Source organism: Devosia sp. UYZn731 (assembly GCF_040546795.1).
Taxonomy (GTDB): Bacteria; Pseudomonadota; Alphaproteobacteria; order Rhizobiales; family Devosiaceae; genus Devosia.
This window is the reverse complement of sequence record NZ_JBEPOL010000005.1, coordinates 345,365-403,035: the sequence shown is the minus strand read 5'-3', so window position 1 is coordinate 403,035 and position 57,671 is coordinate 345,365. Positions and strand designations below refer to the sequence as shown.

44 protein-coding genes and 1 tRNA gene (1 of these 45 cut by a window edge) are annotated in these 57,671 nt (G+C 61.8%); 28 read left to right on the top strand and 17 right to left on the bottom strand.

All coding sequences use genetic code 11. The features are described from left to right. Positions 1–147 precede the first annotated feature (147 nt). The 3 genes from ABIB57_RS14735 to ABIB57_RS14725 are packed head-to-tail and all read left to right on the top strand — an operon-like array spanning position 148 to position 5,931. Positions 148–1,692 (top strand): ATPase domain-containing protein, encoded by a 1,545-nt coding sequence (locus ABIB57_RS14735; RefSeq protein WP_354041784.1) that lies wholly within the window; start codon positions 148–150, stop codon positions 1,690–1,692. Beyond that, on the top strand, positions 1,689–4,046 hold the full coding sequence (locus tag ABIB57_RS14730; RefSeq protein WP_354041783.1) for a hybrid sensor histidine kinase/response regulator: 2,358 nt from the start codon (positions 1,689–1,691) through the stop codon (positions 4,044–4,046). Before ABIB57_RS14735 ends, ABIB57_RS14730 begins: the two co-directional genes overlap by 4 nt. A 49-nt stretch (positions 4,047–4,095) precedes the next feature. Next, positions 4,096–5,931 carry a PAS domain-containing protein gene (locus ABIB57_RS14725; protein WP_354041781.1) on the top strand — a complete coding sequence of 612 codons (1,836 nt, stop codon included), beginning with the start codon at positions 4,096–4,098 and terminating at the stop codon, positions 5,929–5,931. On the opposite strand, the gene ABIB57_RS14720 is transcribed toward ABIB57_RS14725, so the two are convergent. Further along, positions 5,928–6,539, bottom strand: a complete 612-nt coding sequence (locus ABIB57_RS14720; protein WP_354041780.1) for a transglycosylase SLT domain-containing protein — start codon at positions 6,537–6,539, stop codon at positions 5,928–5,930. The genes ABIB57_RS14725 and ABIB57_RS14720 overlap by 4 nt on opposite strands. Before the next feature lie 213 nt (positions 6,540–6,752). On the opposite strand from ABIB57_RS14720, the gene ABIB57_RS14715 reads away from it, so the two are divergent. Together ABIB57_RS14715 and ABIB57_RS14710 are read left to right on the top strand one after the other, a co-directional pair. Next, positions 6,753–8,657, top strand: a complete 1,905-nt coding sequence (locus ABIB57_RS14715; protein WP_354041779.1) for a CASTOR/POLLUX-related putative ion channel — start codon at positions 6,753–6,755, stop codon at positions 8,655–8,657. Positions 8,658–8,793: 136 nt separating this feature from the next. Then, positions 8,794–8,867 (top strand) — tRNA-Arg (locus ABIB57_RS14710). A gap of 235 nt (positions 8,868–9,102) precedes the next feature. Here ABIB57_RS14710 and ABIB57_RS14705 read toward each other — a convergent pair. Continuing rightward, positions 9,103–9,573, bottom strand: coding sequence for a hypothetical protein (locus ABIB57_RS14705; RefSeq protein WP_354041777.1), 471 nt, complete (start codon positions 9,571–9,573; stop codon positions 9,103–9,105). Between the two features lie 481 nt (positions 9,574–10,054). Here ABIB57_RS14705 and ABIB57_RS14700 point away from each other — a divergent pair, with 481 nt between their 5' ends. From ABIB57_RS14700 to lhgD, 4 genes are all read left to right on the top strand, one after another. Continuing rightward, positions 10,055–10,654, top strand: coding sequence for a hypothetical protein (locus ABIB57_RS14700; protein ID WP_354041776.1), 600 nt, complete (start codon positions 10,055–10,057; stop codon positions 10,652–10,654). Between the two features lie 1,178 nt (positions 10,655–11,832). Then, complete coding sequence (locus tag ABIB57_RS14695) at positions 11,833–12,789, top strand: hypothetical protein (protein ID WP_354041774.1); 957 nt, start codon at positions 11,833–11,835, stop codon at positions 12,787–12,789. A gap of 37 nt (positions 12,790–12,826) precedes the next feature. Next, positions 12,827–13,120: a hypothetical protein gene (locus ABIB57_RS14690; protein WP_354041773.1), complete on the top strand. Its 294-nt coding sequence runs from the start codon at positions 12,827–12,829 to the stop codon at positions 13,118–13,120. A 180-nt stretch (positions 13,121–13,300) separates the two neighbouring features. Beyond that, positions 13,301–14,506 (top strand): L-2-hydroxyglutarate dehydrogenase, encoded by a 1,206-nt coding sequence (lhgD, locus tag ABIB57_RS14685; RefSeq protein WP_354041772.1) that lies wholly within the window; start codon positions 13,301–13,303, stop codon positions 14,504–14,506. 8 nt (positions 14,507–14,514) lie between these two features. Here lhgD and ABIB57_RS14680 read toward each other — a convergent pair whose 3' ends face one another. The 3 genes from ABIB57_RS14680 to ABIB57_RS14670 all read right to left on the bottom strand — a co-directional run bounded on the left by ABIB57_RS14680 (position 14,515) and on the right by ABIB57_RS14670 (position 18,766). Next, entirely contained in the window at positions 14,515–15,207 is a 693-nt protein-coding gene (locus ABIB57_RS14680; protein ID WP_354041770.1) for an AfsR/SARP family transcriptional regulator, read from the bottom strand. A 315-nt stretch (positions 15,208–15,522) separates the two neighbouring features. Next, positions 15,523–16,323, bottom strand: coding sequence for a helix-turn-helix transcriptional regulator (locus ABIB57_RS14675; RefSeq protein WP_354041769.1), 801 nt, complete (start codon positions 16,321–16,323; stop codon positions 15,523–15,525). A 589-nt stretch (positions 16,324–16,912) separates the two neighbouring features. Next, positions 16,913–18,766: a M10 family metallopeptidase C-terminal domain-containing protein gene (locus ABIB57_RS14670; protein WP_354041768.1), complete on the bottom strand. Its 1,854-nt coding sequence runs from the start codon at positions 18,764–18,766 to the stop codon at positions 16,913–16,915. Positions 18,767–19,194: 428 nt separating this feature from the next. Here ABIB57_RS14670 and ABIB57_RS14665 point away from each other — a divergent pair, with 428 nt between their 5' ends. Then, positions 19,195–20,751 (top strand): O-antigen translocase, encoded by a 1,557-nt coding sequence (locus ABIB57_RS14665; RefSeq protein ID WP_354041766.1) that lies wholly within the window; start codon positions 19,195–19,197, stop codon positions 20,749–20,751. 76 nt (positions 20,752–20,827) lie between these two features. Here ABIB57_RS14665 and ABIB57_RS14660 read toward each other — a convergent pair whose 3' ends face one another. Genes ABIB57_RS14660 through ABIB57_RS14635 form a run of 6 tightly spaced genes read right to left on the bottom strand, consistent with a single transcriptional unit; the run spans position 20,828 to position 26,316 of the window. Continuing rightward, positions 20,828–22,006 (bottom strand): DegT/DnrJ/EryC1/StrS family aminotransferase, encoded by a 1,179-nt coding sequence (locus ABIB57_RS14660; protein WP_354041765.1) that lies wholly within the window; start codon positions 22,004–22,006, stop codon positions 20,828–20,830. Next, the gene (locus ABIB57_RS14655) at positions 22,003–22,977 is read right to left on the bottom strand and encodes an NAD-dependent epimerase/dehydratase family protein (RefSeq protein ID WP_354041764.1); all 975 of its coding nucleotides are present in this window, start codon (positions 22,975–22,977) and stop codon (positions 22,003–22,005) included. Before ABIB57_RS14655 ends, ABIB57_RS14660 begins: the two co-directional genes overlap by 4 nt. A 34-nt stretch (positions 22,978–23,011) precedes the next feature. Beyond that, on the bottom strand, positions 23,012–23,695 hold the full coding sequence (locus ABIB57_RS14650; RefSeq protein ID WP_354041762.1) for an acyltransferase: 684 nt from the start codon (positions 23,693–23,695) through the stop codon (positions 23,012–23,014). Next, positions 23,685–24,788, bottom strand: coding sequence for a DegT/DnrJ/EryC1/StrS family aminotransferase (locus tag ABIB57_RS14645; RefSeq protein WP_354041761.1), 1,104 nt, complete (start codon positions 24,786–24,788; stop codon positions 23,685–23,687). The genes ABIB57_RS14650 and ABIB57_RS14645 overlap by 11 nt, the downstream gene beginning before the upstream one ends. Continuing rightward, positions 24,785–25,822: a Gfo/Idh/MocA family protein gene (locus ABIB57_RS14640; protein ID WP_354041760.1), complete on the bottom strand. Its 1,038-nt coding sequence runs from the start codon at positions 25,820–25,822 to the stop codon at positions 24,785–24,787. Before ABIB57_RS14640 ends, ABIB57_RS14645 begins: the two co-directional genes overlap by 4 nt. After that, the gene (locus ABIB57_RS14635) at positions 25,819–26,316 is read right to left on the bottom strand and encodes an acyltransferase (protein ID WP_354041758.1); all 498 of its coding nucleotides are present in this window, start codon (positions 26,314–26,316) and stop codon (positions 25,819–25,821) included. The genes ABIB57_RS14640 and ABIB57_RS14635 overlap by 4 nt, the downstream gene beginning before the upstream one ends. 443 nt (positions 26,317–26,759) lie before the next feature. Between ABIB57_RS14635 and ABIB57_RS14630 the strand changes: the two genes are divergently transcribed. Both ABIB57_RS14630 and ABIB57_RS14625 read left to right on the top strand, forming a co-directional pair. Further along, complete coding sequence (locus ABIB57_RS14630) at positions 26,760–28,403, top strand: type I secretion system permease/ATPase (protein ID WP_354041757.1); 1,644 nt, start codon at positions 26,760–26,762, stop codon at positions 28,401–28,403. Beyond that, positions 28,396–29,745, top strand: a complete 1,350-nt coding sequence (locus ABIB57_RS14625) for an HlyD family type I secretion periplasmic adaptor subunit (RefSeq protein WP_354041756.1) — start codon at positions 28,396–28,398, stop codon at positions 29,743–29,745. The genes ABIB57_RS14630 and ABIB57_RS14625 overlap by 8 nt, the downstream gene beginning before the upstream one ends. A 4-nt stretch (positions 29,746–29,749) precedes the next feature. Here the strand turns inward: ABIB57_RS14625 and ABIB57_RS14620 are convergent, their stop codons facing one another. Next, positions 29,750–30,529 (bottom strand): CpsD/CapB family tyrosine-protein kinase, encoded by a 780-nt coding sequence (locus tag ABIB57_RS14620; RefSeq protein ID WP_354041754.1) that lies wholly within the window; start codon positions 30,527–30,529, stop codon positions 29,750–29,752. A gap of 9 nt (positions 30,530–30,538) precedes the next feature. Continuing rightward, complete coding sequence (locus ABIB57_RS14615) at positions 30,539–32,071, bottom strand: GumC family protein (protein ID WP_354041753.1); 1,533 nt, start codon at positions 32,069–32,071, stop codon at positions 30,539–30,541. A 329-nt stretch (positions 32,072–32,400) separates the two neighbouring features. Here ABIB57_RS14615 and ABIB57_RS14610 point away from each other — a divergent pair, with 329 nt between their 5' ends. Next, positions 32,401–33,549 (top strand): polysaccharide biosynthesis/export family protein, encoded by a 1,149-nt coding sequence (locus tag ABIB57_RS14610; protein ID WP_354041752.1) that lies wholly within the window; start codon positions 32,401–32,403, stop codon positions 33,547–33,549. 19 nt (positions 33,550–33,568) lie between these two features. Here ABIB57_RS14610 and ABIB57_RS14605 read toward each other — a convergent pair whose 3' ends face one another. Next, positions 33,569–34,252: a sugar transferase gene (locus ABIB57_RS14605; protein ID WP_354041751.1), complete on the bottom strand. Its 684-nt coding sequence runs from the start codon at positions 34,250–34,252 to the stop codon at positions 33,569–33,571. Between the two features lie 490 nt (positions 34,253–34,742). Between ABIB57_RS14605 and ABIB57_RS14600 the strand changes: the two genes are divergently transcribed. Then, complete coding sequence (locus tag ABIB57_RS14600; protein ID WP_354041749.1) at positions 34,743–35,186, top strand: UDP-N-acetylglucosamine 2-epimerase; 444 nt, start codon at positions 34,743–34,745, stop codon at positions 35,184–35,186. Here the strand turns inward: ABIB57_RS14600 and wecC are convergent. Together wecC and ABIB57_RS14590 are read right to left on the bottom strand one after the other, a co-directional pair. Continuing rightward, positions 35,155–36,414 carry a UDP-N-acetyl-D-mannosamine dehydrogenase gene (gene wecC / locus ABIB57_RS14595; RefSeq protein WP_299725557.1) on the bottom strand — a complete coding sequence of 420 codons (1,260 nt, stop codon included), beginning with the start codon at positions 36,412–36,414 and terminating at the stop codon, positions 35,155–35,157. The genes ABIB57_RS14600 and wecC overlap by 32 nt on opposite strands. Before the next feature lie 21 nt (positions 36,415–36,435). After that, positions 36,436–37,266, bottom strand: a complete 831-nt coding sequence (locus ABIB57_RS14590) for a WecB/TagA/CpsF family glycosyltransferase (RefSeq protein WP_354041748.1) — start codon at positions 37,264–37,266, stop codon at positions 36,436–36,438. A 238-nt stretch (positions 37,267–37,504) separates the two neighbouring features. Between ABIB57_RS14590 and ABIB57_RS14585 the strand changes: the two genes are divergently transcribed. The 6 genes from ABIB57_RS14585 to ABIB57_RS14560 all read left to right on the top strand — a co-directional run bounded on the left by ABIB57_RS14585 (position 37,505) and on the right by ABIB57_RS14560 (position 43,964). Next, a complete protein-coding gene (locus tag ABIB57_RS14585; RefSeq protein WP_354041919.1) occupies positions 37,505–38,467 on the top strand; it encodes a glycosyltransferase in 963 nt (320 codons plus the stop codon). Positions 38,468–38,498: 31 nt separating this feature from the next. Further along, positions 38,499–39,731: a glycosyltransferase family 4 protein gene (locus tag ABIB57_RS14580; protein ID WP_354041747.1), complete on the top strand. Its 1,233-nt coding sequence runs from the start codon at positions 38,499–38,501 to the stop codon at positions 39,729–39,731. 377 nt (positions 39,732–40,108) lie between these two features. Beyond that, positions 40,109–41,407, top strand: a complete 1,299-nt coding sequence (locus ABIB57_RS14575) for an O-antigen ligase family protein (RefSeq protein ID WP_354041745.1) — start codon at positions 40,109–40,111, stop codon at positions 41,405–41,407. Positions 41,408–41,757: 350 nt separating this feature from the next. Beyond that, complete coding sequence (locus tag ABIB57_RS14570; protein ID WP_354041744.1) at positions 41,758–42,060, top strand: hypothetical protein; 303 nt, start codon at positions 41,758–41,760, stop codon at positions 42,058–42,060. Next, a complete protein-coding gene (locus tag ABIB57_RS14565; protein ID WP_354041742.1) occupies positions 42,053–42,994 on the top strand; it encodes an FkbM family methyltransferase in 942 nt (313 codons plus the stop codon). Before ABIB57_RS14570 ends, ABIB57_RS14565 begins: the two co-directional genes overlap by 8 nt. Then, entirely contained in the window at positions 42,981–43,964 is a 984-nt protein-coding gene (locus tag ABIB57_RS14560; RefSeq protein ID WP_354041741.1) for a glycosyltransferase, read from the top strand. Before ABIB57_RS14565 ends, ABIB57_RS14560 begins: the two co-directional genes overlap by 14 nt. A 9-nt stretch (positions 43,965–43,973) precedes the next feature. Here the strand turns inward: ABIB57_RS14560 and ABIB57_RS14555 are convergent, their stop codons facing one another. After that, on the bottom strand, positions 43,974–45,041 hold the full coding sequence (locus ABIB57_RS14555) for a 2OG-Fe(II) oxygenase (RefSeq protein WP_354041740.1): 1,068 nt from the start codon (positions 45,039–45,041) through the stop codon (positions 43,974–43,976). Between the two features lie 311 nt (positions 45,042–45,352). Here ABIB57_RS14555 and rfbB point away from each other — a divergent pair, with 311 nt between their 5' ends. From rfbB to ABIB57_RS14515, 8 genes are all read left to right on the top strand, one after another. Further along, positions 45,353–46,396: a dTDP-glucose 4,6-dehydratase gene (gene rfbB / locus ABIB57_RS14550; RefSeq protein WP_354041738.1), complete on the top strand. Its 1,044-nt coding sequence runs from the start codon at positions 45,353–45,355 to the stop codon at positions 46,394–46,396. After that, positions 46,393–47,277 carry a dTDP-4-dehydrorhamnose reductase gene (gene rfbD, locus ABIB57_RS14545; RefSeq protein ID WP_354041737.1) on the top strand — a complete coding sequence of 295 codons (885 nt, stop codon included), beginning with the start codon at positions 46,393–46,395 and terminating at the stop codon, positions 47,275–47,277. The genes rfbB and rfbD overlap by 4 nt, the downstream gene beginning before the upstream one ends. Then, a complete protein-coding gene (rfbA, locus tag ABIB57_RS14540) occupies positions 47,274–48,158 on the top strand; it encodes a glucose-1-phosphate thymidylyltransferase RfbA (protein WP_354041736.1) in 885 nt (294 codons plus the stop codon). The genes rfbD and rfbA overlap by 4 nt, the downstream gene beginning before the upstream one ends. Next, complete coding sequence (gene rfbC / locus ABIB57_RS14535; protein WP_354041735.1) at positions 48,155–48,730, top strand: dTDP-4-dehydrorhamnose 3,5-epimerase; 576 nt, start codon at positions 48,155–48,157, stop codon at positions 48,728–48,730. Before rfbA ends, rfbC begins: the two co-directional genes overlap by 4 nt. Positions 48,731–48,800: 70 nt before the next feature. After that, positions 48,801–54,500 (top strand): DUF4082 domain-containing protein, encoded by a 5,700-nt coding sequence (locus tag ABIB57_RS14530; protein WP_354041734.1) that lies wholly within the window; start codon positions 48,801–48,803, stop codon positions 54,498–54,500. 24 nt (positions 54,501–54,524) lie between these two features. Continuing rightward, a complete protein-coding gene (locus tag ABIB57_RS14525; RefSeq protein WP_354041917.1) occupies positions 54,525–54,839 on the top strand; it encodes a hypothetical protein in 315 nt (104 codons plus the stop codon). A 16-nt stretch (positions 54,840–54,855) separates the two neighbouring features. Next, positions 54,856–57,006: a peptidase domain-containing ABC transporter gene (locus ABIB57_RS14520; protein ID WP_354041733.1), complete on the top strand. Its 2,151-nt coding sequence runs from the start codon at positions 54,856–54,858 to the stop codon at positions 57,004–57,006. Next, positions 57,003–57,671, top strand: the start of a protein-coding gene (locus ABIB57_RS14515; protein WP_354041732.1) for an HlyD family type I secretion periplasmic adaptor subunit. 726 nt of this gene lie beyond the right edge of the window; only the first 669 of its 1,395 coding nucleotides appear in the window; it begins with the start codon at positions 57,003–57,005; its stop codon lies beyond the right edge, outside the window. The genes ABIB57_RS14520 and ABIB57_RS14515 overlap by 4 nt, the downstream gene beginning before the upstream one ends.

Sequence of the window (57,671 nt, the reverse complement as noted above, 5' to 3'; positions counted from 1 at the left end):
TACGGGAAGCGGGCGCGGCTTCAAAGGGTGGCGAAGTTTTTAGCCGGTTGTGCCGTTTTTACGGGAACCGTTTGAACGCATTGCCCGTTTGGCAGAATTAGGGGCCAGGGCGGCACGCGGCCCTCATCTGTTTTGCAGCGAGCGTTCATGTCAGACCAATCCCTCGTCACCAAAGCCAGGCTCGGAGTGAGCGGGCTCGACAATATCCTCGTGGGTGGTCTGACGCGTGGTCATCTTTATCTTCTCGAAGGCAGCCCGGGCACCGGCAAGACCACCATCGCGCTGCAGTTCCTGCTGGATGGCGCGCAGAATGGCGAGACCGGTCTCTATGTGACCCTGTCGGAGACCGAAGACGAGCTGCGCATGACCGCGACCTCGCACGGCTGGGAGCTGGGCCAGCAGTTTGAAATCTTCGAACTGGCGCCACCCGAAAGCCTGTTGGACGCCGAGCAGCAACAGACGCTGCTGTATTCCTCGGACCTGGAGCTGGGCGAGACCACCAAGGCGATGTTCGAGGCGGTGGAGCGTATCAAGCCCGACCGTATCGTGCTCGATAGCCTCTCGGAAATTCGGCTTCTTGCCCAGAGTTCGCTCCGGTATCGGCGGCAAATCCTGCTGCTCAAGCACTATTTCGCCCGCAATGGCGCCACGGTGCTGATGCTGGATGATCTGACCACTGAATCCAACGACAAGACAGTGCACTCCGTTGCCCATGGCGTGGTGCGACTGGAAGAGCTGGCGCCCGACTATGGCGCCGAGCGGCGGCGGCTGCGCGTGCTCAAATATCGAGGCCAGTCCTATCGCGGCGGTTATCACGATTTTATCATCCGGCGCGGCGGCGTTGAGGTGTTCCCGCGCCTGGTGGCGGGCGAACACAAGACGAATTTCGAACGCAGTGTGCTGACCAGCCGGATCGGCGCCCTCGACGCCTTGCTGGGCGGCGGGCTGGAGCGCGGCTCCAGTGCCTTGGTGCTGGGTCCGGCCGGCGCGGGCAAATCGCTGCTGACCATGCATTTCGCCAAGGCGGCGGTGGAGCGCGGCGAGCGGGTTGCGCTGTTTATCTTCGACGAGGAACTAGGCCTGCTGTTCGCCCGCGCCAAGGCGATGTCGATCGATCTGGCGGCGATGCAGGCGACGGGCAACCTGTTCATCGAGCAGCTCGATGCCGCCGAATTGTCGCCCGGCGAATTCGCGCATAGGGTGCGGGCACGGGTCGATGCCAACCAGGTCAAGACCGTCGTGATCGACAGCCTCAACGGCTATCAGGCGGCGATGCCCCAGGAACACGCGCTGCTGCTGCATATGCATGAACTGCTGCAATATCTGAACCGGCAGGGCGCCACCACCTTCGTCACCGTGGCCCAGCATGGTCTCGTGGGTGACATGAAATCGCCGGTCGATATCACCTATCTGGCCGATAGCGTCATCCTGCTGCGCTATTTCGAGGCGCTCGGCCGGGTGCGTCGCGCCATCTCGATCATCAAGAAGCGCACCGGTGATCACGAGGATACGATCCGCGAATACCGCATCGGGCGCACCGGTCTTTCCATCGGCGAGCCGCTGGAGGATTTCCAGGGTGTCTTGCGTGGCGTTCCCACCTATACTGGTGCCAGCAGGCCGCTGCTGGGACCCGAAGAACCCCCACTGGACGGCGTACGCGACTTCCTGTCGGCCGGAGACGAACGGGTGTGATCAACTCTGAGCGTGCATTGGTGCTTGCCCCGGCCGGCCGCGATGGTCCGCTGGCGGTATCGCTCTTGCAGGGCGTTGGCCGACAGGCCGAGAACCGGGAGGATGTCGCCGAACTGGTCGCCGGCCTGCAGGAGGGCGCAGGGCTCGCCATCATTGCCGACGAGGCGCTGCAATATGCCGATCTGGGCGCGCTGACGCGCTGGATCGAGGAGCAGCAGCCCTGGTCCGATTTCCCCTTCATCGTGCTGACCAAGCGCCTGGGCGGCCCCGAACAGAACCCGCTGCTGGCGACGCTGCAAACCGCATTGGGCAACGTCATTTTCCTGGAGCGGCCGTTCCACACCACGGCCCTGGTCAATGTGGTTGACAACGCGCTGCGCGGCCGTCGCCGGCAATACCAGGCGCGGCGCTATCTTGGAGACTTGCGCGAGGGCGAACAAAATCTGACGACGGCGCTGTTGGCCGGCCGCATGGGCAGCTGGGAACTCGATATTGCCGAGCAGCGGCTGAGCGGTTCGGACCAGTTCAAGGCCTGCTACGGCCGCGCCCCGGGAGATGTGTTCCTGTTCGCCGACCTGATCGAATCCATCGGCTGGTCCGACCAGAGCCGCGTGCAGCGTGCCATGGACGATGCGATCGAGACCGGCGCGGACCTGGTGATCGAATACCGCGTCAACTGGCCCGACGGCAGCGAGCATTGGGTCGATGCGCGCGCCCGCGTGCTGACTGGCCTTTCGGGCAAGCCGGCCAGGATCATCGGCGTGACCTCCGACATTACCGAGCGCAAGCAGGCCGATGCGTTCCGCGACGAGATGGTGCAGGAGCTGGCGGTCGAACGCGAACGCACCCAGGAGGCCCTGCGCGGCGAACGCGCGCTGTCGGGCCTGTTGATGACCAGCGTGCCTGCCGGCATCGTCGCCTATGATCCCGACCTCAATGTCACCATCTGGAACCCCGTTATGGAGCGCCTGTTCGGCGTCAGCGCCGCAGAGGCCAAGGGCCGCCCGCTGGCCGAACTGATCGGCGCCGGGCAGGGCGACGCGATCACGCCGCGCCTGCACGATGCGCTGGCCGGCGTGTCGGGGCCGATCGAGGAGATCGAACTGACCACGGAAGCCGCCGGCCAGATCGCGCTGGAAAGCCAGCATGCGCCCCTGCGCGGCGGCGACGGTCAGATCGTGGGCGGCGCGGCCTTTTTCCGCGAAATGACCGACCGGCGCCGCGCCGAGGAACAACTGCGCCAGGCCCAGAAGATGGAAACCATCGGCCAGCTTACCGGCGGAGTGGCGCATGATTTCAACAACCTGCTGGCCGCCATCCAGGGCAATCTCGAACTGCTGCGCAAGCGCATGCCCCCCGATCCGCAACTGCATCGATTTATCGATGGCGCCCTGCAGGGCGCCCATCGCGGCGCCTCGCTGACCTCTCGGCTGCTGGCCTTCGCGCGGCGCCAGGACCTGCGCCCCCTGCCCACCGATCTGGCGCAATTGCTCGAAGGCATGCGCGCCTTGCTGGAGCGTTCGATCGGCCCGCTGATCGCCGTACAATTCGATCTGGCGCCCGATCTGCCACCTGCCAAGGTCGATCCCAACCAGCTTGAACTGGCCATCCTGAACTTGGCCGTCAATGCCCGCGACGCCATGCCCGATGGCGGCACGCTGCGCGTGACCCTCAACCAGCGCGAGGGCGCCTGGCAGGGACTGGGCCTTGATGGCAGCTTCCTGCGCCTGAGCGTGATCGATAGCGGTTTCGGCATGGACGACGCCACGCTCAAAAGCGCAATCGAGCCGTTTTTCTCTACCAAGGAACTTGGCAAGGGCACGGGCCTGGGCCTGTCCATGGTGCATGGCCTCGCCGTGCAACTGGGCGGCGCCCTCAAACTGGTCAGCCAGCCTGGCAAGGGTACCACCGCCGAACTGTGGCTCCCCGTATCAACCGCACCCGTCGAGGAGGTTTTGGAAATGGAACCTGTCAAAGCTGACGCGCCAGCGTCCATCATTCTGGTGGTCGATGACGACGCGCTGATCAACATGAACACCGTCGATATGGTCGAGGACCTTGGCCATACCGTGCTCGAAGCCTATTCGGGCAAGCAGGCGCTGGAAATCCTGGGGAGCGGCAAGCGTATCGATGCGCTCATCACCGATTACGCCATGCCGGGCATGACCGGCGTGGAATTGGCCAACAAGGCGCGCGAGCTGTATCCGGAACTGCCGATCCTGCTGGCCACCGGCTATGCCGATCTGCCCAGCGGCACCACCACCGATTTGCCGCGCTTGTCCAAGCCCTATCAGCAGGCCGAACTGGCCGCGCACCTGTCGCGCCTGCTGATGGCGCGTCCGCTCGAAGCTTAGGCCGCCCCGGTCAATGAACCGCCGCCGAATTCGCCACTAGGGAGGCCCCTTGTTCCGCTCCAACCCCTTGGCTGGTATCGATTTGGCGGCATTGTTCGATGCCGCGCCGAATCCCTATGTGGTGTTGGACCTTAACCTGGTGATCTTTGGCGCCAACGAGGCCTATCTTAAGGTCGTCGGCCGCGCGCGCGACGAAATTACCGGACGGCACGTGTTCGATGCCTTTCCCAGCGACCCGCAATCGCCGCCCGGCCGCCTGCTGCGTGAATCGCTGGCCAAGGTGCTGCAGACCCAGCGCCCCGACCACATCGCGCTGATTCCCTACAATACCGCGCGGGCCGGCGAGCCGGCGCAGATGCGCCATTGGAGCGCAACTCATACGCCGATCTTCGACGAGAACGGCGCTATGACATTCATCCTGCAGCACACCACCGACATTACTGAGCTCGAAGCCTTGCGCCAGGGCGACAGCGTGTCGACCCCGGACCAGTCGGACCTGTTTGCTCGCGCGGCGGCGGTGCAAGCGGAAAATACCGCACTGTCCGGGCAGACGGCGCGTCTGCGAGCGCTGTTCGAGCAGGCTCCCAGCTTCATGGCGCTGCTGAGCGGGCCCAATCATGTCTTCGAACTGACCAATGCGGCTTACCGCAAACTGATCGGTCATCGCCACGACGTCATCGGCCAGTCGGTGGCCGAGGCGCTGCCCGAAGTGGTGGAGCAAGGCTTCATCGGCCTGCTCGACCAAGTCTATCGCACGGGCGAACCCTTTGTCGGCAAGGGCGCCAAAGTGCTGTTGCAGCAGGCGCCGGACGAGCCCCTGGAAGAGGCCTATCTCGATTTCATCTACCAGCCGATGCGCGATGCCGCCGGAGCGACGATCGGCATTTTCGTGCAGGGCCACGACATCACCGAGCAGAAAAAAGCCGAGGCCGACCTAGCCCGGCAGGGCCAATTCTTGCGCTTGGCGCAAGAGGCCGGCGGCATCGGCACTTTCGAATGGGACCTCGCCACCAATTTGGTCAGTTCGTCCCCGGCCTTCCGCGTGCTCTACGGCTTTGCGCCCGACGAGGACGTTCCGGCGACCCGCTTTGCCGAAATCGTGCATCCCGACGATCGCGAGCGCCTGGCGACGTCGCAGCAGCAATCGCTGGAGCAGGGGCTCAAAGCCACGGAATATCGCGTCATCACCCCCACCGGCACGCGCTGGATCGGCCGGCAGGGCACCATCATCCATGGACCGGACGGCAAGCCAGAGCGCGTGCTCGGCGCTGCCTACGACCTGACCGAGCGCAAGGAGGCCGAGACGCAGATGGCCATGCTGGCCCAGGAATCGGCGCATCGGATCAAGAACATGCTGGCGCTGGTACAGGCCATCGCCACTCAGACGATGCGCAATTCAGCTGACCTGACCGAAGCGCGCGACGCCATCGGCGCGCGGCTGGTGGCCTTGGGGCAAGCGCAGGACCTGCTGACCCATGGCAGTGGCAGCGCCGCCGGGATACGCGACGTCGTCGTCGCCGCGACGCGCCTGCACAGCGAAACCTTCGGGCGTGTCCATATCGAAGGCCCCAATGTGCTGCTGGAGCCAAAGGCCGTGCTTGGCCTCGGCCTGATGCTGCATGAGCTGGGGACCAATGCGCTGAAATATGGTGCGTTCAGCGTGCCTGAAGGCCGCGTCGAGGTGCGCTGGACCAGCGATGGAAAAGCCATCGATTGGAGCTGGCGGGAAATTGGTGGTCCGCCGGTGGTCGAACCCCAGCGGAAGGGCTTCGGCTCGCGGCTGATCGAGCGCGGCCTGAGCGGCAATCTGGGCGGCGACGTGATGCTGGACTACGCTCCGGACGGACTGGTGTGCCACGCCCGGATTAGCATCGCCAAGGGCTAGCGCAGGCCCGCTTCTTCCAGCAAGCCGGCGCGCTTGGCGTCGTAATAATAGCCACTGGCATAGAACCGCATGGCCTGGTCTTCATTGCCGCGCGCCGTCACATAGGCGCCGGCAAGATACTTGGCCGCATAGCGCAGATTGGTATCGGCATCCAATAGGCCACCGGGGCTGCCGCTATAACCCATGCCGCGCGCGGTGGCGTGGCTGATCTGCATCAAGCCGAAATAGGGCCCGTTGCGGGCGCCCGGATTATAGCCGCTCTCGCGCACGATGACGCGGCGGATCAGCCGCTCGGGTACATTATAGGCCGAGGCATATTTGGCGATCAGCGGATCGATGGCCGGACGGCTCGGCCCTGTTGGGGCGAACGACGCCTGCACCACCGGAGCGGCATTGGGCGAGGCGAAAGCCAGCAGGCCCGCCAGCGGATTGCTGTCATGCTCCTCGGCTGCGGCCGCCTGTTCGGCGGCTTCGTGCTGTGGGGCGGGCTTGGGCGCCGCCAGCGCCGCCGTCGGACCGGGCGCCATCTTGAACGAGCTCATCGAGCAGCCCGACACTGCCAGGCTCAGAAGGGCCACGCCCGCTACCGTGATTGCCGTTTGTCGCATGCAGTGTCCCGTAATCTGTCGCGCCACCTTAACCGATTTGCCCCATTGCGGCGATAGGGCACAATCGCGGCCCTATCATGGCAGAAAGCGGGCGCAAAACCTTGGGAAGCTTCCGCCGCGGACGCAATTGTCAATTGCCTTCCCCCCATGGATGGCTATGAGTAAAAATTGAAGGACCCTCTGGCAGTCCCTTCGCATCTGGATGGGGCTTTGATGAGCAAGCGCAATTCCTTGGGCGCCCGACTGCGCTACGAGTTCGATAAGTCCATGTCGGCCGGCCCGGTCGCGCTGATCGGCTGGCTGGCGCTGATCTCCTTCGTGGTCATCATCGTGGCCGCTTTCGTGCTGGTCCTGTTCCGCCTGTCCCCGGAGGGCCAGCCGCCGGTCGACTTCTTCGAGGCCTTCTGGGAATCCCTGATGCGCTCGATGGATGCTGGCACCGTGGCCGGAGATACCGGCTGGGCCTACCGCATCGTCGGGCTGGTGGTCACCATCGCGGGCATCTTTATCTTCTCCACCCTGATCGGCGTGCTCTCCTCGGGCATCCAGTCCACGCTCGATGAATTGCGCAAGGGCCGCAGCCAGGTTCAGGAGACCGACCACACCATCATTCTGAACTGGAGCCCTTCGGTATTCGACATTATCGGCGAACTGGTGGTGGCCAATAAAAGCCGCAAGAAGCCGCGCATCGTCATCATGTCCACCCGCGACAAGGTCGAGATGGAAGACGAGATCGCCGCCAAGGTGCCCAAACTGGGCAATACTCGCATCATTTGCCGCCATGGCGATCCCACCGACCTCTATGACCTGACGCTGACCTCGCCGCAGACGGCCCGCTCCATCATCGTGGTCTCGCCCGAACAGGGCGACGACGAGACCGACGATGTCGATAGCCGCGTCATCAAGACCATCCTGGCTCTGGTCAACGACCCGCGCCGCCGCGCCGAGCCGTACCGGATCGCGGCCGAAATCCGCCATGCCCACAATGCCGAGGTTGCCCGCGTCGTCGGTGGCAAGGAAGTCCAGCTGGTGCTGGCCGACGACCTGATCGCCCGCATCGTGGTGCATTCCTCGCGCCAGTCGGGCCTTTCGGCAGTCTATTCCGAGCTGTTGGACTTCGACGGCTGCGAAATCTACACGCTGGAACAGCCCGACCTCGCCGGCAACGTCTTTGGCGACAGCCTGATGGCCTATGAGGGCTCCACCCTGATTGGCCTCTGCGCCCCCGATGGCAGCGTCACCCTCAATCCGCCCATGGACACCGTGATCCTGCCCGGCACCAGGGCGATCATCATCGCCGAAGACGACGCCGCGGTCCGCATCGCCACCGACAATATCAGCGTCGACATCACCGCCATCCGCGTTGCCGAACACCAGCCGGCTTTGCCCGAGCGCACCCTGATCCTGGGTTGGAACCGTCGCGCCAAAGTTATCGCCTACGAACTGTCGCGTTATGTCGCGCCCGGCTCGGTGCTCGCCATCGCCGCCGATACGCCCGATCTCGACGACGAAGTCGCTGCGCTTGCCATTGCCAGCGACAACCTCTCGGTCGCCTATGGCCGGGTCGACACCACCAGCCGCACCGCGCTTGAGGGCCTCGACATCCCCAGCTACGACCACGTGCTGGTGCTGGGCTATTCCGACCTCATGGCCGCCCAGCCCACCGATACCCGCACGCTGGTGACCCTGCTGCATCTGCGCAAGATCGCCGACGCCGCCGGCATCCACATCAATGTCGTCAGCGAAATGATCGACGTGCGCAATCGCGAGTTGGCCGAAGTCACCCGCGCCGACGATTTCGTGGTGTCCAACAAGCTGGTCAGCCTGATGCTGGCCCAGGCCTCGGAAAACGATTCCCTGGCTGCCATTTTCGACGAACTGCTCGACGAGGAAGGCTCGGAAATCTACATGCGCCCCGCCCAGGATTATGTGGCGCTGGGCCAGCCGGTCAATTTCTACACCATCACCCAGGCCGCCCGCGACCGCGGCGAAGTCGCCATGGGTTACCATCGCCCCCGTCCCGGCGCCGTGGCCGGCGGCATCGTGGTCAATCCAGTAAAGTCGAAAGCCATGGACTATGTCGCCGGTGACCGCCTGATCGTACTGGCACGCGATTGACCTACAAGAAATCCAGCATGCTGGAAGGATCCACCCCTGAAATGAGACGATTTAGGCGTTCATCCCCAGTTGCGCCGCCGCGCGGCTTTGGCTAGGTTGCGCCCATTCAGCCGGAGCCCCGCTCCGCCTCACGGATGCACCCGTAGCTCAGCTGGATAGAGCGCTGCCCTCCGAAGGCAGAGGTCACAGATTCGAATTCTGTCGGGTGCGTCAAAAACCACAATATTATCAGTGAGATATGGATCGGCTTTGGTTGAGGCGTGTTGGGTAATTAAAACTTGCAACCACGTTGCTACCAGCTGATTTCGTATTGCGGCGTGCCGGTTCGCTTAATCTGCGGCGTCACCGCGTCCGTAAGGAGCACAACCGGTCAGAGTGATGTTTGTAGCGCGGCAGCGCAATTCGCCCAAACACACGAATCTGGGGCAGATGTCCGCAGGGGCCGTCATGTCGCCGCCCACTGACTACTCAAGCTTGCAAACTCAGCGTAGCGCGAGCCTGCGATCGCGTTTTGATGTACCCCCTTATGACGACCAGCACACAGACAGCCAGTGCGGTGCGGAATCGGCGTGCCCACCAACAGCGCCTGGCCCTCAAGACCGAGCATCACGCGTTCGGTCGACAACGGGTGGCCAGGAGCTGTGAGCTTGAGAACATCTGCTGCGGTCATTAGTCCCGCGGCGAAGGAGAGGAAGGGCAGCGCTGCGTCGGTGTGCTCTCCTTCCATCGTCATCTGGGGTGTGGTGGACGAATCCGCGGCGCATCTGGTGGGGGCGAAGTTCTTGTCGGGCGGGAACACGCAGAGCGAGCATGCTTTCGCACCGGGTATATGCCGCATCAAGGTCGACTGCCAGTTTCGGACTGTGGTGGCGTAGATCTGGATCGGTGGAAAACCCATCTCGATGTGGTAGCGCACGTTAAACTCGTGGGCGGCCGAGATCAGGACGTCCGTTGAGCCGGCTATGCGGCTGACCCCGACAACGTGGCGTGGGAGTCGAAGTGGCGATGCGGCGGTCGAGTTAACGCGATAGGGCGGTGCTCACGCTAGTGCGTGATCGCCAAAAACCACTTGCCGCAGGCTAAATCGAGAACATCTGGATTTGTCGTCATAGGCTATTACCTCCCAGGGTAGCCCGCGCGCCTAGACTGTCAGGGCGGATATGGTTGTCACTCATTCTTACACCAGGCCTACTGGAAGCTTAAGCGTTGGGGGCAATATCTCATAGTGCGACCCGAAGCATTTGTGCCTCGTTGTTATGGTGCAGTTCTCAGGACCCTGAAGTCGCGGTATGATAGTTTAAGTACGGCGGGTCGACGGTGCAGTACTTTCGTACGGCTGAATACGGTGACCTCGCGTATTCCGTACGCAGCGTTACAGGCAATCACAGGGTGAGCAATTGGTCGAATGCGATCTCGTCATGAAGGGCGGCGTCACCTCGGGCGTTGTCTATCCGAACGCTATCGTCGAAGTGGCGCGAAAATATCGGCTTAGCAATATTGGCGGTACCTCTGCCGGCGCCACCGCGGCAGTCATCGCCGCCGCTGCCGAATATCGACGGCAATCGTCCACGGCCGGCAGCGATTTCGCGGGTTTTGATGCGACTGCCAAGATCGCTGAGGAGCTGGGAACGAACATGCTCAACTTGTTCCAACCATCACCTGATCTCACCAAGCTGTTCTCAATCGCGATGTCTGCGATGGGAGCGGGCAAGAAAGGCCGGGTATGGAAAGTCCTATCTGCTGTTCCCGGCGCGTATCCTTGGCACGTGGTTCTAGCCCTCGCGATTGGGCTTGTACTGGTCCTGGTAGGCGTTGCAAGTGAGTCTGGCGCTTGTCGTTCTCGGTGCAGTCCTAACAATCGTGCTTATCGCGGCCACTCTGGTCTTAGACATGGCAATTTTTGTAGCGCTTCCGGGTCACGATTTCGGAATCTACTCTGGCCTCGCTCAGCCCCATCTCTTGAAGAAGAAGCGCGTGCAGCAGCCGGCCCTTACTGAATGGTTGGCTGACAAGATCGACCTCGTGGCCGCCGTGACCCCAACGGAGGTCCGCTGACCGTTGGTTAACTGGAAGCGTTCGGCATTAATGTCGCGGCGGTCACTACGGACCTATCGTCGCATCGCCCTTTCCAGCTGCCACTGAAGAGCCGTCATCATTACTTCAGTAAGGCCGAGTTTGAGAAACTGTTTCCGCCGCGGATCATGGCCTACCTTATGCGGGACGCCGTGCCGCTCGCGGATGCCACGCCAGCCGATCTTTACCCACTTCCGGTTGGAACTGCATTTCCGGTTGTGTTGGTCGCTCGCATGAGCCTCAGCTTTCCCGGACACAGAGTATGGTCGCCAGGTGGGCACGATCCTGACGACGCAGTTCGATTTCGATGAGCATCGGTGGCGCAGGGTCCTACCCCTGCTGCCTGAGCTCGAGGACTCATTGCGAGCCTTCGCCAACAGCCATGGTTCGCGTCCGGCTGGAAGCGCTGTCGGGACACCCACCTATGCCGAGATACTCACCGGCCACGAGGCGATTTCCTACGAGAACTCCCAGAAATGGCGCGACGAGGTTCTCGCTCCGTTTGCCACAGCAATTGCCAGGATCGGTACAGAGGCGCAGGCTCAGATCAATCCGACAAGGAGACGACGGTCGCCTCGGGCACGGTACCGGCGGTAGACTCACACCTTCGTTTGGTAGCCGATACCGATCGGGCGCCAAGGCGACCAGCCGACAGTTAGGAAGGTAGCAGGTGTTCTTTTTCCAACATGCCGGTCGGCGTCACATCCTTCCTTCGTCGCTTCGCACCGAGGTGTTGAGAGAAACCCTGGGCCAGATTGACCGGTATTTGTCCCTCCCACCAGAGGAGAGGTTGCAGTCCGATGTGCCCACTGTCTGGAAGCGCCCCTGGAAGGTGATGTGCTCGAGGCGTTGACGACCCTCTCCTATGTGGGAAGAGTGGGACAAATTTCATTGGCCAGGGCCGAATTTGGAGGGGTGTTGTACCTGTTACACCGGAGGCTGTTGGCGGCGTTGGGCCGACGTCAAGCGAGCATCCCGCGGCTGCCAAGCACCTGGCGTGAACTCTTCGCTCGTGCCGGCTTTAGCCGCGAACTGGATGAGGCGCGTCAGCGGCTACAGACAGAAGACGACGGATTGCAGGCTGAAGCACCGATGAAACTGTTTGAGCAAAAGGGGCGCTGCGCTCACGAGAGTTGAAATCCGAAACTTCAAGTCCCTGGAGTTCATCGATTTCAAGATGCCGGAAGGAATGGCCCCGGCGACGACGAGCGAATACACCGACCTCACGAGAGCGCCATGTCTTCTGATCCTCGGTGAGAACGCTACGGGCAAAAGCAGCATACTGGAAGCGATGGCCTTGACGGCGACGTCCGATGAGTTGCGCCAAAGCCTCGTCCCCGAAGCCGGAAAGCTCAGACTCAATCCCGTCTACATGGTAGGAGTGGGAAGCCCTGCACCCGACGCGAGCAGCGTCGTTCTGCCCTTTGGCGAGATCCAACTCGGTCTCTCGATATCAGACGAGGGCCTGAGGCCGGACGGTACCGCCACCCGACCGCTCGTCTTCGCCTATGGCGCACATAGGCTATTTGGGAAACGGCGGCGGTCGGGAGACCTCCGCCATATAGACACGCTGTTCGAGAACGACCAGCAGCTTTCCAATCCGGCACCCTGGCTGATCGAACTCGAGAAAGGCAGGCCCGAAAATCTCAACGAGGTGATGAGCGCGCTGCGGCACATCATACAAATCGATGGTGAATTCCAAAATATCGAGGTCGCACGCGAGGGCAGGAAGAGGCGCTGCTACATCAACATCCGCAAGACGCGTCCGGATGGCTCGACCTATCTTCTACGACAACGGCTAGATGCGGCCTCATCGGGATACCGAGCAGTGCTAGCGCTCGTCTGCGACATCTTTCAGGGGCTCATGGAAAACGCGCCAGTCGTGTCGATCGACGAGGGCGGTGGAAGCTACCGCGCAGAGGCGAGCCGCGCGACTGAGCGACGCGATAGTGCTTATCGACGAGATCGAGGCTCACCTACATCCACGTTGGAAACTGCGGATCATAGCGGGTCTCCGAGCGGCATTGCCGCGGGTTATTTTTGTCATCACCTCGCCTGATCCACTCTGCTTGCGCGGTATGCGCAAGGGTGAAGTCATGATGCTCAACCGCTATCAAAACCTTGTATTGGGCCAAAACCGGACCATGCCCGAGGTTGTGGAGCGCGCGGTTGACTTCGATGATATTGAAAACTTCACCATCGAACAGTTGCTCACCTCGGACCTGTTCCAGCTGTACCCGCCTAGGCTCGGCTTTATGAACTGCGGTCATTCCGCCCCGAAAAGGCCTCCGCTTCAGTTCTCGCGACAGAATTTACAAATTCGAATGCTGTTGTTTCCCGTCAGTTGCAGGAATTCAATGGAAAGCCGCTTTCACGTTAAGGAGCTTTAAACGGGATGCCAACGAAGGGGTCTCACCACATTTCAGCACTTGGATCCGATAGGCGCTTTCGCACTTCAAGTGCAGTAGGCTTGCCGCGGTGCCGCCGTTCGGGCTACGCCGATTTGGGGATGTAGGGGCACTGGTCACCGACGTGGTTACGCTGCATTGTCAGGCATAGGGGAAGCCGACTTGCGCTACGAATTTTGCATCATTGGCGGGGGGATTGTGGGGCTGGCGACGGCGCGGGCGCTGTTGCGCGCGCGGCCGGGGGCGAGCCTTGTGGTGTTGGAAAAAGAGGCCGCGCTTGGCTTGCATCAGACCGGGCGCAATTCGGGCGTGATCCATTCGGGCATCTATTATGCGCCGGGCAGCCTGAAGGCTTTGCTCTGTGCCGAAGGCATGCTGCGCACCAAGCAGTACTGCCGCAGCCACGGCATTGCGTTTGAGGAACGCGGCAAACTGATCGTCGCCACCTCGCCGCTCGAGGTCGAGCGATTGGCCAAGCTCGAAGCGCGAGCCTCCATCAACGGGATTGCCGCGGAGGCCCTGTCGCCAGCCGACATTGCCAAGCATGAACCAGATATAGTGGGCCTGCGCGGCCTATTGGTGCCCAGCGCCGCAATCGTCGACTACAAACAGGTGCTGGAGGCGCTGGCGCAAGACATCAGGCAAGCAGGAGCAGAAATCCGCTTTGGCGTCGCGCCTACGAGCATACGCGAGGAGGCCGGCGGCGTCACTATCGATACGTCGGACGGCTCGGTGCAAGCGGGGCAATTGGTGGCGTGTGCGGGGCTGCAATCGGACCGCGTAGCGCGGCTGGCGGGGCTCGACATCGATTTCGCCATCGTGCCGTTCCGGGGCGAATACTATCGGCTCGCGCCGCGGCGCGATAATCTGGTACGGGCGATGATTTACCCGGTGCCTGACCCCGGCCTGCCTTTCCTGGGCATTCACCTGACGCCGATAATCGACGGGGGAATCAGCGTCGGGCCCAATGCCGTGCTTGGACTGGCGCGGGAGGGCTATGTCAAGGGACAGTTTTCGCTTGGCGACATGGCCGAAATGGCCCGTTTCCCGGGCTTCTGGCGCACATTGGGTAACAATCTTGGGTCCGGTCTCGAAGAGATGGCCAATAGCCTGTTGCGCCGGCGATACCTGGCGGCGTGCCGGAAGTATTGTCCGGGACTGGAGATCGAGGACCTGACCCCAATGCCCGCCGGTATCCGCGCGCAGGCCGTCAAGCGGGACGGGACGATGGTGCAGGACTTCTTGTTCATCGAGGCCGGTCGCATGCTGCATGTCTGCAATGCGCCTTCGCCAGCGGCCACCTCGGCGCTGCCAATCGGCGAGCGCATTGCCAAAAGAGTTTTGTCCCCTGAACATGCGCCCGCTTAAGGCAGTGGCTAGTTTGCGGGCGCTCGGGTGATCAGGCGCTGATAGAGGCGCACGGTCTCCTCGTCGGGACCGACGCCCAGCTCATTGCGCAAGCGGCGGGTGCATTCCTCATAGAGCTGCCGCAAAGAGGAAAACTGCCCGTTGGCGGCCGCGTCATACATCAGGGCCCGATGGGCGCCTTCATGATAGGGATCCACTTGCAGCAGCCGCTGGGCGCAAAACAGGCGGTGGTGAGCCGTTAGCGGGCTGTCCGGCAGCACGGCCCGCGAAATGGCGCTCACGAAATCGTAACGCAGCGCCGACCGCTTGTAGGACAGCCACTCCTCAAAGCCTTCGCCCGCCGCGCGCAGCGACCCCAGCAGCTCACCATTGTAGATTTCGCACATCTGCACCCAGGCCCTGGGCGTTGGGTTGGCGACAAGTTCGACGAACTCAGCAAGATCGAAATAGATATGCTCATTTAGCGTGAGCCAGGCCATGTTGGGATCGGTCGCCAACAGATGCAGGTCATTGTCGTCCTGAAAGCGGCGAACGCGGACAAGCGATTGCCTTATATCGGCGCTGGCCTGCTCCGAGCCGCCATCCGACCAGATCAGATCCCCGACGCGCCGACGCAAGACTGGCTTGCCACGCCCTTCGAGCAGTACATAAACCAGAAAGCGCAGGAAGTTGATCGGCGGATTGACCAAACGTCCGCCCACCGATACGTGGCAATCTCCAAAGCTCAGTATAGATGCCGTAGGTGTACTGCTCTTAATCATCAAGGTGACAATCTGTACAACGCACTCTCGAACGTGAGCCAACACCGTGGCTCGCGCGCCGATTGGCGAGGGCCACGCTGCAACTTAGTTCACAATCGGAATTTAATGAAAATCGCCGCCAAAAGCGAACGAAATCAACTGAATCCGTGATCAACTCTTCCGGACCGCCGTAATGCAGCTAAAGCAGTTTTGCTCTATCAACTTTATAGTGCCTGCGGGCGGTAGCGATTGGTCTCGGATATATTTATTAACCGACTAAACGCCTCGAATTGTTACTGGCATGCTGGTGCTCGATTGCCCGGGCGCGTAGCTGGGGCGGCGGTCGAAAGACCTGAACACGGCGGCGGCCTGGGTTCTGTTGTGAACCTTGAGCTTGCGGATGATATTGTGCACATGCACCTTAACCGTGTGCTCAGACAGCTCCATCTTGACCGCGATGATCTTGTTCTGCAGGCCATCGGACATCAACTCGAGCACTTCCGCTTCGCGGCTGGACAACACCCCGGCGCCATCGGCTTCGGGTTGGCCGTCGCTGCCGGTGTGTTGACTACGACGTGTCAGGAACCCGCGAGCCGCAGATCTTGGACTTGCGGCGCTGGGGAAGTATTCGCCGCCATTGAGCAGCAGCCAAATAGTGGCAAGCCAGACATTGATCTGCAGGTTAAAAGGCACGAGGCCCTGGATAGCGCGCTCGGCGACCACCGCCCGCAAGGCCGGATCCTCGTTCCAGCCGCTCTCCACCATCAAGGCTAGCGGCGTATTCGGATAGCGCTCGCGGCATTGCGCGATAACATTGGCAACGTTGCGAAAAGCGAAGGCGTCCAACAGGATAAGGCGCGGAAGGAAGCCTTCCTCATCATCATCTGGCAGCTGACTTGAAAGCGTAATCCCAACTTGTGGGAAGCACTGCTGAGCAGATTTGAGCAGGCTTTGGAAGGTCACGCCGGTATCGGCGAGTATGAGAATGCCGTCGCGGCCCTCGGCATCCTGGGAAGGAGTAGTGTGCCAAATTGCGTAGATTCCCTGTTCGGTACTAAGGCTGGTTACTTCAGACATTTACGACCCCGTATGATAAGGCTCTTTACCTTAAGTATTTCTACCGCACTTTAATGGAACATAGCTTGCGTGACTCGCCCGTGACTCTCCACTCGGACGAATTAGGCCGATTTAGGGTTTTTGGGTATTGGGGACTGCCTGCATCGGCGGGCCTTGCTGGCTAGTCCGAACGGACGATGCGGTGAGCGGCGCCGCCCGGTAAATCATCATTATTTCTCGGTGGGGCGGGACTTTAGTGACGAGCGGCGATGAGCAATTGTCCGCTTCGGCTGGCCAGCGTCGGTACGGGCGATCGATGCGCTTCAATGGAGTCTGTGCGCTGAAGGGCCAAAGGCGGTGGGTGAGCGGCGCCAACAGATTTGTGAATATTTGGTTAAAGCGGTTCGATCACGCGGAATTGCATCGTGGCTTCGGGCTCGATACTCGGGTTTGACTGTCCGAGTCAGTATACGTCAAATTGATGACGGCCGGCGATTGATCAGGACTAACCACTAAGGAAGCGGGTGGGGATAGTTACGGTGTCGCCGGCATGTTCGAGGTTAGGCAGAGGCGGAGGGCTCGCTAGCCCCCCGCTCAATGGAAGGGGCGACTAGAGAATAAAGTCGCCGCTGCCGAGGTGGATTTGCCCGGTGAGCTGGATCTCGAAGTCATGGACGCCGTCACCGTTCATATCACCCTGGATGACCGTCTGATTGTGGGCTGCATCGATGTGCCATGCAACTTCACCCGCCTTGTGGGTGAACAGCTGGTTGTCCTGAGCAAGGAAGCTGAAGGCTTGATCGCCAGTGAGCTTGGCAATGGCGTCGATACCAGACAGATCAATCTTGTCCTGTCCCTTTACGAAGTCATTGATCACATCCCGGGAACTGGCATTGGTGCCCATGTCCGAGACGGCCTTGAACAAAAAGGTGTCATTGCCGGTACCGCCGGTCATGACATCGCGCCCGGCCCCACCGTAGAGAGTGTCGTGCCCGGCATTGCCATTGAGCACATCGTTGCCTGCCTTGCCGTCAATATAGTTGTCACGGGCATCGCCCGACAGCCGGTCTACGCCCGATGTGCCGGTGAGCTTGATCAAGCCGGCGTCTGGCGTGGAAGGCGTTGTCGTGGGAGGGGGTGTCGTCGAGCCCCCATCTGGCAGCGTCGGTTTGCTGGGCGTTGCTCCAACGCCGATGAAGTCGCTGGCCTTGAGGTTGAGCAGGCCTTTCAGTTCAATCTCGAAATCATGGACTCCGTCGCCATTGATATCGCCCTGGATGACAGTTCGTCCGGTGGCGGCTTCGGTGTGCCAGGCCAGTTCGCCAGGGGTCTTGGTAAAGCTGGCATCGTTGCCGGCGATGAAGGTGAAGTCCTGGTTGCCGGTGAGCTTGCTGTTGGCATCGATCGCCGACAGGTCGATCTTGTCCTGGCCCTGGGTAAAGTCGGTGATGACGTCGCGCGCGCCGGCGCGGCTGCCGATCTCGGCGGCATTGCCGAATACAAATGTGTCATTACCCGTGTTTCCGGTCATCACGTCATAGCCGGCGCCACCATTGATGATGTCATGGCCAGCCATGCCATTGATGGTGTCGTTGCCACCCTTGCCGTTGATCGTGTCGTTGCCGCTGGTTCCCCTGAGCGCGTCCGCACCCTCGGTGGCCGCACCGGTTGGCGTGGTTACGGGCGGGGTGGTCACGGGCGGCACGGTCACCGGTGGCGTTGTGGGGGAAGACGCCTGATGGCCTAGTTGTGCTTCCAACGCGGCGCCGTCGCTGATGTTGCCGGTAAATGCGGGATTGGTGGTAGCGAAGTAGGTTTCGCCCCACTGGCCCTTGCCAATATGATTGTTGGTGATTTGTATGCCGGTCATGGAACCGCCATCGAATTGATTGTCCGTGTAGATAGTATAACCGCCGCCAACCAAAAGGTTGTCCGTTACCACGACGTTGTTGATTGGACCGAAATAGTTGTCGATCATCACTGCGGCCGTTTGTCCGTGGTCGTTGATGACCGTGTTATGCTCGATCCTGAGGTCGGAGATACCTCCGTCCACCTGGATACCGTCATAGTGGGATTCAGATGTACCCCCCAGGTTGTGAATATAGTTGTCCTGGATGAGGACATGGTCGCCGGTGACGCTGATACCGTCTGCCACGCCAGAGATGTCGTTGCCGATAAACTTGCCATAGCCGGAAATGCCCTGACCACCGGCATTGAGCCCGTTAATATCGCAGTTCTGGACAATGACTCCGTCGCTGCCATTCCTGATCTGCACCACCGCGAAGCTGCCCGAAGTGATCTTGCAGTTCTGCAAGGTGACGTTGTCGGCATCAATATAGACACTACCGGTGATGTTGAGCCCCGAGATCACGGTGCCCGCCTTGGTCACGATGATGTCTCCCGAGGGGAGAAGCGTCACGCCGTCAGGGACGCCTGTCGTGGTTGCATCTGGCCATACTGCCATCTGATATTCCTTTGGTTGTTATCACGAGGCCGTGTTTGAAGGCCAAATTGGGCTGTCGAGAGGCCAAGAGAGAGTAAAGACCGGCCGAAATGCCCCATTTTGGCCCCACTTCCGGGAGTCAGAAAGCGAAGTCGTGGCAAGCAATTGAAGAATCAAAATAAAAATTCGGTCGATTCGTTTTCGTCGATTATGGTTAATATCCATTTAAGGTACGAATCTGGGAGAGAAGGCCAAAAGCGTGTTCAATACGCAACACGTTTACGGTGGTCCCCCACTTAAGCGCGCCAGATACATCAAAAGGATTACTGACGGATTCGAATATACACCGTTCGGCCTATGTTATTGTTCTCAGCTTATATTTTCGCTGATTGTGGGGCGTTTTGCGGTTTGCGATGCTGGTGGCAAGCAAAAAACCTGAGAGCATTATGGTGGCGAAGGACACAATTGGGTCGACGACCTCCGACTCGCGATATGGAGACATCATCAAATCGACGTCGCTGATCGGCGCCTCCTCGATCGTCAATATCGCCATGTCGGTCATCCGGCTCAAAGTGCTGGCGGTGTATCTCGGGCCCGGCGGCATTGCGCTGTTCGGGATTTTCAATGTCATTGCCGACCTTGCGGTCAGCCTGGTCGGATTGGGCGTACAATCCAGCGGGGTCAGGCAGGTCGCGGTGTCTGTCTCAAGCGGCGACCTGACCAAGGTGGCGCGGATTGCGCGCGTGCTGACCCTGACCTCATGGGTGCTGGGTGCGCTGGGCGCGCTGCTATTGGTGGTCTTGGCCGGGCCAATATCCCAATTGTCGTTCGGCAGCGAGGCGCATCTATGGGGTATAGTGTTGCTGGGCCTAGCGGTGCTGTTGCGCATCGTGGCCGGGGCGCCGGCCGCATTGATCCAGGGCCATCGGCGCATTGGTGACATGGCGCGGGTCGCGGTGGTGGGCGCCGTGCTCAATACCGCCGCAGCCATTCCATTAGTGTATTTCTTTGGCGAGGCTGGCATCGTACCCTCGATCATCGCCGTGGCACTGACCTCCTGGCTGGCCGCCCAGTGGTATAGCCGCAAAATCGTGGTGACCAGGACCAGGCTATCATGGTCGGACTTTACCGCCGAAACCCGGCTGCTGCTGCAACTGGGCTTCGCCTTCATGGCCAGCGGGCTTCTCGCGGCGCTCTCTGCATTCTTGATCCGCATCTTCATCGTTCAGCAAAACGGCGTCGAGGCCGCCGGCAATTATCAGGCGGCCTGGGCGCTGGGCGGCATTTATGTGGGCTTCATCCTGCAGGCCATGGGTGCCGACTTCTATCCGCGCCTGTCGGCTGTGGCGGACGATAATGTGGCATGCACAAACATGGTCAACGAACAGTCGCGCATCAGTATCCTGCTGGCTGGTCCGGGCCTGCTGGCCACGCTGGCGCTGTCGCCGCTGGTGATGGCCGTGTTCTATTCCACCCAGTTTGCCGATGCAGTGCCAGTGCTGCGCTGGTTTTGCTTGGGTATGTTGCTACGCGTGATCGCCTGGCCAATGGGGTTTATCATATTGGCCAAGGGCAATCAGAAGATGTTCTTCTGGACCGAACTCGCTGCCACCGTGGTACAGCTTGGACTGGTCTGGGTCTTGCTGCGCGTCGTTGGGCTGGCAGGTGCCGGCATCGCCTTTGTCGGGCTCTATGTCTGGCATGGTGTGCTGATCTATTATCTGGTGCGCCGGATAAGCGACTTTCGCTGGACGCATGAGAACCTGCTGCTTATCGCCATGTTCGTGGGTCTTACAGGCTTGGTGCTGATCGCCGTCGAGCTGCTTCCATTCTGGTCGGGGCTCGTCGTGGCGTTGGTCGGCACAGCCATCGGCAGCTGGTTTTCGCTGGCCCAGCTTGTGCGGCTGGTCCCGCAGCAATGGGTGCCCCAGAGGCTACAGCCGCTGGTCTACTTTGTGTTGCGGCATGAGCCACAAATGGCGGCGCCAGCGGCAGACCGCGCCTAGCGCGGCATCTGTGTAAGCAAAAATCAGGTCCACACCTCTGCGGATGTGGACCTGATAAAACACGATATCGCTTCGCCTAGAGGGCGTGTTCAGGAACGCGTACTAGCGCCTGATCCAACTCGCTGGCCACATACTGCACATCGTCTTCGCTCATCTGAACGAACAACGGGAGCATGATCGACCTATGTTGGGCCGTTTCCGAACGCGCCAGGGAACCTCCGGCACGATACATTCCAGGCTCGGCATAGGCCGGCTCGATATGGGAATTCATCACCCCGCGGCGGGTCGAAATGCCCCGATCGAGCAGGACCTGCATGACATTTTCCTGGTCTACGCCGGCTGGTAAAGTCACGCAATAGCTTTGCCAATTGCTGCGGGCCCAGTTCGGCTCCGTTGGTGGACGCAAGCCGTCGATGCGCGACAAAAGGGAGGAGTAAAGCGCGCCAAGCTTGCGCCGGGCTGCGATGATGTCCGGCAGGCGGGCAAGCTGGACGCGGCCGATGGCGGCCTGCAGATCGGTCATGCGGTAGTTGTAGCCGACCTCGTCATAGCTTTCGAAAATCACCTGGCGTGAGCCATGCCGCACCGTGTCTGGCACCGTCATACCGTGTTGGCGCAGTAGGCGGAACTTGCGGTCGTAGTCGGGGTTCGCGGTGGTCAGCATCCCGCCGTCGCCGGTGGTGACGACCTTGCGCGGATGGAAGGAGAAGCAGGCGATGTCGGCATGCGGGGCGCCGATGCGCTCCCAATTGCCATCCCACAGGATTTCGCTGCCGATGGCACAGGCCGCATCTTCGATCAGCGTGATGCCGTGTTGACGGGCAAGCGGCACGATGCGGGCCAGATCACACGGCATGCCCAACTGGTGGACGACGATAATGGCCTTGGTGCGCGCCGTGATGGCGGTGGCAATCTGGTCGGGGTCAATATTGAAGCCGTGGGCCTCGATATCGACGAAAACCGGCGTCGCCCCGCAATAGCGGATGGCATTGGCGGTGGCGATGAACGAGTGGCTGACGGTGATGACTTCATCGCCTTGCCCGACGCCGGCAGCAATCAGCGCCAGATGCAGCGCCGTCGTGCAGTTTGAGACGGCGCACGCAAACGGCGCGCCCACATAGGCGGCAAATTCCTGCTCGAACTTGGCGACTTCGGGGCCCTGCGTGACCCAGCCGGAAAGGATCACCCGGCGTGCAGCCTCCACTTCAAGCTCGTCGAGAACGGGTTTGGCGACGGGAATCTGGCGCGGGCTCATGCGACGTCGCTCCGCTGCGGCATGCGTTCAGCGCGCCACCAGGACACGAGATCGGCCATGCCCTCCTCGATCGAAATCTGTGACCGGAAGCCAATCTCTCGCTCGGCCTTTTCTGTCGACGCCAGGCGCCGGGCAACCGGATTGACCTTGCGGGCGGCTTCGTGGATCGGCGTCAGCGAAGACCCCATGACGCCGAGCAGGATGCGCGCGAGGTCGCTGAGACTAGTCTCGGTGCCGCTGGCGACATTGAACACGGCGTCGGTTGCATCCGAGGTGGCGGCCAGTACGTTGGCGCGTGCGATATCGCGGACGTGCACGAAGTCCATGGTCTGGGTGCCGTCGCCCATGATGATGGGTGGCAGGCCCGCAGCGATGCGCTCCATCCAGCGGATCAACACCTCCGTATAGGCGCCGTAGACGTCCATGCGGGGGCCATAAACATTGAAATAGCGCAGCGCCACGTAGTCGAGGCCATACATCTCGTTGAAGCTGCGCAGCAGGGCCTCGTTATAGGTCTTGGCGGCGCCGTAGATGGTACGATTGTTGTAAGGATGATGCTGTTCGGTGGTGGGGAACACGTCAGCCGCACCCAGTACGGAGGCGGAAGACGCGGCCACGAGCTTTTTCACCTTGGCGGCGACGGCGGCCTCCAGCACGTTGAAGGTGCCGGTCGCCAAAACGTCATGGGCCAGGCGAGGGTCCTCGGCGCACTGGGTGATCCGGATCGCCGCCTGGTGGAAGACGATATCGATGCCAACCATGCTCTTTGCCAGCAGGTCGCGATCGCGGATGTCGCCGGTGACGACGGTGATGGGCGCAATGGCCTGGGCCGCGGCAATGTTTTCCAGCCGGCCGCGTACGAAATTGTCATAGATGACGATCTCGGCAGGTGCTTGGGCCGCCACGAGGTCGGCGATATGCGAGCCGATCAGGCCCGATCCACCGGTGATGAGTATCCGCTTGCCTTGCATGACTTGGGTCCTTTCGTGGAGGAGGAGGGTGTTCCTAGGCGTCCTTGCGGTAGCGCAGCACGCGGGCGGGAACCCCGGCCGCGATCGCATAGGCCGGAATATCGGTGGTCACCACGGCCCCGGCGCCGATGATGGCGCCCTCGCCGATGCTGACCCCGGGCAGGATGGTTGCATTGGTGCCGATATCGGCACCCGCGCCGACGCGTACCGGCCTGATTTCAAGGTCGGTGGTGATAACAGGCTCGCTGACGGGCATGCCGGTATGCTGCGAACCCAGCACCTTGGCGCCGGGGCCCCAGCCCACATAGTCCCCGAGGATAAGGTTGCGGGCGTCCATATAGGCGTGCGGACCGATCCACACATGGTTGCCAATGATGCAGGTGCCATCGTGCCGGCCCTGAATGTAGGTGCCGGTGCCGATGAACACATTGGCGCCGATCTCGAACGTCTCGATGTTGCGGAAACTGGCCTGGCTGCCAACCTGCAGGCCGGAGCCGCAGGATCTGGCGCTGGCCTTCCAGATCGCCCGGCGCATCAAGGCGTCAAGCTTGCCCTCGCCAACCGCAAAGCGCGCATAGACGTCGGCCAGTGTGTCGGCCCCATAGGTACTGGCCAACCAGTCGGCCAGGCCGTCCTCGAATTGCGGATCGTCCGCTGCAGCGCGGCGCCCGTGGATCGAGGTGGTCCGGCGGCTGGTTTCGATCGATTCAATCGACATAGGCATTCTGCTTCACGAGTTCTGCGACAATCTCCACGTCTCGCAGGCTGAGTTCTGGATAGAGCGGGAGTGAGAGCACATTGTTGGCGGCGGCCTCCGCGGCGGGGAAATCGCCTTGTCCATGACCCAGATGGGCATAGGCGGGTTGCAGGTGCACCGGGATGGGATAGTGCAGGCCGGTCTCGACGCCCTCGGACAGCAGGAACTTTTGCAGCTGGTCGCGATCGCGCGTGCGCACGGCAAAGACATGCCAGACATGGCGGCGACCTGCCGCCTCGCGCGGAACCTCAACGGGCCCATTGACCAGCAGGCTGGTATAGAGCCGTGCCCGGGTGCGGCGCGCTTCGGTCCAGGTCTCAAGCTGGCGCAGTTTGACCCGCAGAATCGCGCCCTGAATGGCGTCCATGCGGTAATTGAAGCCCTGCGTCACGTGATGGTAGCGGCGATCCTGGCCCCAATCGCGCAGCATGCGCATCTGCTGGGCCTGCTTGTCGTCGTTGGTCACAATGATGCCGCCCTCGCCGCATGCCCCCAGGTTCTTGCCCGGATAAAAGCTGAAGCAGCCCGAAACGCCCAGGCTGCCGGCGCGCTGGCCGCCATAGGTCGCTCCATGGGCCTGGCAGGCATCCTCGATGACCACGAGGCCATGCTTGGCGGCAATCTGCAGGATCGGGTCCATGTCGGCCATCTGGCCGTAGAGGTGGACTGGAACGATGGCCTTAGTGCGCGGCGTGATGGCGCGCTCGATCTGGTTGGGATCGATGTTGAAGGTCACCGGGTCGATATCGACGAAGACCGGGATTGCGCCGATGTAGCTGATAGCGGCGGCGGTCGCCACGAAGGTGAAGGGCGTGGTGATGACCTCGTCCCCGGGTCCGACGCCGGCGGCGAGCAGGGACAGATGCAGCGCGCTGGTGCCGGTATTGACCGCAATGGCGTGGCTGGTGCCGCAATAGGCGGCGAACTCTTCTTCGAGCGCCTTGACGTCCTCGCCCAGCACGTACCGGCCGGACCGGAGCACCTTGAGCGCGGCAGCCTCAAGCTCCGCCTGGATCGTGGCATATTGGGCCTTGATATCGAGAAACGGGATCATGCGAGGACGCGCTCCTGAGCGAGTTCAACAAGGTTGCCGCCCTGGGCCATCGAGCGAGTGGCCGCTTCCAGAATGCGCACGACGCGCAAACCGGCGGCGCCATTGGCGGTGGGCTGGGTGCCCTGCTCGACGCAGTCAATGAATTCGGCAAGTTCGGACCCCAGCGCCTCGGTGACGTTGAGCTGGGGCGCGAACATGTCGCCGGTGCGATAGCCGATGCGCATCTGGTTCTTGCGCTCGCCGGCCTGCGGCGCCATCGGATCGAGCGTGATGCCGCTATCGTAGATCTTGATCTTTTCGCTGGGCTCGAGATCGTCATAGACGACCATCTTGTTGCTGCCACCCACCAGCGTGCGCCGGATCTTGACCGGAGCGAGCCAGTTGACGTGCACATGGGCGATGAGCTTGCAGTCGAAATGCAGGTTCAGATAGGCGATGTTCTCGGGCGAGCCGGCCACGTGCGACATGCCGATGGCCGAGACTGCGCGCGGGCGCTCGGTAAGCACGAAATCCATGATCGACAGGTCGTGCACCGCCAGGTCCCACATCACGCTGACATCGTGCTGAAACAGGCCCAGATTGACCCGGACGGAGTCGTAATAATAGACGTCGCCGAGGTCCTTGCGGATCACGTCGCGCAGCTTCTTGACCGCGCCGGTGTGAATGAAAGTGTGATCGACCGCCACGATCAGCCCACGGCGATCGGCCTCCTCGATCAGGCGCTCCGCCTGTTCTGCCGTCGAGGTGATCGGCTTTTCCACAAACACGCTCTTGCCGGCACGCAACGCGCGCATGGCGAGGTTGAAATGGGTCGAGACGGGAGTAGCGATCGCTACCGCATGAACCTTGGGGTCGTTCAGGACCGCCTCGAAATCCTCGGTGATCTGCACGGCCGGGTAGCGGCTGCGCAGCCGGGCCAGCCGCTCGGTCTGCAGGTCGCAGACCCAGCGCAGATCGACATTTGGGATCTCCGAGAAGTTGCGGACCAGATTTGGCCCCCAATAGCCGTAGCCGATAACGCCGACGCCGATCATTGGTGCGCCCTTTCATGTTGCATGGGGAGGGAATTGGCGGAGGGGAGTACCCGGGCCGGAACGCCCGCCACCACGGCCCCGGCCGGCACGTCGCGCGTGACCACGGCGCCGGCACCTACGAGGGCGCCTTCGCCAATCGTTAGGCCAGGAAGAATGGTGGCATTGCTGCCGATGGAGGCATTGGCCCGCACGATGGTGGGCACGACCGACCAGTCGTCGCTGCCCTGCAGCGCGCCATCGTCATTGGTTGCGCGTGGATAGATGTCGTTGGTGAACATCACGCCATGGCCGATGAACACGCCATCCTCGATGGTGACGCCTTCGCAGATGAAGCTGTGGCTGGAAATCTTGCAGTTCCGCCCGATCGAGACGTTCTTCTGAACCTCGACAAAAGCGCCGATCCGGCTGCCTGGGCCAATTGAGCAATCGTACAAATTGACGAGGTCAGGCTGGTAAATCACCACCCCTTCGCCCATCGAGACCCGATTCAGCATTGGCTTCCCCTAGTGTGGCAACCCGCTCTCCCGCCATGCGGAAGCGCTCTGATTTCGCCGTGGGGCAAAGCTATTCAGGACTAAAGACGACGGCAATTTCCCAATCGAGCTAGGGCGTTACCTCCCTTTTGGGGCGTGGCTGGAAGTTACTCTCCAAGAATTATGTCGCCATGGGGCTGTATAGCTCTTTCGATGTATTTCCATCCATCGAACGTTCCATCTGATGGAGTTAAAACGACTGGCGGATGCACCAGAATGACACGAATTGTGAAAATTCGATTCTGGGGCAACTGTCCTCAATTGAGACAACTTTTAGGATTTAAAGGCGCCTGTCCGGCGCGGCGGCGTCAGCGCTAAAGGGGCCAACTTTGAATACCATGCATCATGGAACCGGTGCCAGACCGGTAGGCGATCTGCTTCGCCTGGTACGCGTTCCTATCGGCGTGCTTTTTGCACTCAGCGTTACCTCGAACCTGCTCATGCTGACTGGCTCGGTCTTCATGCTGCAGGTCTACGATCGGGTGCTGCCGAGCCGCTCGATACCGACCCTTGTGGCCCTGACGGGGCTGATCGTGGTGCTTTATTGCATGTACGCGATGATCGAGTGGATTCGTTCGCGTATGGCCGGCCGGCTTGGCGGGCTGATCCACGACCGGTTCGCCGAAGTGCTATTTCCCGCAACCGTGCGGCTGAAGCTGCGCGGCAGCCATGGTGGACGCGCCAGTCCGATCCATGACTTGGACATCGTGCGACTGTTCATCGCCGGCCCGGGGGCGATCTCGCTGCTCGATGTACCCTGGGTCCCACTCTATATAGGGCTCGCTTTCATGCTGCATCCCTGGCTCGGCGCCTTTGCGCTGGGTGGTGGCATCTTGATCGGCGGGCTCCTCGTCATCAACGAATTGCATTCGCGCCGACCGGCGCTGGCGACCACGGCGGCGGCGAGCGAACGAGCTTCGCTTGCCAGCGATGCCGAGGCCAATGCCGAATCCATCATCGCCATGGGCATGCTGAGCGCCGTCACGCGCCGCTGGGGCCAGGCAGCCGACAACCTGGCCCGCACGCAGCAGCGTTCGGCCGACAGGACGGCATTTTATGGCTCGATTACCAAGGGCGTCCGCTACCTGCTGCAATCGGCGGTGCTGGCACTGGGCGCCTATCTGGTCATTCAAGGGCAGGCCACGGGCGGCCTGATGATTGCCGCATCCATCCTGACCTCGCGCGCTCTGGCGCCGATCGAGCAGGTCGTCATGCAGTGGCGGGGTTTCGTCAATGCCCGGCAGGCGGTCGCGCGGCTCGCCCAGGTGATGGCATTTGCCGAAGTGCCGGCGCGTCCAACCCAATTGCCGCTGCCGACGGACCGGCTGAGCGTCGAGGACCTGGCAACAGGGGTCGATCCGGGACGCGGACCGGTCGTGCTCGATGTCTCCTTCGAGCTCGTCGCAGGAGACGGGCTGGGCATTATCGGCCTTTCCGGCTCGGGAAAATCCTCGATCGCTCGGGCGTTGGTGGGCGTATGGCCGGTCTTGCGCGGCGCCGTGCGGCTCGATGGCTCGCAAATCTCCCATTTCGACCCCGTCGAGCTTGGCGGAGCCGTCGGCTATTTGCCCCAGGCGGTGGAATTGCTGGATGGCACGATCGCCGAGAATATCGGTCGCTTCAGTCCGCGGCACGAGACCGAGGCGATCCTCAAGGCAGCCAGGGCCGCGCGGGTGCACGACTTCATCATCACGCTGCCCAATGGCTATGAAACCCGCATCGGCACCAACGGCTCCGACCTCTCGTCGGGGCAGCGGCAACGTATCGGGCTGGCCCGCGCGCTCTATGGCGACCCCTTCCTGATCGTGCTGGACGAACCCAATTCCAATCTCGACATGGAAGGCGACCAGGCGCTGACCGAGGCGATCACCGATGCGCGCAAGCGCGGTGCAATCGTGGTGGTGGTGGCCCATCGCCCCAGTGCGATCGCCGCAATCAACAAGCTCCTGTTCATGCGCGACGGGCACCAAGTTGCCTTCGGCAATAAGGATTCCGTATTGCACCAGATATCTATTCCTCAGACGATCGTCAGGACACAAAGTGCGTAAGGCGGTAAACCTCAACAGCCGTCTCGCCCTGCGGCCCAAAAGCATCGATCGTAATGTGAGCAGTCTCAACCGGCATGCCATGCTGGGTGTCAGCATCATACTGGCGCTGTTCGTGGGACTTGGTGGCTGGTCTGCCACTACCCAGGTCGAGGGCGCGGTGATTGCCAATGGCGTGGTGGTTGCCGAGGGCGGCTCGCGCAAGGTGCAGCATTCCGAGGGCGGCATCGTGCGCCAGATCATGGTGCAGAACAACCAGCATGTCGAAGCCGGCCAGGTGCTGCTGACGCTTGATGATGTGTCGGTGCGCGCCGAACTCGAGGTGATACTGACCCAATTGCGCGAGGGGCTGGGCACGCAGTCGCGGCTGACCGCCGAAAGCACCGGCGATACGGCCATGTACGTTCCCTCCGTGGCCGCCGACTGGCCCCCCGATCCAAACCTGTCGGTGGTGATGGGCCAGCAGCAGCGTCTGCGCCAGTCGCGCAAGCTGTCGATGGAAAACCAGGTGGCGCGGATCAATCAACTGGTCGAAGAAAAGCACTCGCTCATTGACGGCTACACGGCGCAGTTGAGCGCCTACAATGACCAGCTCGCTGTCGTGCGTGATGAATTGAAGCAACTCACCACCCTGCACAGCCAGGAGCTGATTTCCGCCCAGCGCCTGAATGAAATGAAGCGCAACGAGGCCGAACTGGCCGGCCAGGCGGCTGGTGTCCAGGCCTCGATCACGGGGACGGAAAGCTCAATTTCCGAACTCAAGATGCAGGGCGACCAGGTGGTCAGCGACTTCCGCTCGGACGCGTTGACGCAATTGCAGACGGTGGCCCAGACGGTGGGGGAGCTGATGCAGCGCATGATTGCGGCGGAGGCCAGATTGAAGCGCCTCGAAATCCGCGCGCCCGTGACCGGGACCGTGCACGAGTCGGTGGTGCAAACCGTTGGGGGCGTCGTCGCCCCGGGCGACACGCTGATGTACATCGTGCCGCAGGAGGACCATCTGCTGGTGGATATGCGCGTCAGCCCCATGGAGATCAGCAAGCTGTCCGTAGGGCAAGCGGCTGAAGTGCGGCTCTTGAACTACGACGCCAAGACCACGTTGGACCTGGTGGGCAGCGTCAGGACGATCTCCCCGGACCTGGTGCAGGACGTGGCGACCGGCACGCAGTATTTTTCGGTCCGCGTGGACATCGCCGATAGTGAGCTTGGCAAATTGCCCGCGGGAGCGTCGCTGGTGCCTGGCATGCCGGCGGAAAGCTTTTTCCGCACTGGCGACCGGACGGTGTGGTCCTATCTCGTGGGACCGATAGAGCAGCGGTTCAGCCACGCGTTCCGCGAGAACTGAACGCTCAAATCTGGAAGTTGATGTTCTGCTCGGTCTTGTAGCGGCACTTGTTGAGCACCACACCCAGCAGCTTGGTATGCTGCTGCAGCTCGCGCTCGCACGCATCGATGTTGCTGACGGTGTCGTATTCGGCGCCAATCACCAGCAGGGTGGTTTCCACCAGAGGCAGCATGCCCAGGCAATCGTCGCTTTCGAGCAATGAGGGCAGGTTGTAGATGATCATGTCGGCCTTGAGTTCGTCCCGCACGCGCCCCAGCATGTGGGCTGCGCTCTGGCCGTGCAGCAGTTCGGCCGGATAGCTGCTGGCGTCGGGGCTGGCGCCGATTGCCAGATTGTCGCCGACCCGCACGAAGAAGTCATCGATGAGGCATTCGCCCTGCAGAAACTGGGCCGTGGTGTAGCGCCCGCTATGGTCAAAGATCGCGGCGACGCGCGGGCGGCGCAGGTCGAGGTCAACGATGGCGACGCGGATCTTGGCGTGCTTGGTCAGACTGATGGCCAGGTTGACGGCGACGGTCGCCTTGCCGCTGCCGGCGGTGGGCGAGGTAATGCCCAGGCTGGTCCAGTGCTGATCGGTGGCGTCCTTGAGCAATTTGGTCCGCATGATGTCGAAGGCAAGCGCGGCCGGATGGCGCCGCTGAAACGACACAATGCGGCCCTTGGCCATCAATCGCGGGTCAACCGGCAGCGTCGGCATGGCTGACCATATCGCAGGATTTGGGGCGACCGGCTGGATCTGAACGTTGATGGTTTCCCGGGTGGAAGGCTCGGTTACGACGATCATGATGGGGCCCTAAAGCTTGGAGATATTGCTGGATAGACTGACGTGTGCGAGAGCCATCAGGCCCCTGATCGGAGCCGCGTAGCTCTGGATGGCCAACAGAAGCGCGGGAACGGCGATCAGCATGCCCAGCCCCATGGCCAGGCGCTTGCCGCGCCATGAGTCTCGCTCCACAAACGGTACGGTGATGTAGGGCACGATCTGCAACCGGCTCACCAGTTCGGCAGGCCGGCGGATGCGGCGGTTGGTCAGTTCAGGAGCGCAAACTGCGGCGAGGGCCAACAGCAGCGCTGCCACGACACTGGCCAAAAGCAGCAGCTTCTGCTTGGGACCCTGGCGTTCCTGGGGCGGCAAGGCACTTTCGATCAACGACAGGCGTTCCCCTTTGAGCAGCAATTCTATCTGCTGGCCGGTAGACGCCTCGGCGAGCCGGCCGATGGCCGCATCGTATTGCGCTTGCAGGTTTTGATGATCGCGCTGCATGGAATTGAGCGCGGTCTCATTGCCGGGTGTCTGCCCGATCGAGGTGGCGAGATCGGTAATGGTTGTCTGGATCGAGGCACGTTCTTCCGCAATGGCGCCGAGGCGATCCTTGATGTCGGCCAGCTCGACGTCACGCGAGCTCAAGGGCGTCGTGGCGTCCGTCGCGGCCGGCGTGGCGATGGCGGTTTCCAGTGTCGCAATCCGGCGCCGCAGAGCCTCGATGGTCGGGCTGTCCTCCGCGAATAGCGACTGCTGCTGGGACAAGGTTTGACGCAGGGATTGCAAGTTCTGCTCTTCGGGGCTCGCGGCGACGCTCGAAGCACCGAGGGGGCGCTCGTAGAGGTCGGCCTGACGCTTCCTGAGGCTGGCTTCTTCCTGAGACAGCAGCAGCAAGCGCCCCTGCTGGGCGACCTGCTGGTTGCGACGGAAGTCAATGCTGTCCGGCAACGCGTTGATGTGCTCGTTTTTGAACGCGAGGACCTGACTGTCCAGCGCCCGCAACTGGCTGTCGAGGCTCTTGGTCTCCTCGGTAAAGAAGGTGACCGTGTCGGTCGCGCGCTCCGTACGCAGCCGCACATCCTTGTTGAGGATCATGGTGACGAGTTCGTTGACAATATCTGCAGCCAGCTTGGGTTGGCTGGCCTTGAAAGAGATGCTGTAGACCGTCGCTCCGGGACCGTCGCCCGACGAGACCGCGGCCGGAACAATGCTCAATCGGCGGTTCATGTCGTCAAACTTGTCAGTGCGCGACAGCGTGACGTCATCGGCATAGACGGCGAACTGGTCGGCCAAAGCCAGGATATTGTCGCGCGACAAAACGTCTTGCTGAATGATCTGGAACTGTTCGCTGGCGCTGGTGGGAACGGTGGACTTGGCCAGATCAACGGGTATCTGCGGGGATTCCACGAGGATTTTGGCGGTGGCCTGGTAGGACGGCGGCCAGAGCAGGGCGAGCGCGATAAATCCCGCCCCCGCCAGGATCGCTACGGTCATGAACAGTGGCAGACGGCGCCGGAACAGGGACAGATAGAAACCAAAATCGATCTTGCCTAATGCGTCCACAATCGTTCACCCAAGTCCCTGAAGCTTCTCACAGTTCAAACCATATTGCGGATTCGAGGATGTGCTCCATCGCCAACACGGGTGAGGGAGGACACGCACTACGCCGGTCGAGCTAAGCCGCTGTAGGCGGTTCTTGAAGGGGCAAGGTCGCGGTACTCTAGGGCGATTATCTTTCCCAAACCCGGCAGTTCAGAGAAATGTTAAGCGTACTCAAGATCAGAAATGTCTCGCGTCATGCGCTTCTCTGCGCGGCGCTTCTCAACACCGTCTGGTTCGCTTCACCCGCGATGGCTGCCACGGTGGGACTGGCCCCGCTGACGAAACTAAGATTGACCGTGGTGCAATTTGTCGCCGTGAGCGGCGACTATAAGCGCTGGGACGCACTCGGTGGGGACATGGATGTGGGACCCGATGGTATGCTGTCGGTGCCGATCCTGGGCTCCATCGACGTGACCGGCATGAGCGCAGACCAATTGGGCACGGAAATCGGCGATCGATTGCAGGCCAAGCTGGGGCTGCTCGATGCGCCCAATGCATCCGTGCAAATCCTGGCCTATCCGCCGATCTACGTCGTCGGCAATGTTTCGGCGCCCGGACAATTTACGTTCCAGCCAGGAATGACCGTCTTGCAGGTCCTGGCGCTTGCCGGCGGCGAGCCGCGCGCAGATGGCACTTCCGGCCTTTCCGAAACGATCAAGCTGCAGGCAGACCTCGACAGCTTTGGCAGCGATATGCTTCGCCTGTCTGCCAGGCTGGCCCGCCTTAAGACCGAATATGCTCGCGGCACCGAAATCGCCTTCCCTCCCGAGCTCAGCAAGACAGATCCGCTGACCGCCGAAATTATCGCGCAGGAACAGCAGATCTTCACGGCCCACACCAATGAGCTGGCCCGCCAGCAGACCGGGTTGACGCAGCTTGCCGAGCTCTACAATGCCGAGATCGACGCGTTGCAACAGAAGGCAGCGGCGGTCCAGGAGCAGATCACCCAGTCCGAGAAGCAAGTCGAAGTCATGAAGGGTTTGGTGGAGGCGGGTTCGGCGACGGTGTCGCGGATGACCGACGCGGAGCGCGCACTTGCCGACCTGCGCTCGCAGCGTCTGGACAATGTCATCGCCACCATGACGGCGCGCGAACATCTCAACCAGTCGGAGCGTGATCTCGCCAAGCTACAGGACGAACAGCAGTCCGATCTCGCTAGCCAATTGCAGGACGAACAGGCTTCTCTAGAGAAACTGGCCAGGAACCAGACTGCAACAATGCGGATGCTGCGGCAGTCAGTCGAGTCCGACCAGAACACGATCCTGGCGCACACGACGACCACCAGCCTGGTGTATTCCATCATGCGTCAGAAGGACGGCCAGGCCACCATCCTGGATGCGACCGAGGCCAGTGTTCTGCAACCGGGTGATCTAGTGCGGGTGAAATTGCAGATGGGCCTGCCCGCCGTACCCGTCGCCGATATCAGCCCACAGGGCTGAGCGACTTACGGGCTGCGTTTCAGCAGCCCGTCCCCCGGAATACCACGCCCAAGGTCCGCGCCAGCACGGCGAAGTCGACTTTGGCGGACACGGTCTGCGCATAGCGGTTGTCGTAGGCAGCGCGCTCGGCAAAAGTGCAGTTATTGCGTTCGCTGATCTGCCATAGCCCGGTCAGGCCAGGGCGCAGATCGTAATAGGCAGTGCCCGGATAGAGCAGGCGTTGGCTGGGCATCATCGGCCGGGGCCCGACCAGGCTCATGTCGCCAATCAGCACATTCCAGAGCTGGGGCAATTCGTCCAGCGAATAGCGGCGCAAAAAGCCGCCCAAGACGGTCAGGCGCGGGTCATGACGCAGCTTCTGGGTGGAGTCCCACTCCGCCCGGGCGTCGGGATTTGCGTCCAGATAAGCGGCCAGCGCCGCCTCGGCGTTCGGCACCATGGACCGCAATTTCCACAGCCTGAAGACGCGGCCGTCCCGGCCAATGCGCGGCTGCAGGTACAAGGCCGAGCCGCCATCCAGGCGTATCAGAACCACCAGGATCATGATCAGGGGCAGGAAGAAGGGGCCGCCGACCGCCACCAGGGCAAGGTCGATCAACCGCTTGCCGATCCCATAGAACCGGAAGCCGCTGCGAACGCGCGGCTTCGCGGGCGCCAGTGTTGCACGGGCGCCCGTATGTTCGCTAATCGGATGGTCGAGCATTTTTGGCTTCCCTCGCTCAAGAGTTGGACAACGAGGATACCGGGTCCGCTCAGTGCCAAAAGTGAACCGAGTGAGCTAGGAGGTAGGCGCGCCCGGCCCCCAGGCGGCCCGAAGCCTAGCCCCCAGGGGGCGGCGCTAAATTTTTCGGGCATTATCAGGCGAGAAAAATAGGCTTAACGAAGTATTAACGCGCGGCGCCATAGGCCGCGACAGCCGCTCTGGGGCGTTAACCATATCCAAAGAGTTGCGGTGATTTAGGCTTGGTGATGCAGATCCCGGTGCACCGGCTATGTCATAGGAAAATCTAGGTATTTTGGCGTTGATGGCGCGCGCCCCCCGTTTCTTGACGTCACCCGGAGGTGCCGGCGAGGGGCGATATCATGCGCAAGATCCTGGTAGTTTACGGAACGCGGACGGAAGCCATCAAGATGGCGCCGCTCATTACGGCCCACTTTAGCCAGCGCCAATCCCTCGAGGGCATTACAAGGCGGTGCGCGAAATCCTGCTACCGCATTTGCAGCATCTGGAAAATGTGCTGATTACCGCGCCGTTGGATTATGGCGATTTCGTCGCGGCCATACAGTCCGTTATCGTACTGACCGATAGCGGCGGCGTGCCGGAAGACGTGCCCAGCCTGGGCAAGCCCGTATTGGTGATGCGCGAAACGACGGAACGCCCCGAAGCCGTGGTGGCGAGAACCGTGAAGCTCGCGGGCACCGACGAGGACCTGATCGTCAGCGAAGTGAGCACGCTTTTAACCAGCCGGTCCGCCCGTGATGGTATGGCAAAGGCCGTCAACCCTTACGATGACGGCCCTGCTTCGGATCGCTGTGTTCAATCGATCAAACACTTCTTTGGGTATTCGGCGCGACCACTCGACTTCGTGCCCGCCCCGAGTCCGCTCAGGCCCAGGCGCCGCGCGTGTCGTAGATAACCTTGCCGTTGTGCCTGGTGTGGCGCAGCGCCTTGAACGCATCGTGTTCCACCAGAAGCACGATGATGTCGGCCTGATCCACTGCGTCGCCGGCATTGACCAGCCGCAGATTGGCATTGCTGTTCAGCCTGGGCGGGAGCTCGTCCACATAGGGGTCTGCGACCATGATTTCCACCTCGGGCAAAGCATTGGCGATCAGTTCGACCACCTCGATGGCCGGGCTCTCGCGAATGTCGTCCACATTGGCTTTGAAGGTCAGGCCCAAACAGGCGATCGAGGGCGACCGGAAGCGGTTCGCCTTGGCGATCACCTGGTCGGCGACATGATGGGGCTTGTGGTCGTTGACCTCGCGGGCGGTGCGGATGAGCTTGGCAAGATCAGGCGCCGCCGCCACGATGAACCAGGGATCGACCGGAATGCAGTGGCCTCCGACACCCGGCCCGGGCGACAGTACGTTGACGCGCGGATGCTGATTGGCGAGGCGAATCACTTCCCAAACGTCGAGCCGGAGGGATTCGGTGATCAGCGACAGCTCGTTGGCAAACGCGATATTGACGTCCCGATAGGCATTTTCGACCAGCTTGGCCATTTCCGCGCTGGCGGCATCGGTCAGCAGGATCTCGCCCTGCGCGAACACGCGATAGATGCTGGCCGCCTTGATGGCACAACTGGTGGTGAGCCCGCCGACGACGCGGTTGTTGGTGATCATTTCGATCATGATCCGCCCTGGCAGCACGCGCTCGGGGCAATGGGCCACATAGATGTCGGCGCTTGCCCCCACAACATGGGGCATTCGCAGATCGGAGCGCACCGCGCCGATCCAGCGGCTGACCTTTTCGGTCGTACCGGGGGGGCTGGTTGATTCCAGCACCACGATATCGCCGGGTTTCAACTTGGTCGCGATAGCTTCGGCTGCGGCCTGCACATAGGACAGGTCGGCCGTATGGTCGGGGTTGAACGGGGTGGGTACCGCAATGATGAAGGCGTCCGCCTCCGGCATGTCGCGGGACATCGAAAGCCGGCCCATGGCCACGGCGCCGCTGACGGCGACAGCCAGATCCGGTTCGATGAACGGCGTCTCACCGCGCGAGATGGCCTCGACGATGCGCGGATTGACATCGACGCCGATGACCTGGATGCCGCGAGTGGCAAGCACGGTGGCCGTAGGCAGTCCGATATAGCCCATTCCAACCACGGCAATGGTGCCGCTAAAAACTTCGTTGAGCATGATGGTTCCTGCGGTGAGAGGTCAAACTTCGGATCGGGAGGAGGCGTCCAGTTGCAGAGCCGGCGCAGGACGCACCGCCTCGCGCAGGGTCAGGGCCACAAAGGCGCAGTTGGTGACGAGATAGCGCTTCCACAGCCGCCGTGGCTCCTGCAGCAAACGATAGGCCCATTCGAGGCCCAGGTTTTGCCAGGCCAGCGGAGCGCGTTTGGTGAGTCCGGCCAGCACGTCGAACGAGCCGCCGACGCCGTGCAGTACGGGGACATTGAGCATCTGCTGGAAGCGTCGCAGGAAGATTTCCTTGTTTGGCGATGCCATCCCCAAAAACAGCATATCCGCACTGGCTGCCCGGATCTCGGCTGCGATTTCTGCGGCTTCGGTTTCGCCAAAATAGCCATGGTGGCTGCCGGCCAGTCGCAGGCCGGGCCAGCGATGGGCGACCTGCCGTTCGAGCGCTGCCAGGATGGCCGGCTTGGCGCCGAGAAGATAAATGGAGCGCTGTTGGCGATGCGCCAGATCGAGCAGTTCCACGAACAGATCAATGCCGGCCACCCGTTCGGGGAGCGGGCGACCGAGCAGGCGGCTCGCCCAAACCACCGATTGCCCATCGGCGAGCAGCATATTGCAATCCAGCAGGGCATCCCTCAGGGCCGGATCGCGCCGGAGGTTTACGATCTTGGCGGCGTTGACCACGCCAATCAGCAAAGGCCTGCGGGACTGGACGGCCTGCCGGCACCTGTCGACGGCCTCGTCCATCCGAATTCCATCGAGGCTAAGGCCGAACAGCAGCTTGCGCTGGGGCTCCCGACGCCCCGTCAGCGATTGCTTGTTTAGTCTGCCGAGCTCGAATGCCATCCGGGCCTCCCGTTTGCGTGGAGGCAGGTTAGGGGGGCGGGCAATGCGCCAACAATCAATCGGAATGGGTCGGGGCGTGACTACTAGTAATGGCGGCGCCACCAAACCAAATGTCAGCATGCCTATATTTATCTACGGGCTAAGCAAATCTACGCCTGCTTAGCCTTAAATCCCTAGTTCACCAGCACGACGGCTCAAGGCAAATTTCTGGGGAATATTTCGGGGGCGCCGTGTGACAATGCTCAACAAACCCAATATAGCGACGCGCCGTGAACACGCCAGACCGCTGGCGGTCATCGTGGTTACCTATAACAGCGCAGACACGCTCGACGGGCTGCTCGACACCTTGGCCGAAGGGCTGCGTGGCATTGACGACACCGAAGTGGTGATCGCCGATAATGCCTCGGCCGATGGCAGCGTCCTCAAAGCCCAAGCCCATCCCATTGGCGCACGCGTCGTCCATACGGGTTGGAACGGCGGCTATTCCGTCGGCATTAACGCGGCGCTCGCCACGATCGGCGAAGACGCTGACGTCTTGATCCTCAACCCAGATATCAGGCTGTCGTCAGGCGCAGCCGCGCGGCTGGTCGCAGTGCTGCGGCAACATAATGTCGGCATCGCCGTGCCCCGTATCCTGCATGAAGATGGCGGGCTGTTTCATTCGCTGCGGCGCGAGCCGTCCTTGCAAACCGCGTGGGCCGATGCGCTGCTGGGCACCAGGCTTGGTTCGGGCATCGACCGGGGCGAATGCGTCTGCAACAGCGCGCAATACGCTGTGCCGGCCGTCGTCGACTGGGCTAGCGGCGCGGCTTTGGCGGTATCGGCGGAGGCGCGGGCCAGGGTCGGGGAATGGGACGAGACATTCTTCCTCTATAGCGAGGAAGTCGACTATCAGCGGCGCATCAGGATGGCAGGCTATCGCATTGCCTATGTGCCTCAAGCCGAGGTCGTTCACATCGGGGGCGACTACAGTCGCAATGAGCGGCTCTACGCCATACTGACCGCCAACCGCATCCGCGACTACGCGCGACACCACGGCACGATCTCAACGGCATTGTTCCGCGCGGCGGTGTTCTCGGGCGAGGTCCTGCGCAGCCTGCGCGGCTCGACCGTGCATCGAGCCGGCGCCGCAGCTGCAGTCAAGCGGCTGCCGGAGCGCTACGTGACGCGGCCGTCTTTTTCGCGGGTCGGCAAGGCATGAGCCCGGCCATCTCGGTCATTGGGTTAGCGATATGAACATCGTCGTATACGCCCATTCGATGGAGCTGGGCGGCAGCCAGTTCAACGCCATCGAGATTGGCCAAGCCACGCAGGCGATGGGTCATAATGTGCTGCTCTTGGCCGAAGACGGAGCGCTATCTTCAAAAGCCGAACAAGCCGGCCTTGAACACATCCGCGTCAGTACGCGCAGGAGGAGGCCATCTCCCGGGGTGATGAATTCGCTGACGCAGCTCGTTGAGCGACGCGGCATCGATATCGTGCATGGTTACGAATGGCCGCCTGCCGTTGATGCGTGGCTCGGCCCCCATCGCGTGCTTGGCACACCGGTGATGGCCACCATCATGTCCGCAGCCGTCGCCCCATTCCTACCGCGCTCAATGCCGCTTGTCGTCGGCGTCAACCTGCTGCGTCAACATTGTCTTGATGACGGATTTCAGTCGGTGTCCCTGATCGAGCCGCCGGTGGATGTTCAGGCAAATTCACCCGAATTTGACGGCTTTGGTTTTCGCGCCGCCCTCCGGCTCGCTCAGGGTACCACGCTGATCGTAGTGGTCTGCCGACTGGTGCGCGAGCTGAAGCTTGAAGGATTGCTGGTTGCCTGCCGGACAGTGGGTCGCTTGGCCAGCGAGGGCCGAAACGTCCACCTAGCCATTGTCGGGGACGGTCCCGCGCGTGCCGAGGTTGAAGTAGCGGCCGCAATGGCGAACGCCGCGAACGGATCGCCGGTGATTTCGCTCCTGGGCGAACTGCGGGATCCACGGCCCGCATATGCGGCGGCGGATGTTATACTCGGCATGGGCGGTTCTGCACTTCGCGGCCTGGCCTTTGGCAAGCCGCTGATCGTTCAGGGTGAGGCCGGTTTCTGGAAGCGCTGCGATAAAGGCACAGTTTCCCAATTCCTCGAGGAGGGATGGTATGGTTTGGGCGGCGGCGAGGACGGCGAAGATGCTCTTCGCGGTGCACTGGAACCGTTGATAGACGATTCGGCCCTCCGGCACAGCCTCGGGGCGTTCGGCCGTAACATTGTCGTTGATCGGTTCAGTCTTGAAAGCGCCGCGCGAGCACAGGTGTCGCTCTACGAAAAAGCCATCAGCCAATCGGTGCGAGCCAGGGCCGCAGAGATCGCCCAAGTGTCCTGGGGTGTCGGTCGGCACTATGTGCGGCGCAGGCTCGCGCGCGCCCTCCGGCTTCCAACCCCAGCCGATGATTTCAACGCGCTCAACAGGCAGCGGCGCAAGAATTAGCCGCGCGAGGCAGACCGCAGCCGCGCCGGAGGGTGTGGCTGCCGTCCGGATGACGCCTAAAAGTTCGCCTCGTTGGCACGCGTAAATCGAGCGGGTATGGGCCGCTAAGCCGATCAGGTAATCGTGCCGCCAGGGCCCCACCGCTACGATGCTGTTACTGGCGAACACCACGAGCGCGAAACACGCCGTCGCAGAACAAGGGCTGGTAAATATTGTCATCGATGTCGACGAGTAGCACAGGGCGGGGCGTCGCGGCGGCTACGGCGTTTGGGCGTCGTGCCGCACGCCAGTCGCGGGCGGCGCGCTCGTCAGGCCTTAACGCGAGCCCTGTCGAGGTAAAGGAAGCCGCCGCCGAACCGGCTCGTCGGTGGCCGCCTTTGCCGGTCCTGGCCTTCCTCGTCGCCATGGTTATTCCCTGGCAGTTTTATATTGGCCCGATCCACCTCAGCAGCACGCGCGCAGTCCTTTTGGTCGTCCTTGCGCCCGCTATCGTGAAATGGGCGAGCGGCAAGGCTGGCCGCATCCGCCTGCCGGACATCGCGGTGCTGCTATTCATCGGTTGGTGCTCTATCGCCACCCTGCAAATTCATGGTTTCGAATATGCAATACAATCCGCCGGCATGCTGACGATCGAGACCGCAGGCGCCTATTTTCTCGCACGTTCGTACATAAGGACCGAGCAGGACTTTTATGCGACCTGCAGGGCGCTGTTCTGGGTCGTCGCCTGCCTGCTGCCGTTCGCGGTCCTTGAGGCAGTGTCCAAATCGCCGGTGCTCCTCAACTTGTTCAGCAGCGTCATGCATAGCTATGACGTCTTGGGCTCCGATCCGCGTTGGGGCCTGCGCCGAGCCCAGGTGGTGTTCCAGCACCCAATCCTGTACGGGGTATTTTGCGGCATCGCCTTCGCGCCGACGTTCCTCGTACTGGGACATGGCCGACCACTTCCGGAGCGCTGGTCCAAAGCTTCTGTCGTGATGGCAGCCGCGTTTTTCAGCTTGTCGAGCGGGCCGATGACGGCACTGGCCATGCAGGTCGCTCTGTTAGGCTGGAATTGGGCACTCCGGAACTTCGCCGGCCGCTGGAAGCTGCTCTGGATCATTTTGGGCTCCATGTACCTTTTCCTGGCCCTATTCTCGCGCCAATCGCCGGCCCAACATCTGATTAACATTGTGGCGTTCGACAAGGCTTCGGCGTGGCAGCGCCTGCTGATCTGGAACTACGGCACTGAATCCATCGCCGCCCATCCGTGGTTTGGCGTCGGCTTCGGCGACTGGGTGCGAATGGCAGGGCAAACCGCGAGCATCGACATGTTCTGGATCATTTCATCGTTGCGGCATGGCATACTCGCCGGCGTTTTTTTGGGTGCCGCGTACCTGGGCGCGACAATATTGATTGGCTTCAAGCGCGGCCTGAGCGAATCACAAATTCAGTGCCGGACGGCGTATCTGGTCTGCATGGTCGGTTTTTTCGTCGCTGGCTGGACGGTCGATTTTTGGGGCGAGGTGTATACCGCCTTCTTCTTCATGATCGGCAGCGGGCTTTGGCTGCTGAGCGTTCCTGGCAAGACCGAAGGGCTTCGGGCCGGATATCTACCGCAGCTCTCAGAACGTACCGGGCGCGCCGCGCGCCAGCCGATTCCCAACCGGAAACGGGGCGCATCGGCGCCCCGCCTGTGAGCGGTCATGCTTAAAAAGTCCCTGGCTTTAAGACGCTTTACATATCGTGGCCTGCCCGACGTCGGACTGGAACGGCCACAGACCTGCATCATTATCCTTGAAGGCTTCGGACCGGGGCGTCTGCTGGCCTTTCCCCGCGCCCAGGCCCACGTTCTCTCACGATCGATACAACATCCGGGCTGTTGCCTCCAGCCTCCGCTTTACTATGGCGTTACGTTTCCGCGCTGGCCGCATCGGCCTTGCAGAGCTGCTTCATCAGACTCCCGGACCGCGCTGATTCCGCTACAAGCGCAACCTATTGCTGGCCCACACCGGTCGCTGTGGTCGAGTATGCCAAGGCGCGCGGCATCATGACTGTGCGCAAGATGATTAATACGCCCCAGAGTACCGTCAAGCGCATATCGGACTGCGCCTACTCTCGGATCACCTTGCCTATCGGGCATAGGATCGATGCGGCAGCAGTCGAGGCTGAGCGCCGGGAGCTTGCCCTTCACGATTGGAATTGCGCGCCGAGCGCTTTGGTGGAAGCGTCGCTCATCAAGGGCGGTGTCAGCAGGGACAAGCTCATTTCGACCAGTTTTGGCTGGTCGCCTGCGCGATCTGCCCGCGAGGTCGAAAAAAGGCACAATTGGGAGGTTGCAAGCTATGCATGAAGCCGTGGTGCCATTCGAGCCGACCCCGCCAAGCCGATTGCGGACGGCCTGGGACAAGCTTTTATGGGGGATGCGCGCAGTCGGTCCCGGCCGGGTGCTGCAGGGCGGCGCGAGGCTCGCTCTACTGCAATTGCGTCATCCACTGAGGTCAGAAGTCAGGCTGCGGTCCGGCACCGTTATGGAATTCGACTACCCGAGCCAGTTCCCTCCAATGCTGGTGATGTTCGGCGATCTGGTCGATCCCGAATACGCTTTCCTGCGCGACATTGCGCGCCCCGGCTGGACCATCGTCGATGTGGGTGCGGCGATTGGCCAGTTCACCCTGTTCGCGGCCGCCACGGGCGCCAGGGTCCATGCATTCGAGCCCAGCGGCGCAAATGTCGGCACCCTGCTGCGTAACCTCCGGCGTAATGGCGTCGCCCAGCGCGTCGATGTTTATCAGGCCGCACTCTCCAACACTACGGGCGAGGCGCGCTTCCAAACGGATGCTCGAACCTGGCTGAGCCGGCTGGATCGATCGGACGGCGGCGAACTCGTTCGGGTGCAAAAGCTGGACGACGCCATGGACGAGCTGTCGCTCCATCATGTGTCGGTACTCAAAATCAACGTCTCCGGTTACGAGCCGGCCGTAATGGAGGGCGCCTGGCACTTCCTTGCCGAGGGGCGCGCGGACATTCTCGTGTTGCTGCTCGGGCTTGAGTCGCTGCCTTGGTACGAAAAGATCGCTGGGCTCGGCTACCGCTTCTTCTACTACCACCCCGGACGCAAAACACTGCACGAGGTTACCTCATTCGATGCGGATAGTGTTCTCGATCACCGCCCATGGCCCTCCCGGCACATCATCGCCGTTCGCTCCGGCGCCATCGTCGAAGGCATCGTGTCGGGCCTGCACATCCGCCCTCTCCAGAACCGGTCCCCACATGCCCAACGCTAGCTATGGCGAGCGGAGCGCCAATGACTCTGCAGCTAAGACCTCGCCTCGGGTTTCGGTCATCTTGCCGACCTACAACCGATTGCGCACCTTGCCCGACGCAATCGCCAGCGTCTTGACGCAGTCTTTCAGAGACCTGGAGCTGATTGTTGTCGACGACGCCTCTACCGAAGACATTGAGAGCTTCATCGCCAGCATCGGCGACCCTCGCCTCGTCTATATCCGCCGGCCTCAAAATGGCGGCGCCGGCGCTGCACGCAATACCGGGCTGATCCATGCCAGGGGACAATACATCGCCTTCCAGGATAGCGATGATCTATGGCTTCCCCGCAAACTCGACTATCAGTTGGCGGCCTTCGCCGATCTCCCCGGCGAGTTCGGCGCGATCACCGGCCCGAAGATTTTGCATGGCCGCGACGGCTCCGGTCGCTTCGGCCCGGACCAAGTCTGCGTGACGCCGTCGGCGGCGGGGCGGTTGCCGCGCGACGTGGACCAGGTGGATTGGATGTTGCGCGACAATCGTATCAGCGTGCAATGTGCCATGTTCAGGGCCGATTGCATGCCGACACGGCAATGGTTTGATCCGGTTGCCGCGGCCAACGAAGACTATGAGTTCGCCGTCCGGCTTGTGCAGCACGCCCGTGTCCTTGAATACACTGAGCCGCTCGTGCTGGGCGCAGTCTCGGCTGACAGCATCTCGCGATCGCGCCGGCGACAGACGCTCGGCGATATCCGTATCATGAAGAACAACCGCCAACTGCTGCAGCGCTATGCGCCTCGCAAGGCCATGCTGATGCGCAACCTTGCCGGGTTCCTCATCAATGACGGCAAGCCGCGTCTGGCGGCGAAGTTCCTGCTGGCGAGTGTGGCTCTTGATCCGCCCAGTGTGCTGACTATCGCCGATATAGCCCTGCGCAAGGTCTTGGGTTCGGCGAGGCAGCGCGTAGCGCCGATGCAGCGCTCTCCGGGCTGAGGCCGCGCGTCAGCCCCCGTGGGCTTGCGCGCTTGCGGCCATCCTGTTGGCATGCTCTTCGCGAATCCGCTGCGCTTCTTCGTCATAAAGAAAGGACAGGAAGGCGTATCTTGTACCGCTGATGAGCGGCGTGACCTCATGCAGCAGCGAGCAGGAGAAAACCACGGCGCTGCCGACGCCGGCTCGGTAGGTTTTGGGTCCGAACTCCGGAAAGCGGAGGCTACCCCCTTCATAAGCCTCGTTGAGGTTGAGCGTCACCGCAAACCGTCTATGGGCTACCAGGGGCGCTGTGTTGTCACGGTGGGCGTGGAAATGTCCGCCATTGGCCGCCTCGTAGCAGCCCACCAGATAGCGCTCGATCCGCGTCGTCCGGAACTGAAAGGCTCGGTGAATGATCGGCAGCAGCCGGCGCACCAGCAAATCCCGGCATTGCTGCACGGTCTGCTCGTCCGAGACGTACCAGTCGAGGCGCTTGCGGAATGCGGGGTCGAATTTCTCCACCACCTTGCCCGCGGTTTCGATGGCGCCGATCTCCCGCCCGCCCTCCGCTTCATACATCGCGATCATACCTGCACAGAAATCGGCATCAAACACGCCGGGCACGATGAGCACCGGGGCGTCATGGATTTGTGGACGATGAGCGCGCCGTGCCTCAAGCAGAGGCAGCACACGCGCAGCAATCTGTTCGGCATCCGACACAATCTCGATCACTTGCAGCGCCGGGCTCAGCACGAAAGCCAGGCATGTCACGGCGCCGGGATCATCGACGCCATACCGCTTGCCCACGGAGCCATCGATGTCGTGTCCAAAATACCAGCCGGGCTTACCCGCAAGATGCGCAGGCAAGCTTCCTGCCACCAGGCTCAGTCCGATCAAGATCGCCTGGCCCGTTCCAAACGTCTCGTCATGCTGGAGGAAATCGTCCAGCACCCGCTGCGCATCGGGGCCAGCCAAGGCGCCATAAACCAGCAAGACGATATCGCGTCCAGCCAGCTCATCCAGAACCACGTGTCCCCCACCGTCGGACCGTGGCACCGAAAACCACGGTGCCGGTTCGCCAACATTGAGGATCGACATCTATGTCCTCCCATAATTTTGGTGTTGCAGTTGATCTGCTAGTTGACGCGAGCCCTCAGCCGCAGCTCGAAGCCCCCATTCTTGACTACCGCGATGTGGCGAGCATGTGGCGGTCATGCCCAGCTGATGACGATTGCTAAAAGGAGCTAGACGGCAACTCTCGGCGTCGTCCCTTGTCCATTCATCAGCGCCAATAGGGTTGGATAGCCCATAAGGCCTAAGCAACTCCGGCAATTGCGCCGTTCCAAATTCCCGATGTACTTCAGGCACTAAGGGGCTCTCGGCCGCGACGATGTGCGAAGGGGACGGCAATGACGATACTCGTGACAGGTGGCGCCGGCTTTATTGGGTCCAACTTCATCCATGAGTGGCTAGCCCACGGCGATGAGCCGGTGATCAATCTCGACAAGCTCACCTATGCGGGCAATCTCGACAACCTGCGCGATATCGAGGACACGCCGAGTTACATTTTCGCTCATGGGGACATTGCGGACTATTCTCAGGTCAGCGCCTGGCTGGCCAATTTCGATGTCCGCGCCATCGTGCATTTCGCCGCCGAAAGCCATGTCGACCGGTCAATCGACGGGCCGTTAAGCTTCGTCGAAACCAATGTGGTGGGCACCACCCACCTCTTGCAGGCGGCACTGGAGCACTGGCGCAAGCATCACAATTTCCGGTTCCTGCATGTCTCGACCGACGAGGTGTTTGGCTCGCTGGAGCCCGACGATCCCGCATTTGTGGAAAGCAGCCCCTACCGGCCCAACAGCCCCTATGCGGCCAGCAAGGCGGCCTCGGATCACTTGGTTCGGGCCTATGGGGAGACCTATGGCCTGCCGGTGCTGACCACGCATTGCTCCAACAATTACGGGCCCTATCACTTTCCCGAAAAGCTCATCCCGCTGCTGATACACAACGCCACGACAGGCAAGGACCTGCCGCTTTACGGCGACGGCCAACAGGTGCGCGACTGGCTTTACGTGGCCGATCATTGCCGCGCATTGCGCATGGTCCTGGCCAATGGCCGGCCGGGCGAGACCTATAATATCGGCGGCAATGCGGAACGAAAGAATATCGACGTGGCCCGCACCGTTTGCGCCATGCTGGATGACTATCTGCCCCTGCTCGACGGCCGCTCCTATAGCGACCAGATCGTGCTGGTCCGCGACCGCCCGGGCCATGACCGGCGCTATGCGATCAACGCCAGCAAGCTGCGCACCGAGCTGGGCTGGAAGCCGCTTGAGACGTTCGAGAGCGGCATCGCCAAAACGGTGCAATGGTACATCGAGCATCGGGAGTGGACCGCCGCGGTGACCGGGGGCAGTTATCGCGACTGGGTCGCCAGGCAATACACATGAAAATCTTGATCCTGGGAGGCTCGGGTCAGGTGGGTTGGGAATTGCAGCGGTCGCTGGCGCCATTGGGCGACGTTGTCGTGGTAGCGCGTCCGGCGCTCGACCTCTGCGATCCAGGCAGCGTCGGGCGGGTACTGGGAGAGAGCCAGCCCGACGCTGTCGTCAATGCCGCCGCCTATACGGCGGTGGATGACGCGGAAATGCACCCCCAGCAAGCCGATGCGATAAACCACAAGGCGGTGGATATCCTGGCGCGGCTGGCAGCCGACCGGGGATGCTGGTTGGTGCATTATTCGAGCGACTACGTGTTCGATGGCAGCGGCAGCAGCCCGTTCGGGGAAACCAATCCCACTGGGCCGCTCAACGCCTATGGGCGCAGCAAGCTTGCGGGAGACGAGGCCATCGTTGCATCGGGCTGCAAGCACCTGATTTTGCGGACCTCATGGGTGCATGCACCCCGGGGCAGGAACTTCGTCCGCAGCATTCTCAAACTGGCGCGCGAGCGCGATCATCTGCGTGTCGTTTCGGATCAGTATGGCGCCCCCACCAGCGCCGAACTGATCGCCGACGTCACCGCACGGGCGCTGGAGCAAATCATGCACAACGAGGCCCAATCGGGCACCTATCATATCGCGGCTGCCGGGGAGACCAACTGGCACCAGATTGCCCGCCATGTCGTCACCGAAGCGGGCCGGCTGGGTGCGGACCTGAAGCTGGCACCCGAGGCAATCGAGTCGATCGCGTCGGCCGATTATCCGACCCCGGCGATCCGTCCGCTCAATTCACGGCTGCAAACGCAGAAGCTTCGAGACGCGTTCGGGCTGGCCCTGCCGGACTGGCAACAAGGCGTTGGGCGCACCGTCGCCGAGCTGGTGGCAGCATGAGCCGCCGGGGGATCATTCTGGCCGGCGGCAACGGCACGCGGCTGCACCCGGCCACCTTTGCCATGTCCAAGCAATTGCTGCCCGTCTACGACAAGCCGATGATTTACTACTCGATGACCAGCCTCATGCTGGCAGGCATTCGAGAGATGCTGGTGATTTCCACGCCCGAAGATCTGCCGCGGTTCCGTCGGCTCCTTGGCACGGGCGAGCAGTGGGGCGTGTCGTTTTCCTATGCCGAGCAGGCGACACCCGCAGGCCTCGCCCAGGCATTCCTGATTGGCGAAGACTTTCTCGAAGATCGCGCCAGCGCGCTCGTGCTGGGCGACAATTTGTTCTTCGGTCATGACTTCCAGGCGCTGCTGCGCAATGCCGACCGGGGCAATCATGGGGCGACGGTGTTCGTCTATCACGTTGACGATCCGGGGCGGTATGGCGTTGCCGAGTTTGACCGCAATGGCGTCGTGATCGGCATCGAGGAGAAGCCGGCCCAGCCCAAGTCAAACTACGCCGTTACCGGGCTGTATTTCTACGACACAGAGGTTGTGGAAATGGCCAAATGCCTCAAGCCATCTGCGCGCGGTGAACTCGAAATCACCGACCTCAACCGTCTCTACCTCGATCGCGGGCAGTTGCATGTGCAGGTCATGGGGCGAGGCTATGCGTGGCTTGATACCGGCACGCACGATTCCCTGCTCGAGGCCGGGCAGTTCATCGCCACCGTCGAGCACCGGCAGGGGCAAAAGATCGCCTGCCCGGAGGAGATTGCCTGGCGGCAGGGCTGGATCGATACGAGCGAGCTGCTGGCGCTGGCGGCGCCGCTCGAACACAGCGGCTATGGGCGCTACCTGCGCAACCTGACCACAGAGGTACAACTGTCATGAAAGTCACAAGCATGCCCCTGGATGGGCTGATGGTGCTTGAGCCGCGTCTGTTCGCCGATGAGCGCGGCGCCTTTTTCGAAAGCTATAACGCCGACGGCTTTGCCGATCTTACCGGCCAGCACCACACTTTCGTGCAGGACAATCATTCGGTCTCGACTGCCGGTGTACTGCGTGGTCTGCATTATCAATTGGCGCCGCGCGAACAGGGAAAGCTGGTGCGCGCCGTGCGCGGTGCAATCTTTGACGTCGCGGTCGACATTCGCCCGGATTCGCAGACTTTCGGGCGCTGGTGCGGTATGCTGCTGTCGGCCGAAAACCACAAGCAATTCTGGATTCCGGGCGGATTTGCGCATGGCTTCCTGGCGTTGACTAATTGCGAAGTGCTCTACAAGACGGACGCCTACTATGAGCCGGCCCTCGAGCGCTCGATCCACTGGGACGATCCTACCATCGGCATTTCCTGGCCGCTCAGCGGGCAGCCCTTGCTGTCCGCAAAGGATGAAGCGGCCGGACCCTTGCCGCTCGCCATGATGGTTCAGGCGTCTGGAGCCCTTAACGGACTAGCTCGTTAGCTATCGTTCGATTGATTTTATACCCCCCCCGCCTGTGCCATCGTGATGGCTGTAGAGATAGGGGGCGCACATGAAAACCTACGGCAATTCGGTGCGCGGCAAGACCGCACAGTTCTATGATCTGGCAAGCAGCGCCGCGGTTTCCGCCGTGCAACGCCTGACGGTCAAACCAAACCCTACAGCCAGTTTTCGGGCAGGCGGGAGCGCCCCTCAGTGGGCGGCCGCCTTGGCCTCGACCCCGATCAGCGCAACGCCTAACTTCGACCGGCCGCGCCAGTTTCTTGCCGGCAATCACGAGAGCTACAGCACGAGGCTGCTCGGCGATGGAGCCGGCAATGTCCTGAATTTTGCGCCCGCCAGCTCTTCTGTGAGCGGGGCGCCGCAAGTTTCGTCCTTCGTTGTCGCACCACCGGCGGTGGTGAGCGTCGAGGTCCCAACGACGACCGCGCCTGCGACAGTTATGCCCTTCAGCGTGCCGGCCGCGTCACCGGTCGCAACCCTCAAGGCTGTGATCGCTCCAACCGATCCGTCGCCGCTGCCAGCTGTGCCGTCCTCCGATGAAGCAGCGTCGGCCTCGCTCGCCAAGGGGACGACCGCCATGGCGGATTGGCGCGGCAGCTGGATTTCGGCCGCGGCCACCACGCCATGTGGCTCCTGCACCGGGCGGGCCTGTACCATGTGCTCGGTCCGCACAGGCGGGCCAACCGCGACAAATGGCAAGCCCACCGGCTATGCGCAGCGTACGCTGATGTTCTATCAGCCCGACGAGACGATCGCGGCAAGCAGCAGCAAGATCGCGCCAGCCCTGACGCCGTCCGCCGCCAAGACTGATGTTACCGGCTTTGCGACCACGCTGGCACTGACCGCCTCCAATGCGATCGTGCTGGAAAACCAGAAGCAGGGCACGCCCGAAAGCGTGTGGATGATCGATGCCGGCGATTCCACCATTGAGGGCTACGCCGCGCAGTTCACGCTCAACCACGGCAATACCGTTGATTTCAAGATCAACACCGACTCCAAGGACTATACGATCGACATCTACCGGCTGGGTTATTACGGCGGTGATGGTGCGCGCAAGGTCGGCACGATCGAAAGGGACTTGGCAACCGCCCAGATCCAGCCCACCCCGCTATTCGACCCCACGACCAAGCTGGTGGATGCCGGCAACTGGTTGGTATCCGCCTCTTGGGCCGTTCCGCAGGACGCAGTGTCCGGAGTCTATTTCGCGCGGCTGCAGCGGCACGATGGCTCGGGCGGCGAGAACATCATTCCGTTCATCGTGCGAGACGACAACGCACCGAGCGACATCACCTTCCAGACCTCGGATACCACCTGGCAGGCCTATAACTGGTGGGGCGGCTACAATTTCTACGGTGGCGTAGACGAGGCCGGCCATGCCGGCCGCGCCAGCGCCGTCAGCTATAATCGCCCCATCATCACCCGGGACGGCGGCTTTGCGGCCGGGCCACAGGATTTCATTTTCGGCGCTGAATATTCGGCGATCCGGTTTATCGAGCAGAACGGCTATGACGTCAATTACATCTCGGGCATCGATACTGCTCGCGATGCCGCCCAACTGCTCAACAGCAAGATTTTCTTGTCGGTCGGGCATGACGAGTACTGGTCGGGAGATCAGCGCGACAATGTCGAAGCCGCGCGCGATGCCGGCGTCAACCTGTCGTTCTGGAGCGGCAACGAGGTCTATTGGGAAACCCGCTGGGAAGCCAGCATCGATGGCTCGGGCACCCCATACAAGACCCTGGTGTCCTACAAGGAACGCTGGGACAACACCAATTCGGATACGGCCGGGACAACTTCCACATGGCGCGACCCTGTTTTCGGGTCCGGAGCGCCCGAAAACGCACTGACCGGAACGATTTTCACGGTCGATTCCTATCGGCTCGATGCGATCACCGTGCCTTATGACATGTCGAACCTGAGATTTTGGAGCAACACGGCGGTCGCCGACCTGCAGCCGAACCAGGTCTATACGCTGACGCAGAACCTTTTGGGTTATGAGTGGGACTCCGACCTCGACAACGGCTTCCGGCCCGCCGGGCTGGTCCCGCTGTCCTCAACCACGGTCGACGTCCAGACCAAGCTGCTCGACTATGGCAATGCCGTTGGGCCGGGCACAGCCTCCCATGCGCTGACGCTCTATCGCGCACCCAGTGGTGCGCTCGTCTTCGGCGCCGGCACCGTGTATTGGTCATGGGGGCTGGATAGCCACCACGACAACGAGGTGACGCCGACCGACAAGAACGTGCAGCAGTCGATGATTAATCTGTTCGCCGAAATGGGCGTTCAGCCGGCGACGCTGATGCAGAGCCTGGCAGTTGCCGCCCAGAGCACCGATCATGTGGCGCCGACCACCACCATTGCCCAACTGCCCACCGGTCTGACGGCGGCCCAAGCCTATACCATTACCGGCACCGCCGTTGATGCGGGCGGTGGCCTCGTGGCAGTGGTCGAGGTCTCCACCGATGGTGGTACTTCCTGGCACCGGGCCACCGGCTACAACAGCTGGTCCTATACCTGGACGCCCAGCATCAGTGGGACCTATACGATCAAGTCGCGCGCGGTCGATGACAGCGTCAATCTGGAGACGCCGAGCGCCGGCAGGACTGTCACGGTCGCTCAAGCAAGCGCATCGACGCTATTCCTGCCCGGCGACACGCCCGCCGTTCCGTTCGACAACGACAGCAATCCGGTGACCGTGGGGGTAAGGTTTACCTCGTCGCAATCGGGCAGCATTGTGGGTCTGCGCTACTATAAGGGGAGCGTTAATGCCGGTGATCGTATCGGCTCGCTCTGGAGCTCAACCGGCACCCTGCTGGCCAAAGCGACCTTTACCAACGAGAGCGCAATCGGCTGGCAAACCGTCGCCTTCGACAATCCAATCTCGATCACCGCGGGCACGACGTATACGGCCAGTTATTTTGGCACCTTTGGCTATGCGGTAACGTCGGACTACTTCTCCAACCCTCACACCAACGGGCCGCTGACGGCCACCAATGGCTACTTCACCTATGCGGCCCAAAACGCGTTCCCAACCTCGGTGGGAGGGGGCAGCAATTACTGGGTCGACGTGGTGTTCAACCCGACGCCGACGCCTAATCAGCCACCCGTCGGCAATAACGATAATAACTATCTGGTTGCCCGCAACACGCCACAAACCTTTACCTTCGCGCAACTGCTCTCCAACGACACCGACCCCAATAACGACGTGCTGACGGTTATCGGCGCGGGAGCGGCATCGGGCGGCACGGTCGTGTTCAATGCGCAACAACAGACCATAACTTTCACGCCCAATGCCGGCTATCTCGGCGCGGCGACCTTCGGCTATTCTATCTCCGATGGGCGCGATGGCACGGGTTCGGCTTTCGTCAACATGAACGTCGTCGCCTCGGTCAGCACGAGTTCGCTGTTCACCGCTGCTGATACGCCCACCGACTTGACGAGCAGCGACACCAGCCGGGTTAATCTCGGCGTCAAATTCGTCGCGTCGGCCGCCGGTACCATCACCGGCATGAAGTATTACAAGAGCGCCGGCGATATCGGTACCCATGTCGGCTCGCTCTGGAGCAGCACTGGCGTGCTGCTGGCCAGCGCGACGTTCGTCAATGAGACCGCCAGCGGCTGGCAAACCGTCAGCTTCGGCAGCCCGGTGCAGATCGCCGCCGGAACGACCTATGTCGCCAGCTATCTCAGCAACGGCCACTACGCGTCCACCACCAACTACTTCGTTACCGACAAGGTCAGTGGCTTCCTGACGGCGCCTGGAGCGAGCAACGGCGTTTACAGCTACGGCGCCGTGAGCGCCATGCCGACCAGCACCTATAGCAGAACGAATTACTGGGTCGATGTGCTGATGACCTCCACCGCCGCCGGCAACCAGGCACCCGTGGCGGCCAATGACAGCGGCTTCACCACGCCGAACAGTACCGCGCTGACGCTGACCGCAGCGACGCTGCTGGCCAACGACACCGACCCTGACGGCAATTCTCTGTCGATTACCGGGGTCAGCGCGGCGCTCAATGGCACAGCTGTGTTTAATGCCCAGACCAATACGGTCGTGTTCACCCCAACGACGGGCTATTCCGGAGCCGCTTCCTTCGTCTATGCGATCAGCGATGGCTTTGGCGGCACGGCCAGTGCAACAGTCGCGCTGACCGTGGCGGCGCCGGCGAACCGGCCGCCGGTTGCCACCAACGACACGGGCTACACCACCCAGCAAGGTGTTACTTTGCAGATCGCGGCGTCAGCGTTGCTGGCCAACGACAATGATCCCGATGGCGACGCGCTGAGCATAACAGGCGTCAGCGGCGGCACCAACGGCACCGTCGCGTTCAACGCCCAAACCAATATCGTCACCTTCACCCCCACCGCCGGCTACGCTGGTGCCGCCAGCTTCACCTATGCCGTGGCCGACGGGCGCGGTGGTACGGCGTCAGCCGGGGTCGCCCTAGCGGTCACCGCAGCTACGCCCACCGGCACAACCTTGTTTGCCACCAACGCAACGCCGGCCAATGCCAACGTCAACGACGCCAGCTCGGTCGAGCTGGGCATGAGATTCACGGTGGCCACCAACGGCACGATCAATGGCATGCGCTTCTACAAGGGCGCGCAGAACACCGGCACCCATACCGGTACATTGTGGACGAGCACCGGCACCCAATTGGGCACAGTGACCTTCACCAACGAAACCGCCAGCGGCTGGCAATCGGCCAGCTTCAGCAATCCGATCGCGGTCGCTGCGGGCACTTCCTACGTAGTGTCCTATCATACCTCCATCGGATTCTATTCGGCGACCGCCGCCTATTTCGGCGCCGCGACCAGCAATGGCGGGATCACGGCGCCGGCGAACACGGGCGGCGCGGGCAATGGCGTGTTTGCCTATGGTTCGGCAACGAGCTTTCCATCGGGCAGCTACAACGCCACCAATTACTGGGTCGACGTTTATTACCAGAACGCGGCCAATATCGCGCCCGTGGCCAACAACGACAGCGGCTTGACCGTGCAGAGTAATGCGTCGGTGCAGATCGCCGCCGCCACGTTGCTGGCCAACGATACAGATGCCAATGGCGACCCCTTGTCGATCACCGGGGTCAGCGCCGCGACCAACGGCACGGTGTCGTTCAACGCCCAGACCAATATCGTGACCTTCACCCCCACGACCAACTATACCGGCGCCGCTAGCTTCAGCTACGCCGTTTCGGACGGCCGTGGCGGCACGGCGGCAGCAACTGCGGGGCTGACGGTTTCGACACCGGCGACCGCGACCTCGCTGTTCGCGCCGACCGCCACGCCGAGCACGGTAACTGTGAACGATCCCAACGGGGTCGAACTCGGCATGAAGTTCACCACCTCCCAGGCCGGCACCATTTCGGGTATCAAATTCTACAAAGGCCCCACCAATACCGGCACCCATACCGGCACCTTATGGAGCGCGGCAGGGGCCAATCTGGGCACCCTGACCTTCCAGAACGAGACGGCAAGCGGCTGGCAAACCGCCAGCTTCACGGCGCCGATCGCCATCACGGCAGGGGCGACTTATGTCGTGTCCTACCACAGCAACGGCAATTACTCGGCCAGTTCCAACGGGTTTGCCTCGGCTGTGACCTCGGGGCCATTGACTGCGCCGTCGAGCGTCTCCAGCGGCGGCAACGGGCTCTATGCCTATGGCAGTGCCAGTGCCTTCCCAACCAACAGCTACAACGCCACCAACTACTATGTCGACGTCGTCTTCAACGGTTCGCTCGCCTCTTAGGCCGGCGCAAAATAAGGAGTTAGAATCGTGCAGGAACTTTATGCCGACGCCATCGGGGAAATCACCGTCACGGGCACCATCGTACGCATCGATCTGGTCAGCCTGTCGACCACAATGCGCGACGATCTCGGTCAATTGGTGCCCGAACATCGCCAGCGTATCGTCATGTCGCTCGAAGGCTTCGCCAACAGCTTTGATGTATTGCAAAACGCCATGAACGGGCTGATCGAAGCCGGCGCAATCCGCAAGAACATGCCCGATGATGTGGTGATGCCCGTCAATGCGCCCCGGCCGAACGGCAATGGCGTGCGCCATAACGCATCCCCCAATTTTGACTGACCGGTAGTCAATCGCCATGCAGGCCCCTATCCAGACCGGCCCGGAATGTCTTGCGGCCACGCTACGCCATCATGGCCTCGACACCAGTGCGGATAGGCTCATTGCCGAATACGCCATTCGCGATGAAGGCATCGGATTCGATCTGATGCTGCGCATGGCGCGCGATGCGGGCCTGAAGGCGCGCCGAACCAGGATCAAGCGCGGTGCCTTGCTGCGTCTCGGTGCGGCCTATCCCGCCCTGGCGCGCCTTGAAAACGGCAACTGGGTCAGCGTGCTCGGATTTGAACGGGACGAGCAGGGCACCGACATCGTGCGGCTCTACGACCCGCTCGCCGAGACACCTGGCGGCATGATTGCGGTGCCGCTCGACCAGTTCGTCAAGCGCTGGAAGGGCGAAGTTCTCCTGGCCAAGCGCAGCTACGCCATAGCCGATCCGGAGCAACCCTTCGGTTTTCGCTGGTTCATCCCCGAGATACTGCACCAGAAACGACTGTTTGCCGACGTTGCCGTAGCGGCGCTGTTTCTCTACGCGCTGGGCCTGGCGACGCCGATCTTCTTCCAACTGGTGATCGACAAGGTGCTGGTGCACCAAAGCTATTCCACCCTCTATGTGCTCGCCATCGGCGTCGGGGTTGCGCTGCTGTTCGAGGCAGTGTTCGTGTTCTTGCGGCGCTATTTACTGATCTACGCCACCAACCGCATCGACATCAGGGTGTCGACGCGCACGTTCCGGCATTTGCTGGACCTGCCGATTACCTTTTTCGAGCAGGCGTCCGCCGGCGTGCTGGTCAAACACATGCAGCAGTCGAGCCGTATCCGCGAGTTCCTCACCGGGCGGCTGTTCCTGACGCTGCTGGACGCACTATCGCTCTTCGTCTTCGTGCCGGTGCTGATGCTTTATAGCTGGGAGCTGTCGCTGATCGTGCTGGGCTTCAGCGTCCTGATCGGCCTCGTGGTAGCGCTGCTGATTGCGCCCTTCCGCAAGCGCTTGGCAGCGCTCTATGCGGCCGAAGGGGCCCGGCAGGGGTTGTTGGTGGAAACCGTGCACGGAATCCGCACCTTGAAATCGCTGGCCATGGAGCCGCTGCAGCGCCGGGTGTGGGACGACCGGTCGGCGCAAACCATCAATACGCGCTTCAAGGTCGAGACGATCTCGATCACCGCTCAGGCAGTCACCGGGCTGCTGGAAAAGCTCATGGGTGTGGCCATCATCGGTATCGGCGCGCTGCACGTGTTCGACGGCAGCATGACGGTTGGTGTCCTGATCGCCTTCAACATGCTGGCCGGCCGGGTATCGGGGCCACTGGTGCAGATCGTCACCATGGTGCACGAATACCAGGAAGTGGCGCTGTCGGTGCGCATGCTGGGCGAGGTGATGAACCAGAAGGTCGAGCGCGCGGGGCGCACCGAAGGCCTTCGCCCCGAGCTCGCCGGCGGTATCGAGTTTGAAAACATCGCTTTCCGTTACCGGCACGATGATGCCTTTGCGCTCAACGATCTGTCATTCGAAATCCCCGGCGGCAGCGTCGTCGGCGTGGTGGGCCGCAGCGGTTCGGGCAAGAGCACGGTGACGAGGCTGATCCAGGGGCTCTATCCTGTGCAGCAGGGCCTGATCCGGATTGGCGGCTATGACGTGCGCGAGCTCGATCTCAACCACTTGCGGCGCAGCGTTGGCGTGGTGCTGCAGGACAGTTTCCTGTTCCGCGGCACCGTGCGCGAGAACATCGCGGCGGCCAAGCCCGATGCGACTTTCGAGCAGGTTGTGGAGGCGGCAAAACTGGCCGGCGCCGTCGAGTTCATCGAACAGCTACCGCGTGGGTACGACACGCTGATCGAGGAGGGCGCCGAGAATTTCTCCGGCGGACAGCGCCAGCGCCTCTCGATTGCGCGGGCACTGATCACCGATCCGAAGTTCCTCATTCTCGACGAGGCCACCAGCGCGCTTGATCCCGAAAGCGAGGCCATCGTCAAGCGCAGCATCAAGGGGATCGCGGCGGGCCGCACGGTGGTTATCGTCTCCCATCGCCTGTCCATGCTGACCGATGCCGACGCGATCATCGTCATGGATCGTGGCCGCCTGGTGGATGTCGGCCCTCATAGCCAACTCGTGACCAGTTGCACGACCTACCGGCATTTGTGGAACCAGCAGATGAAGCTCGTCGGATGAACGCCACAGCCAAAAACCTCAAGGTGGTCGAGCCCGCCAAAAAGCCGCAGCTCAAGCCCGTGCCGACGGTCAAGCAGCCCGTCATCATGGAGTTCCAGACCGATGCCATCGCGCTCGAGGAGCGCAAGCCCCCCTTCACTGCACGGGCGACGCTTTACCTGGTGGCCGCGGCGATCGGTTGCGCCATCTATTGGGCCAGCGTGTCCAAGATCGACGAAATCGTTGTCGCGCCGGGCCGGCTTGCAACCAGCGAGCCCACGCTGGTCATGCAGCCGCTTGAAACCTCGATCATCCGCTCCATCCTGGTCAAGGCTGGCGACATCGTCACCAAGGGGCAATTGCTGGCGACGCTCGACCCCACATTCAGCTCCTCGGATGCGGGGCAATTACAATCCAAGCTCGCCGGTTTTGCCGCGCAGATCGACCGTCTCCAGGCCGAGCTGGCCGGCACTCTCTATGCCCCACCGGCAAACGCATCGCCCGAAGCCTTGATGCAAGGCCAACTGGCCGTGCAGCGCCTGGCCGCCTACCAGGCCAAGCTCGACGATTTCGACGCCCAGATCGCCCATGGCGAGTCTGTTCGGCATGCGACCAGTTCCGAAGAGGCAATGCTGGGCAAGCGCCTCACGGGCCTGCAGGAGATTCAGACCATGCACGCCTCCCTG

Excerpts from the sequence above, each read along its gene's own strand:
- ABIB57_RS14735 (WP_354041784.1), top strand. The coding sequence starts at position 148 with ATGTCAGACCAATCCCTCGTCACCAAAGCCAGGCTCGGAGTGAGCGGG.
- ABIB57_RS14720 (WP_354041780.1), bottom strand. The coding sequence starts at position 6,539 with ATGCGACAAACGGCAATCACGGTAGCGGGCGTGGCCCTTCTGAGCCTG.
- ABIB57_RS14715 (WP_354041779.1), top strand. The coding sequence starts at position 6,753 with ATGAGCAAGCGCAATTCCTTGGGCGCCCGACTGCGCTACGAGTTCGAT.
- ABIB57_RS14690 (WP_354041773.1), top strand. The coding sequence starts at position 12,827 with ATGATGCTCAACCGCTATCAAAACCTTGTATTGGGCCAAAACCGGACC.
- ABIB57_RS14675 (WP_354041769.1), bottom strand. The coding sequence starts at position 16,323 with ATGTCTGAAGTAACCAGCCTTAGTACCGAACAGGGAATCTACGCAATT.
- ABIB57_RS14670 (WP_354041768.1), bottom strand. The coding sequence starts at position 18,766 with ATGGCAGTATGGCCAGATGCAACCACGACAGGCGTCCCTGACGGCGTG.
- ABIB57_RS14660 (WP_354041765.1), bottom strand. The coding sequence starts at position 22,006 with ATGAGCCCGCGCCAGATTCCCGTCGCCAAACCCGTTCTCGACGAGCTT.
- ABIB57_RS14655 (WP_354041764.1), bottom strand. The coding sequence starts at position 22,977 with ATGCAAGGCAAGCGGATACTCATCACCGGTGGATCGGGCCTGATCGGC.
- ABIB57_RS14650 (WP_354041762.1), bottom strand. The coding sequence starts at position 23,695 with ATGTCGATTGAATCGATCGAAACCAGCCGCCGGACCACCTCGATCCAC.
- ABIB57_RS14645 (WP_354041761.1), bottom strand. The coding sequence starts at position 24,788 with ATGATCCCGTTTCTCGATATCAAGGCCCAATATGCCACGATCCAGGCG.
- ABIB57_RS14640 (WP_354041760.1), bottom strand. The coding sequence starts at position 25,822 with ATGATCGGCGTCGGCGTTATCGGCTACGGCTATTGGGGGCCAAATCTG.
- ABIB57_RS14635 (WP_354041758.1), bottom strand. The coding sequence starts at position 26,316 with ATGCTGAATCGGGTCTCGATGGGCGAAGGGGTGGTGATTTACCAGCCT.
- ABIB57_RS14620 (WP_354041754.1), bottom strand. The coding sequence starts at position 30,529 with ATGATCGTCGTAACCGAGCCTTCCACCCGGGAAACCATCAACGTTCAG.
- ABIB57_RS14605 (WP_354041751.1), bottom strand. The coding sequence starts at position 34,252 with ATGCTCGACCATCCGATTAGCGAACATACGGGCGCCCGTGCAACACTG.
- wecC (WP_299725557.1), bottom strand. The coding sequence starts at position 36,414 with ATGCTCAACGAAGTTTTTAGCGGCACCATTGCCGTGGTTGGAATGGGC.
- ABIB57_RS14590 (WP_354041748.1), bottom strand. The coding sequence starts at position 37,266 with ATGGCATTCGAGCTCGGCAGACTAAACAAGCAATCGCTGACGGGGCGT.
- ABIB57_RS14585 (WP_354041919.1), top strand. The coding sequence starts at position 37,505 with ATGCTCAACAAACCCAATATAGCGACGCGCCGTGAACACGCCAGACCG.
- ABIB57_RS14580 (WP_354041747.1), top strand. The coding sequence starts at position 38,499 with ATGAACATCGTCGTATACGCCCATTCGATGGAGCTGGGCGGCAGCCAG.
- ABIB57_RS14570 (WP_354041744.1), top strand. The coding sequence starts at position 41,758 with ATGACTGTGCGCAAGATGATTAATACGCCCCAGAGTACCGTCAAGCGC.
- ABIB57_RS14565 (WP_354041742.1), top strand. The coding sequence starts at position 42,053 with ATGCATGAAGCCGTGGTGCCATTCGAGCCGACCCCGCCAAGCCGATTG.
- ABIB57_RS14560 (WP_354041741.1), top strand. The coding sequence starts at position 42,981 with ATGCCCAACGCTAGCTATGGCGAGCGGAGCGCCAATGACTCTGCAGCT.
- ABIB57_RS14555 (WP_354041740.1), bottom strand. The coding sequence starts at position 45,041 with ATGTCGATCCTCAATGTTGGCGAACCGGCACCGTGGTTTTCGGTGCCA.
- rfbB (WP_354041738.1), top strand. The coding sequence starts at position 45,353 with ATGACGATACTCGTGACAGGTGGCGCCGGCTTTATTGGGTCCAACTTC.
- rfbD (WP_354041737.1), top strand. The coding sequence starts at position 46,393 with ATGAAAATCTTGATCCTGGGAGGCTCGGGTCAGGTGGGTTGGGAATTG.
- rfbA (WP_354041736.1), top strand. The coding sequence starts at position 47,274 with ATGAGCCGCCGGGGGATCATTCTGGCCGGCGGCAACGGCACGCGGCTG.
- rfbC (WP_354041735.1), top strand. The coding sequence starts at position 48,155 with ATGAAAGTCACAAGCATGCCCCTGGATGGGCTGATGGTGCTTGAGCCG.
- ABIB57_RS14530 (WP_354041734.1), top strand. The coding sequence starts at position 48,801 with ATGAAAACCTACGGCAATTCGGTGCGCGGCAAGACCGCACAGTTCTAT.
- ABIB57_RS14520 (WP_354041733.1), top strand. The coding sequence starts at position 54,856 with ATGCAGGCCCCTATCCAGACCGGCCCGGAATGTCTTGCGGCCACGCTA.